Source organism: Robiginitalea sp. SC105, from assembly GCF_014243345.1.
Classification (GTDB): Bacteria; Bacteroidota; Bacteroidia; order Flavobacteriales; family Flavobacteriaceae; genus Robiginitalea.
In genome coordinates, this window is sequence record NZ_JACLZF010000001.1 from 858,808 (window position 1) to 916,478 (window position 57,671).

49 protein-coding genes and 2 tRNA genes (1 of these 51 running past the window's edge) are annotated in these 57,671 nt (G+C 56.7%); 34 read left to right on the forward strand and 17 right to left on the reverse strand.

The window, feature by feature from the left end:
• The 6 genes from H7F20_RS03805 to H7F20_RS03830 all read left to right on the forward strand — a co-directional run.
• Positions 1-595, forward strand: the 3' portion of a protein-coding gene (locus H7F20_RS03805) for an MBL fold metallo-hydrolase (RefSeq protein ID WP_185784797.1). Its footprint begins 239 nt before the window's first position; 595 of the gene's 834 nt are visible here — the last part of the coding sequence; its start codon lies off the left edge, out of view; the stop codon is at positions 593-595.
• A gap of 576 nt (positions 596-1,171) precedes the next feature.
• The gene (locus tag H7F20_RS03810; protein WP_255443976.1) at positions 1,172-2,155 is read left to right on the forward strand and encodes an acyl-CoA desaturase; all 984 of its coding nucleotides are present in this window, start codon (positions 1,172-1,174) and stop codon (positions 2,153-2,155) included.
• A gap of 146 nt (positions 2,156-2,301) precedes the next feature.
• Positions 2,302-2,895 carry a fasciclin domain-containing protein gene (locus H7F20_RS03815; RefSeq protein ID WP_370588470.1) on the forward strand — a complete coding sequence of 198 codons (594 nt, stop codon included), beginning with the start codon at positions 2,302-2,304 and terminating at the stop codon, positions 2,893-2,895.
• Between the two features lie 136 nt (positions 2,896-3,031).
• Entirely contained in the window at positions 3,032-4,102 is a 1,071-nt protein-coding gene (locus H7F20_RS03820; protein WP_185784799.1) for a DUF4198 domain-containing protein, read from the forward strand.
• Positions 4,099-4,782, forward strand: a complete 684-nt coding sequence (locus H7F20_RS03825; RefSeq protein ID WP_185784800.1) for a HupE/UreJ family protein — start codon at positions 4,099-4,101, stop codon at positions 4,780-4,782. Before H7F20_RS03820 ends, H7F20_RS03825 begins: the two co-directional genes overlap by 4 nt.
• Before the next feature lie 102 nt (positions 4,783-4,884).
• On the forward strand, positions 4,885-8,136 hold the full coding sequence (locus H7F20_RS03830) for a sialidase family protein (protein ID WP_185784801.1): 3,252 nt from the start codon (positions 4,885-4,887) through the stop codon (positions 8,134-8,136).
• Positions 8,137-8,225: 89 nt separating this feature from the next.
• On the opposite strand, the gene H7F20_RS03835 is transcribed toward H7F20_RS03830, so the two are convergent.
• Entirely contained in the window at positions 8,226-9,146 is a 921-nt protein-coding gene (locus tag H7F20_RS03835; RefSeq protein ID WP_185784802.1) for a LysR substrate-binding domain-containing protein, read from the reverse strand.
• A 106-nt stretch (positions 9,147-9,252) separates the two neighbouring features.
• Here H7F20_RS03835 and H7F20_RS03840 point away from each other — a divergent pair, with 106 nt between their 5' ends.
• The 4 genes from H7F20_RS03840 to H7F20_RS03855 are packed head-to-tail and all read left to right on the forward strand — an operon-like array spanning position 9,253 to position 13,700.
• Positions 9,253-9,561: a hypothetical protein gene (locus tag H7F20_RS03840; protein WP_185784803.1), complete on the forward strand. Its 309-nt coding sequence runs from the start codon at positions 9,253-9,255 to the stop codon at positions 9,559-9,561.
• Positions 9,562-9,602: 41 nt separating this feature from the next.
• Positions 9,603-9,785: a hypothetical protein gene (locus H7F20_RS03845; protein ID WP_185784804.1), complete on the forward strand. Its 183-nt coding sequence runs from the start codon at positions 9,603-9,605 to the stop codon at positions 9,783-9,785.
• A gap of 43 nt (positions 9,786-9,828) precedes the next feature.
• Positions 9,829-11,283, forward strand: a complete 1,455-nt coding sequence (locus tag H7F20_RS03850) for a proton-conducting transporter membrane subunit (RefSeq protein ID WP_255443978.1) — start codon at positions 9,829-9,831, stop codon at positions 11,281-11,283.
• A gap of 20 nt (positions 11,284-11,303) precedes the next feature.
• Positions 11,304-13,700, forward strand: coding sequence for a DUF2309 domain-containing protein (locus tag H7F20_RS03855; protein ID WP_255443979.1), 2,397 nt, complete (start codon positions 11,304-11,306; stop codon positions 13,698-13,700).
• A 175-nt stretch (positions 13,701-13,875) separates the two neighbouring features.
• On the opposite strand, the gene H7F20_RS03860 is transcribed toward H7F20_RS03855, so the two are convergent.
• A complete protein-coding gene (locus H7F20_RS03860; protein WP_185784805.1) occupies positions 13,876-16,320 on the reverse strand; it encodes a glycoside hydrolase family 3 C-terminal domain-containing protein in 2,445 nt (814 codons plus the stop codon).
• A gap of 135 nt (positions 16,321-16,455) precedes the next feature.
• Positions 16,456-16,812, reverse strand: a complete 357-nt coding sequence (locus H7F20_RS03865; protein ID WP_185784806.1) for a hypothetical protein — start codon at positions 16,810-16,812, stop codon at positions 16,456-16,458.
• Positions 16,813-17,088: 276 nt separating this feature from the next.
• Between H7F20_RS03865 and H7F20_RS03870 the strand changes: the two genes are divergently transcribed.
• Together H7F20_RS03870 and H7F20_RS03875 are read left to right on the forward strand one after the other, a co-directional pair.
• Positions 17,089-17,607, forward strand: coding sequence for a PepSY-associated TM helix domain-containing protein (locus H7F20_RS03870; RefSeq protein ID WP_185784807.1), 519 nt, complete (start codon positions 17,089-17,091; stop codon positions 17,605-17,607).
• Positions 17,608-17,659: 52 nt separating this feature from the next.
• A complete protein-coding gene (locus tag H7F20_RS03875; protein WP_185784808.1) occupies positions 17,660-20,062 on the forward strand; it encodes a penicillin acylase family protein in 2,403 nt (800 codons plus the stop codon).
• A gap of 43 nt (positions 20,063-20,105) precedes the next feature.
• On the opposite strand, the gene H7F20_RS03880 is transcribed toward H7F20_RS03875, so the two are convergent.
• The 3 genes from H7F20_RS03880 to H7F20_RS03890 all read right to left on the reverse strand — a co-directional run bounded on the left by H7F20_RS03880 (position 20,106) and on the right by H7F20_RS03890 (position 26,080).
• The gene (locus tag H7F20_RS03880; RefSeq protein WP_185784809.1) at positions 20,106-21,272 is read right to left on the reverse strand and encodes an efflux RND transporter periplasmic adaptor subunit; all 1,167 of its coding nucleotides are present in this window, start codon (positions 21,270-21,272) and stop codon (positions 20,106-20,108) included.
• Between the two features lies 1 nt (position 21,273).
• Positions 21,274-25,605, reverse strand: coding sequence for a CusA/CzcA family heavy metal efflux RND transporter (locus H7F20_RS03885; RefSeq protein ID WP_185784810.1), 4,332 nt, complete (start codon positions 25,603-25,605; stop codon positions 21,274-21,276).
• Between the two features lie 76 nt (positions 25,606-25,681).
• The gene (locus H7F20_RS03890; protein ID WP_185784811.1) at positions 25,682-26,080 is read right to left on the reverse strand and encodes a hypothetical protein; all 399 of its coding nucleotides are present in this window, start codon (positions 26,078-26,080) and stop codon (positions 25,682-25,684) included.
• A gap of 303 nt (positions 26,081-26,383) precedes the next feature.
• Between H7F20_RS03890 and H7F20_RS03895 the strand changes: the two genes are divergently transcribed.
• The gene (locus H7F20_RS03895) at positions 26,384-28,108 is read left to right on the forward strand and encodes an alkaline phosphatase family protein (protein WP_185784812.1); all 1,725 of its coding nucleotides are present in this window, start codon (positions 26,384-26,386) and stop codon (positions 28,106-28,108) included.
• A 14-nt stretch (positions 28,109-28,122) separates the two neighbouring features.
• Here H7F20_RS03895 and H7F20_RS03900 read toward each other — a convergent pair whose 3' ends face one another.
• On the reverse strand, positions 28,123-29,184 hold the full coding sequence (locus H7F20_RS03900; protein WP_185784813.1) for a hypothetical protein: 1,062 nt from the start codon (positions 29,182-29,184) through the stop codon (positions 28,123-28,125).
• 146 nt (positions 29,185-29,330) lie between these two features.
• Here H7F20_RS03900 and H7F20_RS03905 point away from each other — a divergent pair, with 146 nt between their 5' ends.
• Complete coding sequence (locus H7F20_RS03905; protein WP_370588471.1) at positions 29,331-29,966, forward strand: hypothetical protein; 636 nt, start codon at positions 29,331-29,333, stop codon at positions 29,964-29,966.
• A 21-nt stretch (positions 29,967-29,987) separates the two neighbouring features.
• Here H7F20_RS03905 and H7F20_RS03910 read toward each other — a convergent pair whose 3' ends face one another.
• Positions 29,988-30,494, reverse strand: coding sequence for a GNAT family N-acetyltransferase (locus H7F20_RS03910; RefSeq protein WP_185784814.1), 507 nt, complete (start codon positions 30,492-30,494; stop codon positions 29,988-29,990).
• A 101-nt stretch (positions 30,495-30,595) separates the two neighbouring features.
• Here H7F20_RS03910 and H7F20_RS03915 point away from each other — a divergent pair, with 101 nt between their 5' ends.
• Complete coding sequence (locus H7F20_RS03915; protein ID WP_185784815.1) at positions 30,596-31,558, forward strand: DUF1080 domain-containing protein; 963 nt, start codon at positions 30,596-30,598, stop codon at positions 31,556-31,558.
• 98 nt (positions 31,559-31,656) lie between these two features.
• Here H7F20_RS03915 and H7F20_RS03920 read toward each other — a convergent pair whose 3' ends face one another.
• Entirely contained in the window at positions 31,657-33,162 is a 1,506-nt protein-coding gene (locus tag H7F20_RS03920; RefSeq protein ID WP_185784816.1) for a serine hydrolase, read from the reverse strand.
• Positions 33,163-33,312: 150 nt separating this feature from the next.
• Between H7F20_RS03920 and H7F20_RS03925 the strand changes: the two genes are divergently transcribed.
• The 6 genes from H7F20_RS03925 (at position 33,313) to H7F20_RS16020 (ending at position 39,138) form a co-directional block, all read left to right on the forward strand.
• Positions 33,313-36,453, forward strand: coding sequence for a glycosyl hydrolase (locus H7F20_RS03925; RefSeq protein WP_185784817.1), 3,141 nt, complete (start codon positions 33,313-33,315; stop codon positions 36,451-36,453).
• A 115-nt stretch (positions 36,454-36,568) separates the two neighbouring features.
• Positions 36,569-37,207, forward strand: a complete 639-nt coding sequence (locus H7F20_RS03930) for a hypothetical protein (protein WP_185784818.1) — start codon at positions 36,569-36,571, stop codon at positions 37,205-37,207.
• Between the two features lie 126 nt (positions 37,208-37,333).
• Complete coding sequence (locus H7F20_RS03935; protein ID WP_255443980.1) at positions 37,334-37,729, forward strand: hypothetical protein; 396 nt, start codon at positions 37,334-37,336, stop codon at positions 37,727-37,729.
• Positions 37,730-37,747: 18 nt separating this feature from the next.
• Entirely contained in the window at positions 37,748-37,942 is a 195-nt protein-coding gene (locus tag H7F20_RS03940) for a helix-turn-helix transcriptional regulator (RefSeq protein ID WP_185784820.1), read from the forward strand.
• A gap of 62 nt (positions 37,943-38,004) precedes the next feature.
• Positions 38,005-38,589: a RidA family protein gene (locus tag H7F20_RS03945; protein WP_185784821.1), complete on the forward strand. Its 585-nt coding sequence runs from the start codon at positions 38,005-38,007 to the stop codon at positions 38,587-38,589.
• A 378-nt stretch (positions 38,590-38,967) separates the two neighbouring features.
• Positions 38,968-39,138 (forward strand): DUF6747 family protein, encoded by a 171-nt coding sequence (locus H7F20_RS16020; protein ID WP_370588472.1) that lies wholly within the window; start codon positions 38,968-38,970, stop codon positions 39,136-39,138.
• Between the two features lie 440 nt (positions 39,139-39,578).
• Here the strand turns inward: H7F20_RS16020 and H7F20_RS03950 are convergent.
• Positions 39,579-39,650 (reverse strand) — tRNA-Arg (locus H7F20_RS03950).
• Positions 39,651-39,923: 273 nt separating this feature from the next.
• Here H7F20_RS03950 and H7F20_RS03955 point away from each other — a divergent pair.
• The gene (locus H7F20_RS03955; RefSeq protein WP_185784822.1) at positions 39,924-40,397 is read left to right on the forward strand and encodes a nuclear transport factor 2 family protein; all 474 of its coding nucleotides are present in this window, start codon (positions 39,924-39,926) and stop codon (positions 40,395-40,397) included.
• Between the two features lie 149 nt (positions 40,398-40,546).
• Here the strand turns inward: H7F20_RS03955 and H7F20_RS03960 are convergent, their stop codons facing one another.
• Positions 40,547-40,849, reverse strand: coding sequence for a DUF1330 domain-containing protein (locus H7F20_RS03960; RefSeq protein ID WP_185784823.1), 303 nt, complete (start codon positions 40,847-40,849; stop codon positions 40,547-40,549).
• A gap of 457 nt (positions 40,850-41,306) precedes the next feature.
• A tRNA-Arg gene (locus tag H7F20_RS03965) sits at positions 41,307-41,378 on the reverse strand.
• A gap of 193 nt (positions 41,379-41,571) precedes the next feature.
• Between H7F20_RS03965 and H7F20_RS03970 the strand changes: the two genes are divergently transcribed.
• Positions 41,572-42,015, forward strand: a complete 444-nt coding sequence (locus tag H7F20_RS03970; protein WP_185784824.1) for a molybdenum cofactor biosynthesis protein MoaE — start codon at positions 41,572-41,574, stop codon at positions 42,013-42,015.
• A gap of 2 nt (positions 42,016-42,017) precedes the next feature.
• The gene (gene moaC, locus H7F20_RS03975; protein WP_185784825.1) at positions 42,018-42,458 is read left to right on the forward strand and encodes a cyclic pyranopterin monophosphate synthase MoaC; all 441 of its coding nucleotides are present in this window, start codon (positions 42,018-42,020) and stop codon (positions 42,456-42,458) included.
• Positions 42,459-42,561: 103 nt separating this feature from the next.
• On the opposite strand, the gene H7F20_RS03980 is transcribed toward moaC, so the two are convergent.
• Complete coding sequence (locus H7F20_RS03980) at positions 42,562-43,269, reverse strand: hypothetical protein (RefSeq protein WP_185784826.1); 708 nt, start codon at positions 43,267-43,269, stop codon at positions 42,562-42,564.
• 445 nt (positions 43,270-43,714) lie between these two features.
• On the opposite strand from H7F20_RS03980, the gene H7F20_RS03985 reads away from it, so the two are divergent.
• Genes H7F20_RS03985 through rimK form a run of 6 tightly spaced genes read left to right on the forward strand, consistent with a single transcriptional unit; the run spans position 43,715 to position 49,238 of the window.
• On the forward strand, positions 43,715-45,154 hold the full coding sequence (locus tag H7F20_RS03985; protein WP_185784827.1) for an arginine decarboxylase: 1,440 nt from the start codon (positions 43,715-43,717) through the stop codon (positions 45,152-45,154).
• A gap of 7 nt (positions 45,155-45,161) precedes the next feature.
• Positions 45,162-46,106: an agmatinase gene (speB, locus tag H7F20_RS03990; RefSeq protein ID WP_185784828.1), complete on the forward strand. Its 945-nt coding sequence runs from the start codon at positions 45,162-45,164 to the stop codon at positions 46,104-46,106.
• Positions 46,096-47,073: a deoxyhypusine synthase family protein gene (locus H7F20_RS03995; protein WP_185784829.1), complete on the forward strand. Its 978-nt coding sequence runs from the start codon at positions 46,096-46,098 to the stop codon at positions 47,071-47,073. The genes speB and H7F20_RS03995 overlap by 11 nt, the downstream gene beginning before the upstream one ends.
• Positions 47,074-47,075: 2 nt before the next feature.
• Positions 47,076-47,384 (forward strand): hypothetical protein, encoded by a 309-nt coding sequence (locus H7F20_RS04000; RefSeq protein ID WP_185784830.1) that lies wholly within the window; start codon positions 47,076-47,078, stop codon positions 47,382-47,384.
• A 15-nt stretch (positions 47,385-47,399) separates the two neighbouring features.
• Positions 47,400-47,819: a VOC family protein gene (locus tag H7F20_RS04005; protein WP_185784831.1), complete on the forward strand. Its 420-nt coding sequence runs from the start codon at positions 47,400-47,402 to the stop codon at positions 47,817-47,819.
• 45 nt (positions 47,820-47,864) lie between these two features.
• Positions 47,865-49,238: a 30S ribosomal protein S6--L-glutamate ligase gene (gene rimK, locus H7F20_RS04010; protein WP_185784832.1), complete on the forward strand. Its 1,374-nt coding sequence runs from the start codon at positions 47,865-47,867 to the stop codon at positions 49,236-49,238.
• 12 nt (positions 49,239-49,250) lie between these two features.
• Here the strand turns inward: rimK and H7F20_RS04015 are convergent, their stop codons facing one another.
• Positions 49,251-50,201, reverse strand: coding sequence for an NAD-dependent epimerase/dehydratase family protein (locus tag H7F20_RS04015; protein ID WP_185784833.1), 951 nt, complete (start codon positions 50,199-50,201; stop codon positions 49,251-49,253).
• Between the two features lie 63 nt (positions 50,202-50,264).
• Here H7F20_RS04015 and H7F20_RS04020 point away from each other — a divergent pair, with 63 nt between their 5' ends.
• From H7F20_RS04020 to H7F20_RS04030, 3 genes are read left to right on the forward strand one after another with little or no spacing between them, the layout of a single operon-like run.
• Positions 50,265-50,795 carry a hypothetical protein gene (locus H7F20_RS04020; protein ID WP_185784834.1) on the forward strand — a complete coding sequence of 177 codons (531 nt, stop codon included), beginning with the start codon at positions 50,265-50,267 and terminating at the stop codon, positions 50,793-50,795.
• Entirely contained in the window at positions 50,779-51,291 is a 513-nt protein-coding gene (locus H7F20_RS04025; RefSeq protein ID WP_370588473.1) for a nuclear transport factor 2 family protein, read from the forward strand. Before H7F20_RS04020 ends, H7F20_RS04025 begins: the two co-directional genes overlap by 17 nt.
• Positions 51,292-51,302: 11 nt before the next feature.
• Positions 51,303-52,910, forward strand: coding sequence for a trehalase family glycosidase (locus tag H7F20_RS04030; RefSeq protein ID WP_185784835.1), 1,608 nt, complete (start codon positions 51,303-51,305; stop codon positions 52,908-52,910).
• Positions 52,911-52,925: 15 nt separating this feature from the next.
• On the opposite strand, the gene H7F20_RS04035 is transcribed toward H7F20_RS04030, so the two are convergent.
• The 3 genes from H7F20_RS04035 to H7F20_RS04045 form a co-directional block, all read right to left on the reverse strand.
• Complete coding sequence (locus H7F20_RS04035) at positions 52,926-53,627, reverse strand: hypothetical protein (protein ID WP_185784836.1); 702 nt, start codon at positions 53,625-53,627, stop codon at positions 52,926-52,928.
• Between the two features lie 128 nt (positions 53,628-53,755).
• Complete coding sequence (locus tag H7F20_RS04040; protein ID WP_185784837.1) at positions 53,756-54,568, reverse strand: NAD-dependent epimerase/dehydratase family protein; 813 nt, start codon at positions 54,566-54,568, stop codon at positions 53,756-53,758.
• Complete coding sequence (locus H7F20_RS04045; RefSeq protein ID WP_185784838.1) at positions 54,561-56,846, reverse strand: M28 family peptidase; 2,286 nt, start codon at positions 56,844-56,846, stop codon at positions 54,561-54,563. Before H7F20_RS04045 ends, H7F20_RS04040 begins: the two co-directional genes overlap by 8 nt.
• A 120-nt stretch (positions 56,847-56,966) precedes the next feature.
• On the opposite strand from H7F20_RS04045, the gene H7F20_RS04050 reads away from it, so the two are divergent.
• Positions 56,967-57,437, forward strand: a complete 471-nt coding sequence (locus tag H7F20_RS04050) for a CBS domain-containing protein (protein ID WP_185784839.1) — start codon at positions 56,967-56,969, stop codon at positions 57,435-57,437.
• Positions 57,438-57,671 lie beyond the last annotated feature (234 nt).

A 57,671-nucleotide genomic window follows, 5' to 3' on the forward strand; every position in this document is an offset into this window, starting at 1 on the left:
CCTGTTCAACCCGAACCAAAAAATTGTCATCTGGGGCCCGGCAGACAGCGAAGAATCACTGAAAACCCGGCTCAACCGCTTTTTATCGCCACCACTGTTCCCAATCCCCCTGAGGGATATCCCTTCCCAACTTGAAATTTGCGAAATGCCGAACCAGGCAGTGGAAGTGGGCCCATTCCGGATATTGTCCGAATATATCTCCCATCCGGGTCCCACCCTCGGATACCGGGTGGAGTCGGGAGGCAAGGTCCTTACCTACATGCCGGACCACGAACCAACCATAGGCCGGCAAGGCCTGTATCCGGAGGACGAATGGGTTTCCGGGTTCGACCTGGCTGCGAATGCCGACCTGCTGATCCACGATTCCCAATACGACGCAGGGGAATACCAGCAAAAATTTGGTTGGGGGCACAGCTCTTTGGACATGGCGGTGGAATATGCGGAGCGTACCGGGGTAAAAAAGCTGGTGCTGTTCCATCACGACCCCAACCACTCGGATGCGCAACTCGATGAGATGTTCCGGGCGATCGTACAAAACAGATCCCTGGATTTTTCAGTGGAAATGGCCGTTCAAGGGGCCGAAATAGCGGTCTGAAATCTGTTTTCCACAGGTTGGCCGGAAGCTGCTCGGGGGCCGTCTTTAAAATCCCAAAGTATTTGTTTTAAGCTATTTAACAGGATTTTTTGAAAGGGCTACCTGAATTTAGCCTACCTTTAGGGTCTGTCTGCGCATTAGACATTCTACAAGCTACCCTGGTTCTGACAATCGATTTAGTTGTGGTTCGGTTTTTTGCTCCCTCAGGAGATTAGCAATAGTGCAAAAAACGGTTTTAAGCCTAGTCTAAAGAATAGCGACCCGGTAATATAAAGTTGTCGTTGAGGTAAGTTTTGTCTTCCGTACGAATATCCCATTATTTTCTTCCCGGTCCCCCTAATTTTTAACAGCGTACGCACCATGTTATTGGGTGTTGTATCGTCTCAGTTGCATTTGGTCCCATGGATCTTACCAACAGGCTTAAGCGTAAAGAATACGTGTATCAAAAATCCAAAATTTTCGCAGCGAGGCGGGTCCGAGTTCTCAAAAACCCTGAAATTCAGGGTCAACCGGTATTTCCATACCCGGGGTATCAGCAAGCACGCCAACAGGAGCATGGTGGCCAAAACGGCACTGATGCTTTCATTATTCCTGGTTCCCCTGATACTGATCAACCTGGGGGTTGCCGATACTCCCTGGAAATTGTTCCTGCTGTATATCACCAGCGGGTTGGGTATGGCCGGCATTGGCATGGGCATCATGCACGATGCCATCCACGGGTCGTACTCCCGGAACCGCACCGTAAACCGGTATCTGGGATATACCATGAACCTGGTCGGGGCGAGCTCCTCCGTCTGGAGGATACAGCACAACGTGCTGCACCATACCTATCCGAATATCGACGGGGCGGACGACGACCTGAATGCTCCCTTTTTCCTGCGCTTTTCACCGAATGCCAAAAGGTACTGGCTGCACAGGTTCCAGTTCTTGTACGCCTGGTTTTTTTACTGTTTATCCACCATCTCATGGATCACCACCAAAGACTTTGTCCGGTTGAACCGGTATAAGAAAATGGGCTTCATAAGCCGCGGGAAGGAATTCCGGAAGGAACTCTTAAAGCTGGTTTTGTGGAAAGTCGCCTATTATACCTTTGCCCTGGTCCTGCCGCTCATCTTCGTACCCCTTGCCCCCTGGATCGTAGTACTGGCCTTTATCGGGATGCACCTGATGACCGGGGTGATGATCAGTACCGTCTTCCAGGTAGCCCACATCATGCCCAGCCTGGAGTTTCCCCTGCCGGATGAAAATGCGGTGATCAGCGGCGACTGGGCATTGCACCAACTGGCGACTACCACCAACTTTGCCCCGAAAAGCCGGCTTTTTTCCTGGCTGATCGGCGGCCTGAACTATCAGGTGGAGCACCACCTATTTCCCAACATCTGCCATGTACATTACCGGCAACTCTCCCGTATTGTGGCGAAGACGGCCCGGGAATTCGACATGCCCTACCACTCGCATAACACCTTTGGGGGTGCTGTTTGGAACCACATCAAGATGTTATATTCCCTGGGAAAGGAAAACGGTGTTACCGATAACCTCCCTACCCGGATTCCCTCCTAATTCCCTTTTGCAGGTTCCCGATTTGCTTAGCCTGATACAGACCCCGGCAAATCACCATCCTTCTACCAGCAAATAAAATCCTCCCCAAAGTGAACCCCTGCCCGCCGCTTCCCGTAAGTGTTTGCACAAACAAAAAAATAAATCAAATGAAACGAATGAAGCATTTGTGCCCGATGGCACTGGCACTTTTTATGGCAATTGGGGTCACCTCTTTTGCACAGCAGTCCATGAAGGACAAGGTCAAAATGGAGAAAAACACCAAAATGGTGGGCGGGGCCCTCATGTACCCTTCCCGGGATATTGTGGCGAACGCCGTTAATTCCAAGGACCACACCACGCTGGTGGCAGCGGTCAAGGCCGCGGGCCTGGTGGAAACCCTCCAGGGCCCGGGGCCCTTTACCGTTTTTGCACCCACCAACACGGCATTTGATAAATTGCCTGCCGGAACGGTGCAAACCCTTTTAAAGCCCGAAAACAAGTCGCAACTCCAGGGTGTGCTCACCTACCATGTACTGGCGGGCAGCTACAGTTCCGGGGATCTTGCAAAGGCCATCCGGAAAGGGAAGGGAACCGCGGTTTTCACTACCGTCAACGGTTCGGAATTATCGGCCATGATGGCCGGGGACGCCATTGTACTGCAAGATGCTGCAGGCCATGTGTCCGAGGTCACCATTGCAGATGTCAACCAGTCCAACGGCGTCATCCACGTGGTCGACACCGTCGTGTTACCGGGGAAGTAATCCCAGGTTGCCCCTGATTTTCTGAAAAGGCGACACGGCCCGTGTCGCCTTTTTTATGCCATGTGCTAGTGGCACGTTTTGTAAAATCCCATTATTTTTAAATCAGATGGAAAACCCATCCGTTAAATTGCTTGCTATGACCAGAAAAATACTCCTTGCATTGGCCTTTGTGCTCCTGTGCAGCCACGACATGTACCTCAAGCCGGTATCCTATTTCCTGGAACCGGGGACCGAGTCCCGGATTGCCCTTTTCAACGGCACCTTTGAAAAAAGCGAAAACGTCATTGCCCGCAGCAGGATGCAGGATGTGAGCCTGGTCGGGAATGGTCGCCGCACTGCTCTGGATTCCACCCAGTGGCGTGAGCAGGACAGCGTAACCATCCTCAATTTTACGTCGGGGGAGCCCGGCACCTGGGTGGCAGGGGTCTCCACCCTGCCCAGGAATATCGAAATGGCCGCCGAGGACTTCAATGCTTACCTGGAGCACGACGGCATACTGGATATGCTGAAGGAGCGCAGGAATGCCGGTACCCTGGGGGAAGACGCCGTGGAAAGGTATTCCAAGCACGTTAAAACGATCTTCCAGGTAGGGGAAGCCCTTTCAGCGGATTGGAACCATGAGCTGGGCTACCCGCTGGAATTTATCCCGATGGAGAACCCCTATGACATCCATCCCGGGCACCGGTTGCAGGTCCGCCTGCTCCGGGATGGGTCCCCCCTGGCGGACCAGCTGGTCTATGTGGGTGCCCGGGCGGCATCCCATACGCACGAGGACGGAGGCGAGGTCCATAGCGATGAGGCCGATACCGGGGCACATACCCATGAGGCGGGTGGGGAGGAGCATACGCACGGGCCCGGGGAGGAAGTTCATTCTCACAGCGGGGACGGCTCCGAAGGCCATCAACATGACGGCATCCGCTCCCTGCGCACGGATTCCGAAGGTCTTGTGACCCTGGATATCGATGCGGCAGGGGTCTGGTACCTGCGGACCATTCACCTGGTGGATAGCCCGGAGGAAGGGCTTACACACGAGTCCAACTGGGCCACCCTGACCTTTGCGATCGGGGAAGGGCACAGCCACAGCCACGGGGATGCGGACAGCGCCCATACGCATGAAGACGAAGGCATCCCGGCCTACCTGCTCTGGATAGGAAGCCTCCTGATCCTGGGGATCCTGTTCTTTTTCTTCAATCGCAGAAAACGATGAGCGGGGTACCCGTCCGGAAAGGGGTTGTCCTTATCATGCTGCTTTTGCCGGTACTGGCCTCAGCCCACGGCATTGATTCCGCAGACCAGGCACTGCTGGACCGGGGCGGCTTGCTGTCCTACATCTGGGTGGGGGCCAAGCACATGCTCACCGGGTTTGACCATTTGCTGTTCCTGGCCGGCGTCATCTTTTACCTGAAGGGGTTCCGGGACATCCTGCTGTTTATCACCATTTTTACCCTGGGCCACTGTATCACCCTGATCGGCGCCACCTATATGCAAATCCGGGCAGACGAACACCTGGTGGATGCCTGCATTGCGCTGAGCGTTGTCTACAAGGGGTTCGAGAACCTTGGCGGGTTTGACAAACTGCTGAAAACCGGGTCGCCCAACCTGTTGCGGATGGTATTCATCTTCGGGTTGCTCCACGGCCTGGGCCTGTCCACCCGCCTGCAGTCCTTTGACCTGGGATCGGACCAGTTCCTCTCCAAAATCCTCAGTTTCAATGTAGGCGTGGAACTGGGGCAGGTGGTTGCCCTGGTTCCGATTGTGCTGCTAATCAGGGTCTGGCAAAAGAAACCCAGCTATGACGCTTTTTACCGGGCCGCCAACTTTTACCTGGTCATTGCCGGGGTGGGTCTGTTCGCCTACCAACTTTATGGCTACCTGAACACGCAGTAGTTTCTCCAGCTTTATGGCTATCTAAACACCCATTAATCTTCCGGGATTCCGTTGCATAGTCCTGAATTCCTTATTTTAGGGGTTCTCTAAACACAAATGACTATGAAACGACTCCTACTTCTCACTTTAAGTGCCCTTTTCCTGATGACCGGGGGCCCGTTAAGTGCCCAACGAAAGAAAAGCAATACCACCGAAAAAAAGGACGAATTGCCCCTGCAGGCCTTTGCCTTCCGGAATATCGGACCGGCCTTTTTGTCCGGCCGGATTGCCGACCTGGTGATCCATCCGGAAAACGACAATGTCTGGTATGTGGCGGTAGGCTCCGGAGGGGTCTGGAAAACCGTCAACGCCGGCACCACCTGGAAGCCGCTGTTTGACCAGCAGGGGTCATATTCCACGGGGTGCATTACCCTGGACCCGCAAAACCCGTCCACCGTCTGGGTGGGAACCGGTGAAAATGTCGGCGGGCGCCACGTCGCCTACGGGGACGGTATCTACCGCTCAAGGGATGGGGGGGATTCCTGGGAAAACCTGGGCCTGAAGCAAACGGAACATATCTCAAAAATCATCGTCCACCCGGATAATTCGGATGTGGTCTGGGTAGCCGCCCAGGGGCCGCTCTGGAACAAAGGCGGGGAACGGGGCGTTTATAAGACCACCGACGGGGGTGCCACCTGGACCCGCGTGCTGGGCAATGCCGAATGGACGGGCGCCACGGACCTGCTGATCGACCCCCGGGACCCGGATGTACTGTACGCCGCTACCTGGGACCGGCACCGCACGGTGGCCGCCCTGCTGGGCGGGGGACCCGGAACCGGGATCCACAAATCCACTGACGGGGGGGATACCTGGGTGGAACTCACCGGCGGTTTACCCAAATCCAACATGGGTAAAATCGGCATGGCCATCTCCCCCCAGCAACCGGATGTGCTCTACGCCGCCATTGAGCTGGACCGCACCACGGGGGCCGTATACCGATCTGCGGACCGCGGGGCTTCCTGGCAAAAAATGTCCAATACCGTTTCCGGGGGTACGGGCCCCCATTACTACCAGGAGCTCTATGCCAGCCCGCACAAATTCGACAGGTTGTACCTGATGAATGTCCGCGTGCTCACCTCCGAAGACGGCGGGAAAACCTTTGTCCAGCTCAAGGAAGAGGAAAAGCACTCCGACAACCATGCGATGGCCTTTAAAAAGGACGACCCGAACTACCTGATGATCGGCACCGATGCCGGGATTTACGAGAGTTTTGACCTGGCAGAGAACTGGCGGTACCACAAGAACCTGCCCCTGACCCAGTTTTACAAGGTGGCCGTCAACAATGCGGAGCCCTTCTACCACATCTTCGGCGGCACCCAGGACAACGGGTCTGCAGGCGGGCCTTCGGCCACAGACGAAGAAGAGGGGATCAGCAACCGCAGCTGGTATAAAACGCTGTTTGCGGACGGGCACCAGTCGGCCACGGACCCCGAATACAATAACATTATCTATGCGGAAACCCAACAGGGCGGGCTGCACCGGGTGGACCTGACCACGGGCGAACCCGTTTTTATCCAGCCACAGGCCCGGAAGGGGGACCCCCACGAGCGCTTTAACTGGGATGCACCCATCCTGGTTTCCCCCCATAACCCGGCGCGTTTGTATTTCGCCTCCTACCGCGTCTGGAAGTCTGAGAACCGGGGGGATGCCTGGACCCCGATTTCCGGTGACCTGACCCGGAATGAGGAACGCCTGGAGCTCCCGATCATGGGACGCCAGCAATCCTGGGACAATGCCTGGGATGTAGGGGCCATGTCCAATTACAATACCATCAGCTCCCTCAGCGAATCGCCTTTGCAGGAGGGCCTGCTCTACGCAGGTACCGACGACGGTTTTATCGCCGTGAGCGGGGATGGAGGGGAAAACTGGGAACGGATCCCCGTAACCCGCCTGGGGTTGCCTGCCCGCAGTTTTGTCAACGACATCAAGGCGGACCTGCACGATGTAAACACGGTCTACGTGGCCCTGGACAACCACAAGGAAGGGGATTTCAACCCCTACCTGTATAAGAGCACGGACCGGGGGAAAACCTGGACCTCCCTGGCCACTGACCTGCCGGAGCGCACCCTGGTGTGGCGGATCGTGCAGGACCATGTAAAAAAGGACCTGCTGTTCGCCGCTACCGAATTCGGGGTGTATGCCTCCCTGAATGGCGGGGCCAACTGGCAGAAACTGCCGGGGACCCCGAACATGGGCTTCCGGGACCTGGCCATTCAGAAGCGGGAGAACGACCTGGTGGCTGCCTCCTTCGGCCGCGGGTTCTTTGTGCTGGACGACTACAGCGCCCTGCGGGAACTGACCCCTGAAAATCTGCAGGCCAAAGGGAAGCTTTTTGCGCCCCGGACGGCCAAATGGTATGCCCCGCGGAGCGAATTGGGGAACACCGGGGCCGATTTTTACATCGCCAAAAACCCGGAGTTCGGGGCGGTTTTCACCTACCACCTTGCAGACGAATTCACCACGGCCAAAGAAGCCCGTCAAAAGGCGGAAAAGGCAGCCAATGAAAAGGGCGCGGACATCCCCTTCCCGGGATACGCAGCCATCGATGAGGAGAACAGCGAGGAACCGGCCATGGTCTGGATCACCATCCGGGACGACCAGGGGAACGTGATCCGCCACCTGCAGAAAAAGGCTGAAAAAGGGACCCACCGGCTGGCCTGGGACCTGCGCCACGCCAGCACCGGCGCCATTGATCCGGAGCGTTCCTCCGGGGGTGGGTGGTTCAGCCGGGGCCCCCTCGCAACGCCGGGGACCTATTCGGCCACCCTGGCTCTTGAAAAGGACGGCTCGGTAACGCCTTTGGGCGATGCCGTTTCCTTCGAAGTCAAGCCCATACGCGAAGGCGTGCTGGGCGGGATGGATTACGCAGGGTACAATGCCTACCGGCAGGAGCTGGCCGATGTCCAGCAGCAACTCGAGGTTTTGAGGGATCATTTTGAACAGGCCGAAACTGCGTTGAAAGGCTTCGAAAAGGCACTCGAAAGTACCCCGCGCGCAACTGCGAGCCTGGTGAAGGAAGTCTTTGACCTGGGAGAGGCGATACGCACCGTCAAAATCAAAACAGAAGGCAGCCCTGCCCGGGATGAGATCGGGGAGCGCAACCCGCCTTCCATCCAGTCGCATTTCAGTACGGCCTACCGCGGCATGTCCACCACCTACGGGCCTACGGCCATGCACCGGCGGAGCCTGGGCATAGCCAGGGAAATGCTGGCGGAAATCCGGCCGGAAGTGGACCGGATCGCTGACCAGATGGTCCCGGCCCTGGCGCAGAAATTCAAGGCGGCAGGGGCTCCTTATATCAAGGGGCAGGATTGATACGGTTAGAACAGCTTACACAAAAACGGCTATGCACTCCAGCATGGCCGTTTTTTTTTGGCTCCCGCTCTCATAGGGGTCAAAGATCCTCAATACGCCTTGATCCAGTCGAACTTCTTCTGGATGATTGCTTCCTTGTTTTCCCGGACATATTCCAAAAAGGCACTGGCTGCCGGGGAATGCCTTTTGGATTGCAGCCAGATGAGGTTCCAGTTGGTAATAATGGGCAGGCCCCGTACCGGGACAATCTGCAGGTCCCCGTTTTTCAATTCGTTCTTGATCCCGATCACCGGCATGACCGAACACCCGAGCCCGGCCACTACGGCCTGTTTGACCGCTTCGTTGGATGTGAGCTCGATTTTATTCCGCACCGTATAGTTCCTTTTTGAAATAAAACTTTCCATGGCGTTCCGCGTAGCGGACCCCGGTTCCCGGTAGATCAGGGGGACCGATTCGAACAACCTCTTGGGCGAACGGGGGTCGGGCAGTTGCAGGTCCCTGGCCGCCACATAGAACAACCGGTTCTGCATGAGTTCCACCCGGTCGATGCGGAGGTTGGGAAGTACGGACACCAGGGCAAAGTCCACCTTATTGGCTTCCAGGCTTTCCACCACCTGGGCCTTGTTTGTCACGTCGATATTCAGTTCCACCCCGGGGTGCTCCCGCATGAAATCCGACAGGAAATAAGGCATGACATATTTACCCGTGGATACCACGGAGATTTTCAGCATGCCGGAAAGCTCGCCCTGGTAGGCCAGGGTCTTGTAGTTGATCGCATGGACCTCGTCCAGGATTTTCTGGGCTGCCTGGGCAATTTCCCGGCCGAAATCCGTGATAAACAGCTTGCGCCCCACCACCTCCGTAAGGGGGATGGGGAATTGCTCCTGGAAATTTTTTAGCTGGATCGAGACAGCCGGTTGTGTCAGAAACAGGGCCTCCGAAGCCTTTGTAATGCTTTGTAATTCAGATATTTTCAGGAATATCTGCAGCTGGTGCAACGTGTAGTTCATAAAAAATATTAATGTTTCGCATAGTAAATATAAATAAAATTATATCTCATTAAATGCGAATCTTTGCACCGTTTTTAACTGGAATTAATCATCAAAATCAAAAAAAATGCAAGCAACGGAAGTGAAGAAAGCTCCAAAAACCAAACAAAAGGTCCAACTGGTAAAAGGGGATTTCACCCCCTCGGAGGCCTGGGACATTATCGGGTCGCTGGTCGATGTAAAGATCAATTTTCACAAACTGCAGCGGCTGCAGCGGTGGGAGGGGTACCACAAATGCGATACGGGGGACCTCAACAGCCGGATCGAAGAACTGCAGCAGGCCGAGGCCGAGGCAAAGGAATTCATCGCCCAGGTGCGCAAGCAGGGGAAAAAGGTGTCCATTTCCGGCACGCTCGAAATCAAGGTAACCGAATAACCCCGGAAACAGTCACAATCATGGAAAACTCAATAGAACCGATGAATAAGAAACAAGGCGCTCTTCCCAAACAGGCACTCCTTACCGGAGCCGGGATAGCCATCCTGCTGTTTTTCCTGGGACTGGCAATCAGTATGGACCACTTCCTGCTCGACCAGCTGCTGGTCTGCAGTTTTATCCTGCTGGTGATTTTGGCCTGCCGGATCAGGGGAACTGTTTTTTGAAATGGGAAACAGCGGAATGCAATCAAAAACCAAAGACAGATCGATGGATCATCAGACTGGAGAAATTCAAATGGAAACATTGGGGAATACCCGGCAACGGGCGGGCCTATCCATTTCGGACTGGGCACCTGTCCTGTTATGGACAGCCTTTTCAGCAATAGCGGCCTATGGCCTCTGGAGCTTCGGGGAACTGCCGGATTGGAAATGGGAGGGGATCCTCAGGATAAACGGGTTTACCATCCTCCTTTGGGGGACCGTTACCCTGTTCAGCGCCATCGTGGCCAGCTACAGCCGGAAATACCTTACCGGGTTCCGGCACCGCAGCCGGTTCATGGCCCTGACCCTGTGCTTCACCCTCACTGTCATGACCCTGCTCATCTCCGAGCACTTGTTACTGCTGCTCCTGAGTTGGCTGGGGATGGGTATGGTCATGTCCGGGCTTATAGGCATCCGCACCGAATGGAGGGAGGCCCGTGCGGCTGCCAGATACAGCCGCAGGTATTTCCTGGCGGGGTCCGCTTTCCTGGGCATCGGGATGTTCCTGCCCGCTTTCTGGACGGGAAACTTTACCCTGAGCGGGCTCCTGGGGGCCATACCTGCCCTGCCGGCAATCCTCATTTCGGTTACGGCAGCCTGCCTGATCCTGGCGGCCATCATCCAATCCGCCATGTACCCCTTCCACCGCTGGCTCCTCTCGAGCATGACGGCACCTACCCCGGCATCGGCTTTGATGCATGCGGGGTTTGTAAACGGGGCGGGTATTTTACTCGCCTTATTTTCGCCCTTCCTTTTCGCCTCAGACACCCTGACGCTCCTCTTCATCATCGGGGGGCTGACGGCCATCCTGGCCCAGTTCGCCAAGTTGCTGCAGGTGAACGTGAAGCAGCGACTGGCCTGCTCGACCATTGCCCAGATGGGGTTCATGATCATGCAGTGCGGCCTGGGCTTTTTCAGCGCGGCGGTGGCACACCTGATCCTGCACGGCTTCTATAAGGCCTACCTCTTCCTCTCTGCCGGGGAAGGGATCGCCCAATCCGAACCTCAGGCACCCCCCAGGATCCGGATCAAACCCCTGCAGGCTGTGGCCGTACTGATCCACGGATTCCTGGGCGCGCTGCTGTTTATGCAGCTCACCGGGAAAGGCGGCGGCCTGGGCAGCGGTAGTTTCCTGACCCTGATTGTCGCCATAACCGTCGGGCAGGCTACCTACAACATCGTGAAGCACGAGGGCTTTACGGCCGTACAGCGCCTGCTGGTACCCCCCCTGCTGTATGTCGCCGGCATCGGCCTCTATGCCCTGGTCTTTAACGGGGTGGCCGCATTCATGTCGGACATGCCGCTCGTGACCGAGTCCATGCCGCTGACGGCGACGGAAATCGGCTTCGGCCTGGTTTTCCTGGCAGGTTTCTTCGTGATGAAACTCGGCCTGTACCTGAAACACCCCTGGTTCTATGTCAAACTGATGAACCTGACCCAACCCATAAAACAAACCGTTTGAATCGTCAAAGCCCAAAAAGCATGAGTACAATGTCCTTATCGCAGCGCATCCTGGAAGCCTCCGAAGTTGTCGGGAAAACATGGCCCCTCTATGCCTTTGTTACCTCCAACCCCCTGACGGGATACGAGAAATCCCCCTTTAAGGAGGCGCTGTCAAAAGCAGCCGGTATATTCGGGGCCCGGGTTTATCCCGAGCCGGAGCTCTTCCGCAAAGCATGGGAAAACGGGGAAATACACCCGGACATCCTCCTGCCCATCCTGAGGGAGCACGGGATGAAGGACACCCCTGAGCACTACCTGAAACAACTCGTGGCCGATCCCGGGCAGTCCCCGGAGACCGGCAGCCAGGAACTTGACCGGATTACCGCCAAATGGGTGATGGCCTTCCTGGACGAAGGCCTGGCCGAATGGGCCATGCCCGGTAAAAAGCATGGGTTCTACAAGGCGTGGCGCCGCCTCGCGGGATACGACCAGGACCTGGCCGGGCTCCGCAAGCGGGATATGCCCGAAACTGCTGAGGGAGCCCTCGGGGAGATCCTCTCGGACTACCCGGAGGATGCCTGGATGGAAATACTGACCTGCCACCTGGCCGCACTCCCCGGCTGGACCGGTTACATCAAGTTTCGGGAAGAGGCACGGACTGCCTGGCAGGAGAAATACCCGATCAGCCTGGAAGACTACCTCGCCGTCCGGCTGCTGATCGCCAAAAGCCTGGAGGCGCCAATCCTCCCCCCGAAAACGGACAGGCGGGCCGACGAAGCCGGGGAGATCCTGCCCTACCTCTGGCTGACCGCCTGGGAGCGCAGCTGGCAACAGCAACTGGTCCGGTCGTTGGCGGAAGGGGTTTCCAGCGTGGATGCCGAAAGGGTTGGCGATACTCTTGCGGATGCGCAGCTGGTATTCTGCATCGATACCCGGTCGGAACCCATACGCCGGCATATCGAGCAACAAGGCAACTACGAAACCCATGGCTACGCCGGGTTCTTCGGGATCGCCATGGACTATGAACACCCAAAGGACGGGCTGCTGCGGAAATCCTGCCCTCCAATCCTCGGATCTGCCTACAAGGTCCGGGAAGTACCGGCCGCAGACCGGGATGACTCATTCGAGGCTTACCTCAAAAAACGGCAAACGAGCGGTTTCATCCATTACTTTTTACGGCGGATGAAAAACATGCTGCCCTCAGCCTTCGGATATGTGGAAGGCGCGGGAGTTTTCTATGGGGGGCTGATCCTGGCCAGGACCTGGCTGCCCGGGTCCCTGGACCGCCTGATCAGGCGGAACCAACCAGCCCACGAAGCCATCTGCGAGCCGCAAATAACCCAAAGGGTCCAGGGGCATGTGCATGCGGATACCACCGACATCCCGCTGGCAGAAAAAGTGGCCATCGTAAAATCGGCCTTTGACCTGATGGGGTGGCGGGAATTTGCCCCCCTGGTGGTCTTCGCCGGACACGGCAGCCACAGTACCAACAACCCGTTCGCCTCCAGCCTGGATTGCGGCGCCTGCGCGGCAAGCCCGGGAAGGCACAACGCCCGGATGCTGGCCAGGCTGGCCAACCAGCGGGAGGTCCGCAGGGTGCTCATTCAGGAACACGGCCTGATCATCCCGGAGGCTACCGTTTTTATCGGGGCCGAACACAATACGACCACGGATGAAATCCTCCTCTTTGATACGGAGGTGCCCGGGACCCACAAGGGACTCCTGGATAAGGTCAAACGGGACCTGGACCGGGCCCGGGAAAGCGCAGTTCAGGAGCGGCTGCAACTTGAGAAGCCAGATGTTTCCGCAGCCCTTCGCAGGGCGGGAGACTGGTCCGAGACCCGGCCCGAATGGGGGTTGGCGGGGAATGCAGGGTTTGTGATCGGCCCGCGCAGCCTGACCAAAACGCACAACCTAGGCGGGCGCTGCTTCCTCCACTCCTACCAATGGGAACTGGACCCCGAGGGGAAAGCCCTGGAAGGGATCATGCAGGGGCCCATGGTGGTCACCCAGTGGATCAACAACCACTACTTTTTCGCGACTGTGGACCCGGAGCGCTTCGGGGGAGGGGATAAGATCACCCACAACATTACCGGCCAGTTCGGTGTCCTGCGGGGCAATGGCGGGGACCTGAAATCCGGCCTGCCGCTCCAGTCGCTCTACCAGAGCGACACTGAGGCCTACCACCAGCCACTCAGGCTGTCGGTGTGCATACAGGCACCCAAAAAGCGGGTGGGGGAGATCCTCTCGAAAAACCCCAGCCTGCAGACCCTGCTGGACAACCAGTGGATCTACCTGATCGTCCTGGACCCGAGGGACGGGGATACCTGGAAGTACAGCCAGAACCTCAAGTGGGACCGGTTCGATGCGGCATCCAAACCCTCCAAAAAACCGAAATTCCGGGAGGCGGTTTTTGCGGAAACCGAAATGGCCTGAATATAGCAGGTTACTGCACAATATCCGCAGCCCTTTCCGGGTTATTCATTAAGCAAGCTGTTTTATGAAGCGGGATTCCTGCAGGCCGGGCAAGAGGGCCCACCTGCAGGATTCCGCATTTTTCAAAGGGGCCTCCGAATTTTGTTTTCAAACGCTGAACCCCCGGGATTTCTAACTAAAGCCCGGCTTCTGCGGTTGCCCGGATGTCCCGGGAGGAGGTCCCGGCCCTGAAGGTATACACGCCCCCCTCCAGTTCCCAGGCAGCCGTATTTTCGTCCCAGTAGCGGAGTTCCCTTACAGGGATCATGAAATCCATTATGGCGGTCTCCCCGGGGGCGAGCATCCGGGTCTTCCCGAAAGCTTTAAGTTCCTGAAGGGGACGGTCAACAGCCGTGTCAGGCTTGGAAACATAGATTTGCACGACCTCCTTCCCGGCGTACCGGCCTGTATTGGTCACGGATAACCCCATGCGGATGCTGTCGTTTTCGACGGTTACCTCCAGGTCCCCGAAGGAAAATTCGGTGTAGGACAATCCAAAGCCGAACGGATAGGAAACTTCCAGGCCCCTTTTGTCGAAATGCCGGTAGCCCACATAGATGCCTTCCTCGTAGCGCGTAAAATCCACGTTGGGTTCCCGTTCCGCCACGGGTTTCCGGGAATCGCCCGAAATCAGGTCGAACAGGCCCATGGGCCTGCCGTCCAGGGGGAAATTGGCGTGGGAGGCATGGTCCTGCACCCGGACGGGGAAGGTCATTGGGAGTTTGCCGCTGGGGTTTACCTTGCCGCTGAGGATGTCGGCTACGGAGTTCCCGCCTTCCTGCCCGCCCTGCCAGGCAAGCAGGATGGCGTCCGGCTGTCCTTTCCATGAAGCGGTTTCAATAACGCCTCCCACGTTCAGGACCACAATCACGGGCTTGCCCTCCCCGTGGAAGACTTCACAGGCCAGGTCAATCATCCCGCGTTCCGTCCGGGTCAGCAGAAAATCCCCTTCCTCCACGCGGTCCCCGCCTTCCCCGCTGTTGCGGCCCAGGGTAATCACCGCGGCATCGCTCCCGGATGCGATTTCCAAAAGCTGTTCCCGGCTGTACTGGATTTCAGGGGGGGTATAAGGGGTAAACATGGCATAGATGCCTTCCGGCTTGACGAAGTCCTCCGCATGGGCATCCCGATGGGTTTTGTACAGGCTGCTGGCCGTGGCGTTTACCGTAAAACTCGTACCGCCCATACCATCCTCCCGTTGCAGGCCTGTGGACCGCAAGCCCTCCTGGAGCGAAACGGTATAGGCTTCGTTCACATCCCCTGACCCGGTCCCCCCGGTAAAAAAATCGTAGGATGTCACCCCGAGCAAGGCGAGGTTCGCCGAAGTTTCCAGAGGCAATACGCCCTCGTTCTTGAGCAGGACCATTCCCTCGGAGGCGGATTGGCGCGTAATCGCCGCGTGAGCTTCCAGGTCCGGGTTGTCCCCATGGGATTCCTGGTCCAGCTTCCCGGATTGCAGGATGAGCCGGAGGATCCGGCCCGCGGCCGTATCGATTGCTCCCGGCGGGAGCTCCCCGGATTCGGCAGCTGCCGCCAGGGCATCCCATTGTTTTTTGGTGCCGGGTTCCAACAGGTCGTTCCCGGCCCGGACCATGGCCGCCGCATCATTCCCCCCGAACCAGTCCGACATCACCAACCCCTCAAACCCCCATTCGCCCCGCAGGATATTGGTCAGCAGCTCCGGGCTTTCGGCCACGTAGGTCCCGTTGACCTTGTTGTAGGAGGACATGATGGTCCAGGGCTGGGAATTCCTGACGATGAGTTCGAATCCCTTCAGGTAAATTTCCCGCAGGGCGCGCTCGGACACGATCACGTCGTTCTGGTTCCGGTTGGTTTCCTGGTTGTTGGCGACAAAGTGCTTGACCGAACTCCCCACCCCCTGGGATTCTATCCCGTTTACCATGGATGCGCCGATATAACCGGTGAGGACAGGATCTTCTGAATAGTATTCAAAATTCCGGCCGCAGAACGGGTGGCGGTGGATGTTTGCGCCGGGGCCGAGGATGACGTCAACCCCATATTCCCGGGCCTCGTTCCCCATTGCGGCCCCGACCTGTGCGACCAGGTCCGTATTCCAGGTGGAGGCCAGCAGCGTTCCTATGGGGAAAGCCGTACAGTAATAGGTGCGTGTTTCGTTTTCACGTTCGGGCTGTAAACGGAGGCCGGCCGGCCCGTCCGACAAATAAACCGCGGGGATGCCCAGGCGGGGGGTGGGGACGATGGTCCCCACGGCACCGGGGATTCCCCTGCCCGGTTCGGTACGTCCCATGGCCGAACCCAGCCCGGAGCCCTTCAGCAGGTGGATTTTTTCCTCAACGGACATGAGTGACAGCAGGTTATCCGCGCGTTCCTTTATGGGGCGCCTCCCATCCTCATAGACGTCCAGCCGTCCGTTGCCGTTTCGATCCGGGAAGGTATATCCGCCTGCTGTAATTTCAGGGAATTCGGTCCTTTCTTCAAAATCGCCTTCAAAATCGAGAAACCGCGATTCGAGGTACCACCAGCCACCCACTCCCGCCAGCAGGAGCAGCAGGATAAGGCCACCGATAATCTTCAAGGTTGTTTTCAGCCCTTTTTTCATGGTTGGATACTGGGGGTATGGTTGGATCCTCCAGGATTTTATTCAGTAAGTGTATACGGCATGGGAGCCACCCGGATCAATAAAAAAGGATTGCCCTGAGGACAATCCTTTTCGTGAATCTGTGTATCGTAAGTCTCAGGCACTCTGGAAATCGGCATCGTATTCCCCTTCGCCCACAGGCTCTTTTCCGGTCCGGATAAAGCCGAGCTTGATTTCCGCGTTGTATCGGAAGAAGATGGGTTTTTCGTTTCTGAGAATGTCCAGGATATTGGCATACATAGACATGGGGTAGCGCAGGTAGACCAATTTATTCCTTTTATCGTAATGATTTTCTGGGAGTTTTTTCCCGTTGGGGTAAAAGGTTAGCTGAACCAGATAGTCGTCCCCGTTGTAGCATTTAATCAGGGCTTCGGGATATACCTTCTTACTTTCCGCATGGCCGGCCTGAAAGTGAATCCAATACTGATCTATTTCGCTGTCAATGTATTTCATCGTCTAAACGTTTATGTTGATTAGGGCAATAAGTTAAAGAATAATTTTCATATGGATGACGAGCAGTGAATTTTATTGTGCGCAGCAGGGGCCTGAAGCCCCGGAGGGCCATAGGGTGGCCCCGGGCCCTGACAAAAATCAGGCCTGTTGCTGCCCCTGTACGCTGGAAAGCGCATTATTTTTGCCGGGCGCTGTTAAACCTATTTTTCCCGCCGGAGTCAAAGGAACTTTCAATTAATACCGGGCCTGGCCTGAAATCCTCAACACGCATTCAGCATGAAATTCAACAACCGACAAATCAGTAATCAATTCAGGGTCTTCCACAGGTACCTCGGCTTTTTCCTGGCCGGGATCATGGCCGTTTACGCGATTAGCGGCATCGTCCTGACCTTCCGCAATACGGACTATATGAAAAGTGAGGTCGCCGTGAGCCGTACCCTGCCCACCGGGCTGGAAGCGGAGGAACTGGGGGCTGAACTGAGGCGGCGCGGCTTTGAGGTCCAGCGTACCGAGGGGGACCTCCTCTTTTTCGAAGGGGGGACCTACAACAAGGCCACGGGCGAGGCCGAATATACGGAAAAGCGGTTACCTGTAGTCCTTGAAAAAATGAACAACCTCCATAAGATGCATTCCGGTAACCCCCTCTTCTGGCTGGGAATCTTTTTCGGGGTTGCCCTTTTGTTTTTCTCCATTTCCGCTTTCTGGATGTTTATGCCCGGAGCCCCCATATTCAAAAAGGGGCTCTATTTTGCCGGGGCAGGCTTCCTGCTGACGGTTATCCTGTTGTTTGTCTGAGCGGCATGACGGCCCTGGCGGTTTTTCCTATCTTTAGGGAAAACCAACCTGTATGCGCCAAAATTTTTCCCGCCTGAAAACAGCAGCTTTTTGTTTGCTGCTCGGTTTCCCTTTCCTGTTCTCCTGCAAACAACAGCCCACTGCGGAAGTACAGGTTCCCGGGATTGTGGAAACCGTCGAAGTCGTCCGGGACCCGTATGGCATCAACCATATCTATGCGGAAAACGAAGAGGACCTGTTCTTCGCCCAGGGGTATCTGGCCGCGAGGGACCGGTTGTTCCAATTCGAAATCTGGCGGCGTCAGGCTACCGGCACCGTGTCAGAAATCCTGGGGGAACGCGAACTCAAACGGGATATCGGTACCCGCCTGTTTGCCTTCCGGGGCGACCTGGAGGAGGAATTCGGCCGGTACCATCCCCGGGGGTCCCAAATCATCCGGGCCTACACCCGGGGGGTGAACGCCTATATCGAAGAGGCCCGGGCCAACCCGGATTCCCTGCCGCTTGAATTCCGCGCACTGGGCATCCTGCCGGAGAAATGGACCCCCGAGGTGGTTATATCCCGCCACCAGGGGTTGCTTGGCAACAGTAATGAGGAACTGGATATTGGCCGGGCTGTGGCAGCCATAGGCGAAGAGGCCGTAAAATCCCTGCTCTGGTTCCACCCTAAAGAACCCGACCTGTCCCTTGCCCCGGGCATCGATTCCGAGTCCCTGGGCGAAGACATCCTGGAACTCTACAATGCCTACCGCAAGCCTGTCCGGTTCGAACCGGAGGACCTCGATCCACGGTTCCGCAGTTCCGGGGTGGCCGCCCTTCCCGAACCGGAACCAAAAACCCCCGAGGACAAGCGCTCCATCGGTAGCAACAATTGGGTGGTTACGGGGACGTTGACCACGGACGGGCATCCGGTCATGGCCAATGACCCGCACCGAAGCATCAGCGTGCCCTCCCTCCGGTACATGGTGCACCTGGTGGCCCCCGGGTGGGATGTCATCGGAGGGGGGGAGCCGGAAATCCCCGGCGTCTCCATTGGCCACAACCGGCACGGCGCCTGGGGGCTGACGGTTTTCGAGACGGACGGGGAAGACATCTATGTATACGACACGGATCCTGAAAACCCGGACCGCTACCGGTATGCTGGTAGTTGGGAGGAAATGGAAATCATCCGGGAACAGATACCGGTCAAAGGGGAGGAGGCCGTGGAGGTTTCCCTTAAATACAGCCGGCACGGGCCGGTGCTTTTCCAGGACACCCTCCGCAATAAGGCGTATGCCATGCGCTGTGCCTGGCTGGAGCCCGGGAGCGCCCCGTACCTGGCATCCTTGCGGATGGACCAGGCCCGTACCTGGGAAGAATTCCGGGATGCCTGCAATTACAGCAACATCCCCGGGGAAAACATGGTTTGGGCGGACACGGCAGGGAACATCGGTTGGCAGGCGGTGGGCATTGCCCCCATCCGTCCTAACTTTTCGGGGCTCGTGCCGGTTCCGGGGGATGGCAGCCACGAGTGGGGGGGATACCTGCCGATCATCGACAAACCCCATGCCCTGAACCCGGAGAAGCAATATATCGCCACTGCCAACCAAAATGTAACCCCCCCGGACTATACGCGGTGGGATGCCATCGGGTATTCCTGGGCAGATCCGTTCCGCGGGGACCGGATCGAAGAGGTGCTGGAACGGGGGGAACCCCTGAGCCTGGAAGCCATGCAGTCCCTTCAGACCGATTACCTTTCCCTGCCCGCCCGGGAACTGACGCCTTACCTCCGCCAAATCGAACTTTCAGGCAGGCCCGCGGAAGCCCGGCAATTGCTGGAAGGGTGGGACTACCGTCTCGATCCGGGATCCGTGGCGGCGGCTATTTACGTGGCCTGGGAAACGGCGATCCGGGAAACCGCCAGCGACCGCTTTGTGCCGGAGGCGGCCAAACCCTTTATCGGCTGGCTGCAACTGGAACGCATCCTGCAGTGGATCCGCCACCCGGAAACCCGTTTTGGTTCCCCTCAGGAACGGGACGCCTTTCTGGAAACGGCCTTTGGGGCTGCTGTGGAGGAACTCACCCGGCGATTGGGCCCGGATATGGGGAACTGGCAGTACGGACAACCCGACCTGAAACACGTCTATATGGAACACCCGCTGAGCCGCATCCTGCCGGAACAGGAGGGCGCCCTGGATCTCGGTCCGTTGCCCCGGGGCGGGAACGGGTATACGCCGGGGTCCACCGGGAACAACCTGAACCAAAGCAGCGGGGCTACCTTCCGGGTAGTCATCCCCGTGGGCGACTGGGACCGGGCCACCGGCATGAACAGCCCGGGGCAGTCTGGAAACCCGCAAAGCCCTTACTACGGCAATCTGTTCGAGCCCTGGGCCAGGGACCAGTATTTCCCGCTTCTTTACTCAAAAGACTCCATCCTGCGGCACGCCGATACCCGGATGACCCTGGTCCCCAGGTAGGCCGACAGGGGCTGGGGCGGGCAGCAGGGCAGGGATCCCCGGATCAGGGCGCCTCCACCAGGTTGAACGCCCCCTGGATAAGCACTTTGGATTGGGGGCCGAGGCCTTCCCCTTCCACGGCGATAAAGCCTTCTGCAGACAGGCCAGTTACCACCGGCATTTGGCGCAGGAGGTAGCCGCTTTCCTGTTTTTCCTCCAGGATGAGGATCCAGGATTGCCCCGCCTTGGTCACAACGGCCGATTCGGGCAGGGACAGCCATTGATTTTGTCCACTTCCACCCGGGGCATCCCCCAGTTCGATGCTGGCGCGGACAAACATCCCGACCAGGAAATCCGGTTTGGAATCCCCTTCGAGGTGGGCATGTACCTTGACCGTCCGGTTTTCGTCTATGGACGTTCCGATCAGGTAGACCCGGGCATCGTATTGTTGTTCCGAGAGTTCCGGAAGCCCAAAGCGGATCCGCTGCCCCTTGTGCAGTCTGGTGACATCTTTTTCGTAGACGGTCAGTTCCAGGTGGAGGTGGTCCCTGTCCACGATTTCCATGATTTCAGAGGCGGGGGATACGAAGGCGCCCTTCCGGACGTTCACCCGGGTCACCGACCCCGAAATTGGCGAAAACACGGGGCTTACGGCGCTGAGGTTGCCGGATTCCACGGCTTCCAGGGAGAAGTTCAGGAGTTCCAGTTGGCTCCCCAGGCCGTTTAACCGGGCCAGGCTGCTCCGGTAATCGCCTTCCGCCTGTAGAAACAGTTTTTCCGAACTGATATGCTCTTCGAACAGGGTTTTTTGCCGGCGGTATTCGGCTTCCTTGTAGGGAATTTGTTCCCGTGTTTCGAGATACTGCTGCTGCAACCGGAGGAACTCGGGGTTTTCGAGGGATACGACCTGCTGCCCCTTCCTTACTTCATCGCCTACCAGCAGGGTTATGGACTTGACGAAGCCACCCTGTACGGCGCTGATGACCACCCGGTTTTCCGGGGGTACATCCAGGACCCCGCTGACTTCCAGGGTTTCGCCGAAGGCGCGTTCCGAAGGGTTGCCCAGCAGCATGTCCCCTTCTTTGAACTGGTCCGAACTGATGCGTATTTCATCCGGACCGGCCTGCGTTTCGGCCGTGGCATTTGGGCTTCCCTCCTTTGAATTACAGGCCATGAGCAGGGCAAGCAGTAACAGGTGCCCGGGCAGATATAGATGTTGGGTGATCCTCATTTCAGTAATTGATATAGTTAATGTTCAGTACACTTTGGTTGTATGATTCCAGCTGGTCCAGATACGCCAGGCGGATTTCATAACTGTTCTCGAGGCTTTCGATATAGCGGAAAAAATCGATCTCGCCGTTGCGAAACCCGGACTCGGCAGCCTTCATGATGGCCGCCGCCAGGTCGTTGCCCTCCTCCTGGTAGTAGGACAGGGCTTCCTGTTGCTGTTGCAGTTGTTCCTGCAATTGCGAGAGCCGGGTGTCCAGGCCCAGGGCATATTCCTGTTGTTCCTGCATCAAAGCCGATTCTGCCAGCCTTGCCGAACGGATCCTAGAAGCCTGGCCCCCGAAAAACAGGGGGATGCTCACCCCGAGGCTATACCCTTCGAACGGGCCGTCGGTCACGTCGTTGCTACCCCGGAAATACTCGGCGCTGAGGTCGGGCAACAACCGGTTCGCCTCCAGCCTGCGGGCAGCGGTCCGCGCAGCAACCTGGTTCTCCAGAAGTTGCACTTCCGGGATTTCTTCCAGGTTGGGAGGACGGGGCACCAGGGGGGACGGCGGCGGGGCAGCAAGCAGGGGGAGGCTGTCGTCCTGCACACGGAACCGGATATCCGATTCGAGTTTCCGGGCCAGGGTGCCGGCCGATTGCAGGTCCAGCCGGATCTGCTGCTGTTTGGCACGGGCGGTCACCTTCTCGAGGTAATTGGTGGCCCCGAGTTCGAAACGGCGGTCGGAAGCATTGGCAAAACGGGAGTACAGGGTGTCGAGCTGCCCGTAGATACGCAATTTCTCCCGGGCGACCAGGTAGCTGTTGTACAGTCCGCTGATCTCACGGAAGAGTTCCCTTCTGGCCGCCTCATAGGCATTCCGGCTGGCAGCCGCCTGGAAGTTAAGCGTCCTGCGACGCGCGGCATACACGGTTGGGAATTCAAAGCGTTGTCGCAGCCCGATCACATCCAGGGGTACCCCGCCTGCCAGGTTATTCTGGTCCCGGCTGAAAAACAGCTCGGTCTTGTCCATATCGTAGGCTGTCCCCCTGAAAGCTTCCGCGGTTTCCCATCGCAGGGCCGCCGCCCGGAGCCCGGCATTGTGCGCTTCGGCCCGGCTGAGCAGGCTGTCCAGAGGCAGGCCCGCATCCTGTCCGTGGAGGGAAGCGGATCCCGCGAGAAGCAACAAGGCAACCGGGAGTGCTTTCCCCCCCTTGCGGAGGAATTTCGGGCGATAGCTTTTGCGCGAAAACAGGCTGTACAGGATGGGGAGGACAATCAGGGTGAGCAGGGTGGCACTGATCAACCCCCCGATAACGACGGTAGCCAGCGGCCTTTGTACCTCGGCCCCCGCATTGGTGGAAATGGCCATTGGGAGGAATCCCAGTGCCGCAGCCGATGCAGTCAGCAAGACAGGCCTGAGACGGTCCAGGGCCCCCTGGCGGATCAATGCTTCCAGGTTGTCGTATCCTTTCTTTTGCAAATCCTTGAAATGTTCAATCATGACAATACCGTTTAGTACAGCGATTCCGAAAAGCGCAATAAAGCCCACCCCTGCCGAGATGCTGAAGGGCATGTCCCGGAGCCATAGCAGGAATACCCCGCCCACCGCCGCCAGGGGGATGGCCGAAAAAATCATCAGGGCATCCCTGAAGGAACCGAAAGCGAAATACAACATGATAAAAATGAGTATGAGTGCGATGGGTACGGCAATTTTCAGTCGGGATTTGGCACTCTGCAGGTTTTCGAACTGCCCGCCGTAGGTGATGCTGTAACCCGGCGGGAGGTCAATCTGCGCGTCGATCAGGGACCGGATGTCGTCCACTACGGATTGCAGGTCCCGTTCGCGGACATTGACCCCGACTACCAGACGCCGGCGGGTGTTGTCCCGGGAAATCTTGGCGGCCCCTTCCTGCAGGCTGACCTCGGCGATCTCGGAGAGGGGCACTTTCCCGCCCTCCGGGAGGTCGATGTACAGCTGGCTGAGGTTATCGAGCTGTTCGCGCTGGCCCGCCTCCAGGCGGATGACCAGGTCGAACCGCCGCTCCCCCTCGTAAACCTGACCCACCTGGCGTCCGGCATAGGCCAGGGAAAGCATCTGGTTGATGTCGTGGATGTTTAACCCGTACCGGGCAATCCGCGAGCGGTTGTAGGAGACGTTGAGTTGGGGCAGCCCCTCGATTTTCTCGACGGTGATATCGGCTGCCCCCGGTACCCCTTCTGCCAGGGATTTGATCCGGTCACCCAGCCGGGCAAGCTGGCCCAGGTCCTCCCCGAAAACCTTGATGGCGATATCGGCACGCACCCCGGTGATCAGCTCATTGAAGCGCATTTCGATAGGCTGGGTAAACTCCACTTCCATCCCGGGAATCACCGCCAGGGCTTCTTTGAACTGCATGGCCAGTTCATCCTTATCGGTAGCCGATACCCACTCATCCCTTGGCTTCAGGGTGATGATCACATCGCTCTCCTCCATGCTCATCGGGTCCGTGGGGACTTCGGCTGCCCCGATACGGGTCACCACCTGGTCCACCTCCGGGAACTGTTCCATGAGGATCTTTTCGATCTGCGTGGTGGTTTCGATGGTCTCCCCCAGGCTCGTCCCGGTTTTCAAAATCGGCTGGATTACAAAATCCCCTTCGTCCAGGGTAGGGACAAATTCAGCTCCCATGGATGCAAACAGCCCAACGGCCACCAGCAGGCAGGCCCCGGCAGCGGCAAGCACCCATCGCTTCATCCGGAAAGCCACGGCGATGCTCCGGCTATACTGCTTTTTCAGGGCGTTTACCAGGCGGTTGGAGATGTTCCTGCGCTCCAGGTCCACCGGCTTCAGGACCAGGGAGGCCATTACCGGTAGATAGGTAAAGCAAAGGACCATGGCGCCCAGGAGGGTAAATCCAAAGGCCAGTGCCATGGGCCGGAACATCTTCCCTTCGACCCCACTCAGTGCCAGGATGGGGATGAAGACAATCAGGATGATCAGTTGCCCGAATACTGCGGAATTCATCATCCGCGTAGCCCCTTTGCGGGTGATGTTGTCGCGTTCCCGGCGGAAATGCGCCGGGTCTGTTTCGGCTTTCACGTCCATCTCCCTGGACAGTCGGTAGGCGATGTACTCCACGATGATCACGGCCCCGTCGATGATGATCCCGAAGTCAATGGCCCCGAGGCTCATCAGGTTGGCATCCACGCCAAAGACATACATCAGGTTGATCCCGAACAACAGGGATAAGGGGATGACCGAAGCCACCACCAGGCCCGACCGGATATTCCCGAGCAACAGGACCACGACAAAGATGACGATCAGGCACCCCAGGATCAGGTTCTCCTCCACCGTGGCCGTGGTTCGGGAAATCAGTTCGCTCCGGTCCAGGAAGGCATTGATATAGACCCCCTCCGGCAGGGATTCGGATATTGAGGCCACCCGCTCCTTGACCGCCTCGATCACCTCCTTGGAATTGGCCCCTTTGAGCATCATCACCTGGCCAAGGACTTTTTCGCCCTCCCCGTTCCCGGTGATTGCGCCAAATCGGGGTGCCCGCCCGAAATCCACCCGGGCCACGTCCCGCACGTAGAGCGGTATGCCGTCAGTGGTCCGGACCACTGTATTGCGGATGTCCTCCAGACTACCGATAAGGCCTTCCCCGCGTATAAAATAAGCGCGGCCGTCTTTTTCGATATAACTGCCCCCGGCTATCCCGTTGTTCTTTTCCAGGGCCTCCACCAGATCGGCCACGGTGACGTCAAGTGCCATCAGCCGGTCCGTATTGACGGCAATTTCATATTGTTTCAGGTTACCTCCCCAGGTATTGACCTCTACCACCCCGGGAATCCCGGACAGCTGCCGTTTGACGATCCAATCCTGTATGGTCCGCAGCTCCGTCGCTGTATACCGGTCCCTATATTCGGGCTCCACGTCCAGGATGTACTGGTAGATTTCGCCCAGGCCGGTGCTGATCGGACCCATCTGCGGGGTGCCGAAACCCTGGGGGATGCGGTCGGCGGCTGCAACGAGTTTCTCTGCGATCAGCTGCCTGGGCAGGTAGGTCCCCAGGTCGTCGTCAAAAACAATGGTAACCACGGAAATGCCGAACTTGGAAACCGACCGGATCTCTTCCACCCCCGGCAGGTTGGCCATCTCCAGTTCCACGGGGTAGGTGATGAAGCGTTCCATTTCCTGGGTGGACAAATTCCGGGAAGTGGTAATTACCTGTACCTGGTTGTTGGTTACGTCCGGGACGGCTCCGATGGAGAGGTGGGTCAGGGAAAACAACCCCAGGGCCACCAGGGCTCCGGTGAACAACAGGATGAGGAATTTATTTCTTAAGCTGAATTCGATGAGAAGGCGCAGCATATCACAGGTATAATAACGATACAGATTGCCGGGTGCATCGCAGTGGATGCCCGGCCCTAAATACTCCTATGTGGTGCTAAGCCCGTCTGGGCGGCTGGAATACCCCGGACTGATAGGGGGAGGAGAGGGAAGACAGGTAATGGAAATGGTGCTTCTTCACCGGGGATTCGGGGATTCCGATAATCTCGAAGCCTGGTTTTTTGAGGATAAAGGTATGGGCCCCGCTCAGGTGGGCCAGTTGCTGGAAGGGCAATTGCTCGTGTTGTGGCTGCTCCTCCTGGTGCTCCCGGTTGTGCTGCTCTTTTTCATCCCCGTAGTGTTTGGACAGGAAAGCCATGAAATTATCGCCGAATTCCTGCTGGTGGTAGCTGGCGTGTTCCAGTAATTCGTCGAGCCTGACCAGGTCGGAAACCGACATATGGAAACTTTGCAGCAGCATCAGGCTACCGAGCAGTATGGAGGTAGGGCGCATCATTGCTTATGCAATATACGAATTCCTCTTTTTAAGCTTTGTTGATTTTTTTTGGGAAAAGGAAACCCAACCGGTTTTTCCCATAATAATATACTGGTGGCCCCCTGAGGACCCGTTCCGAAGAGGTATGCGGCCCAGCATTCTGGAAGCGGGAGAAGTGAAACCGGGTTGACAACCTGGCTTTCGGGGAGGTTGGCCCATAATTTGCAGGGTATCTTTCGCGACAAAGATCAGAATTCGTATTTTAGGATGCTTCCCGGGATGCCCTGCGGCCCACTTGGGAAACAATAATTAAAAACAGCGTCAATGAAAATAAATCTGCCCCAGTCCATAAGAACAAATCTGTTCTGCCTTTTGTTTTTCCATGCCCTTTTCACCGCAATAGGGCAAACTGCACAGGAGCCCGCACCCAAACTGGTGGTCGGCATCGTCATTGACCAGATGCGGTACGATTACCTTTATAAATACCAGGACCACTATTCGGAGGACGGTTTCAAAAGGTTGCTCCGGGAGGGGTTCTCCTACGACAGCACCAACTACAACTACATTCCCACAGTGACTGCTGCAGGGCATTCCTCCATCTACACCGGCACCACCCCCTCAAAACACGGAATTGTCGGGAATAGCTGGTATGACCGGCAAATGGGGGCCGAAGTGAGCAACGTAGGGGATGACAACGTACGGATCACCGGGTCAGTAGTGCCCAACCCTTACGGCAAGTCGCCTGTCCGTTTGCTGGCGCCTACCATAACGGACGAGCTGCGAACCGAAATGGGGGAGGAGGCAAAAGTCATCAGTGTCTCCCTGAAGGACCGGGGGGCTATCCTTCCAGGGGGGCGTAAAGCGAACGCCGCCTACTGGCATGACTATTCATCCAGCCCGGGGTATTTTGTCACCAGCTCCTTTTACCGGGACTCACTGCCCGATTGGGTGGTTTCCTTCAACGAGGAAGGCCGGTCCGAGAAATATATGGGGCAAACCTGGAATACGCTACTGCCGTTAAAAGAATACGACGAAAGCGCCCCGGACGACAATCCGCACGAATCCATCATGAAAGGAAAGGATGCCCCTGTCTTCCCCTATGACCTCGCTGCCATCCGGGACCAGTACAGGCGGGGAGAGCCCTATCTCAATGTATTGTGGGCCACTCCTTTTGGCAATACGCTTTTAAAGGATTTTGCCATTCGCGCGCTTCGGGAAGAACAACTGGGCCAGGACGAAACCACGGACATGCTTTGCATCAGTTTTTCCTCCCCGGATGTGGCCGGGCATACCTTCGGTCCGCAGTCCGTGGAGGTGCAGGACATGTACCTGCGCCTCGACCGGGATATAGCCGAATTGCTCAACACCCTCGACAAGGAGGTGGGAGCCGATAATTATTTACTTTTCCTGACTTCAGACCACGGGGTCCACCCGGTGGTCTCTTACGCGGTTAAAAATGGCCTGCCTGCGGGCCTTGCCGTAATCCCTAAATACCAACAGGACCTGAATTTTGCCCTGGGGTTGAAATTCGGGGCTTTTCAGTGGATTGAATCCTTTGGGGTGGATCAGGTTTACCTGAACCATAAACTAATAAAGGAACAAGGGGTTTCGCTTCGGGAAATGCAACAGGCGGTGGCGGAGTTTATGGAAAAACAACGGGAGGTACGCTACGCGCTGACTGCCTCCGATCTGGAGGAGAACAAGTATGATTCGGGCCTTCAGGAAATGATGCAGAACGGGTTTTATGCCGACAGGTCCGGGGACGTCATGTTGATCTATCAACCGGGGGTAACCCCCACTTACGATTTCAGGACCCCCATTACGGCGGTCCGCGGTGCCAGCCACGGGTTGGGGTATGAACCGGACACCCACGTGCCCCTGGTTTGGTTCGGAGCCGGCATCCCCTCCGGGGCTTCACCCCGGATGGTGCATCCCACAGATATCGCCCCCACCCTGGCGCGCCTGCTGAACCTGAAGGCACCGGATAAGGCTACCGGGGATGTACTGGGCGAGCTATTTGAAGCAGCCCCGGCCATCCCGCAGGAGTAAGAGGTTACCCGTTGTTATTCAGTCCGGGCAACCGCCAGGATCTGGGATCGGTACTGCCCGTCGTTGGCCAGGATTCGGAAGAATTCCTCTATAAAATCATGCGTCTCGTCGTACGACCTTTCTTTGAGGAATTCCGATTTCTTGCCTTCCACAATGGCCATGAACTGGGGCTTCAAGTCCAGGTATTGCTTCCGGACCAGGTCGTAGACCCCATTGTCACGCTTGAACCCCCTGAACAGGCGATCAGTGACGCTGTTGATGTCCAGAACCTCCCCCTGCACCTGAGAAACGACCGCGTAATTGGCATTTACGAAGCCACTCATGTCAAAATCGTATGGGACGGGGATCGCCTGGCGGCCTTCCACAAAAAGCAGTTTTTCATTGTGCTGGTAGGCTGAGGAATAATCCGTATTGGCAATCATGAACTGGAAAAAGTCGTTCTGTACGGAGACGCCATGGTCCTGCTGCAGCGGATGTACCTTGCGCTTGAGTTGCTTGGCGTTGTTCCGGTCTGCAACGGTTTTGATATCCTCAATCATGAAGGCTTCCAGCGCGTATTCCTTCCCTTTGTTCTTCTTTTCGTCCGTGTAGTCGATACGCATCCGGCGGGTCTTGAAATGATATGGGGTGACCAGTTCATAGAGCTTGTAGGCGATGTATTCCCTTAGTACATAATCCGCCCCGTCATCGTTGTTGTTGCAGGGCAAAACGAACTTGAGCTCCTTGTTCCCCTCGAACAGGGTCCCTTTGGCATCTTTTTTCTTGATGCGGACCTTGACCGGGGCCAGGAAGCAGTTTTTTTTCCGCCAGTTACCGCGTGCCTGTAACCTCACCTCCACGGAATCCCAGGGTTTGTCGCCGTCCTTGTATGCCAGCATGGCCTCAAGATAGGTACTGTCATTGGTTTCCCTGAGCAAATCCCGGTTGGAATAGGTCAGTCGGACGGCAAGTGTTTCGTCGCTGCTGAAAAGCGGCGTGGTTGTTTGTTCTGTCGTGGCGGTCGATTCCTGTGCGGCAATCGGGTGCAGCAATAATAAAAACGACAGAAGGAGCAGTGGCTTGATTTTAATTTTCACTATCTTAGTATTTAACATTGTCTTAAGATAATAAAAATATAGCTATTAAAGCATATCTGACCATAATCAACTGGAGAACTTTTCAAGTACTACTTGCCTCAGCGCTAACCACCTATATTTCGCTGCATTTTAACCTGGCTTATAATGTGGACTTGACGCTCCTGAGTATTGCCATCGTTTTCCCGCTGGTTTTTTCCATCAGGGGTTCCTTTCGGAGAAGGGAAAAGGCCCTGCAACATTTCAGCCGGTTCCGTAGCGCACTGAAGACCTTATCCTATTATATAAGTAGCACAAGCGGGTTGCAGCAGGAACAGAAGGACCACATGTTTGTCCTGCTGCAGAACATCAGTGACGAGACCATGAAACACCTCGCCTCCAACGAGGAATGTACGCAGGTCGTGGATTCCGCAATCAACGGCCTGCACGAATACCTGCAGGAACTCGGGGGCGAAGCGCCGACCAAACTCAAGGACCGGGTCTTTAAGTTTCTCAACCGCCTCCACGAGGGGTTTGAAAACCTGCACGCGATAAATACGCACCGGACCCCGGTTTCGCTCAAGGCCTACTGCCTGATTTTCATCTATGCCTTCCCGCTCATTTATGCCCCGAACATCCTGATGAACATTGGCGCCACACACCCGGATATCGTGATATTCTTTATCGTATTGCTGACCCAGTTCATCCTGATCACGCTCTATAACATTCAGGACCAGCTGGAGTATCCTTTTGATGACGATGGCCTGGATGATATCAAGCTCCAGAATTTTAAATTCGACCGCTAGCAGGCGGGAGGGCCTGTCGGGCTACTGTATATCAAGGGTCATCCGGTAGTCGTCCATGATAAAGCCGTCCCCGATATCCTTAATGGTACCCTCTCCTTTGATGAAGCCCATGCGCTGGTAAGCAGCGATGCTCGCCGTGTTGTCCTTGTTCACCGTCAGGGCAATCCGCTGGCAACCCCACTGCCGGGCCAGTTGGCGGATCCGGTCCATGGCAGCCCTGGCCAGGCCCCGCCCCCGATGCGATTTAAGGACATAGATCTTGCTGAGGAACAGGTTTTCCCCCTGGTTTTCCACGGCGAAATACCCGGCTGCTTCCCCGTCCTCCAGTAGCAGGAAATACAGGGACCCGGAGTGGGACTGCGCCCCGATAGCAGCGGCTGACTGGAACTTTTCGAGCATATAATCCACCTGGGGCTTGCCGATGATGGGGATGTAGTGCTCCCGCCAGATGGTATCGGCCAGGCCTGCGATGGTGGCAAAATCTTTCACTGAGGTAGCTTCCTGAATGCGTATCATAACGAAATCCATGTCCCGAGCACCAAATATACGGGATGGGTTACATTTCCTTCCGGTGGTGCGAATATGAATTATTGGCTACATTTACGGGACGTACCAAAACCACCTTTTCGATGAAACCACATGCCCTGCTACCGAAACCGAACCGCTTTTATCTGCTGACCCTCTGTTTGCTGCTTGCCTGCAGCCTCCCCCTGTTTCCCCAGGCAGACAGCCCGATAATCGGCCGCTGGGACCTTACCGTGGAAGCCGACGGCCGTGAATTACCCTCCTGGCTGGAAGTCAAACTTTCCGGAACCTCCACCCTGGTAGGACATTACGTGAGTTTTGCGGGTAGCGCCAGGCCCATTTCGAGGGTACATGCCGTTGACAGCACGTTTTCCTTCAGCCTGCCCCCCCAGTGGATAGGCACCCATGATATGCATGTCCAGGGCCGTGTGGACGGGGACCGCATCAGCGGGAACCTGTTGTTCCACACGGGGACCACGCATGCTTTTACCGGGGTGCGGGCGCCGGAACTGCTGCGGGAGGAACCCGCCAAATGGACCCGCCCGCGCCCGCTGATTGCCAGTTCGGGCCTGGAGGGCTGGACCACCACGCCGGGAAGCGGAACAAACCAGTGGCAGGTAGCCGACGGGGTGCTTTCGAGCGCGGTATCCGGGGCCAACCTCATGACCGTGGAATCTTTCGGGGATTTCAAGCTGCATGTGGAATTCCGGATACCCGAAGGCTCCAATTCGGGGATCTACCTCCGGGGCCGGTATGAGGTGCAGGTAGAGGACGGATACGGGAAAGAACCTGCGTCCATCTACCTCGGGGGCATCTATGGCTTCCTGTCGCCGAATGAAATGGCAGCCAGAAAGGCCGGGGAATGGCAGGTATACGATATCACCCTGGTCGGGCGGAGGGTTACCGTGGAGCTCAATGGCAAAACCATCATCCACCGGCAAATCATCCCGGGGATCACCGGGGGTGCCCTGGACAGTGCGGAATCAGAGCCCGGCCCCATCATGCTGCAGGGAGACCACGGACCGGTATCCTATCGGAATATGACCATTTCCGTACCCCAGGGCTAAAGACGGCCGCAGGGCAGAACAGGGCCCCAGGGCTGAGAAGGGCACCAGGTCGGAGGACAACTTCCATGGGTGAGGAGGACCCCAACCCAAGCCTGAAGCTATTCAGGTGACTTTTTAAACGTATTCCCAAGGGCCTCCAGGCTTTCAGGTTTCCCGTCCGCGCCCAGTTTGAATGGTACCATCAGGCGCGTCAGGGTCCGGTTTTTAAGGTCCGATCGAAAGGTGTCATAGTGCCAGTGTTCCAGACGGAATTCCGCAAATTCGTTGAATTCCAGGAGGAGGGAGCCGTCGGAAACACGCACCCGGGCCGTCCCCACCATGGGGTGGTGGTAGGTGCCCGCGTAGGCGGACAGGGGCAAGGAGGGCGAGGTACCCGCGATGCGGCCCGCCACGAGATCCGCTTCCGCTTTTTCTCCCTTTTCCCGAAGCCCGCTGTACAGGGCAAACACCTCGTCGTGCCAGTTGCGTCCCCCGGCATCCAGCGCCCAGAGGTCCATGGCCTTATACAGGATGGCATGCCGGAGTTCCGCATGATCCAGGTTGGCCAGTACGTATACGGCCGTTTTGCGGTCGCGCATGATCCCCGCGATGGCGGAGAGCCCCGGCAGGCTCCCGGTGTGGAAGTCCAGCTTCTCGCCGGCGTAGTCGTGCTGGAACCAGCCCAGGCCATAGGTGCGCCAGTGCGGTTGTGTCAATTCCTGGGTTGGGTAGAATTCGGATTCGGTCACAAAAGCATGGGGTTTGAAAAGGTAATCAAAGGTTTCCGGGCTCAGGAGCCGCTTTCCCTTGTACTCCCCATCCTGGGTAAGCATGATCAGATAGTTCTGGATATCATCCAGGCAGGTCCACATCATCCCGGCCGAACCGATCTGGTCGGAAAACCAGTAGGGGGCGGTTACCAGGTCACCGCCGGGGAGTTTTTCGTAGGGGGTGACGAAATTGCCGACCCCGGGCAGGCTGGCAGACCGGGTCTGGGTCCGGGTCATTTCCAGGGGCCCCAGGATTTCCTCGTCGATAAATTGCGTCCAGGGTTTTCCCGAAACGGATTCGATAACCGCGCCTGCCGCGGCGTACATGAGGTTGTTATACTGGAAGCCGCCCCGGATGGGGTAGGCCTTCTCGGCCAGTGCAAACCGCTCGAGGGTTTTGCCGGCAGAGACGCTGTCGAGCACCCAGAGGAGGTCCGCGGAGGCGATCCCCAGGTTGTGGGTGAGCAGGTCCTGTACCCGGGCTTCGCCCCGGATATACGGATCCGATAGGTCAAAGGCCGGCAGGTGTTTGCTGACAGGGTCGTCCCATGCCAGCTGCCCGCGGTCCACGAGGATGCCAAGCCCCATGCATACGACGGCTTTTGTGGTGGAAGCCATGGTGAAAAGGGTCTGTCCGTTCACCGGTGCCCCCGACTCCCGGTTCCGCACCCCGTAGGCCTGGGCAAATTGTACCTCCCCGTCTTTGACAACGGCCGTGATCAGGCCCGGCACTTCCCAGTCCGCCATCCCCTCCCGGATCATGGCGTCCAGCTCGGCAGGGGCATCCTGGGCCCCGGCCGGGAAGATAAAACAGGATACTACCAGTAAAAACAAGAAGGTGCGGTTGATTTTCATAGGGTTGGTTTTCAGGTGATTGCGCGGGGTATCCAAAACCTGGCCGGGCCGTTGGAAAATTTACGAAATTCTGTCCCGAAATTCCCGGGACCCGGCGTTTTCTTTCTGAAATCAAACCAGTACATTTATCCGGATCTATAAACCAACCAGATGAAAAACCACTACCTCCTGACCAGCCTGCTGGCCCTGGCCATCACCACTTCCTTTGCGCAGGACATCAACACCTATCTCCAACCCGTAAAGTTCCGGAACATTGGACCCTTCCGGGGAGGGAGGTCCACCGGGTCCTCCGGGGTGGTCGGGGATCCGCTCACCTACTACATGGGGACTACCGGGGGCGGCCTCTGGAAGACCACGGATGCCGGGCAAAAATGGACGAATATTTCCGATGGGTATTTCAAAACCGGTTCCGTGGGGGCCGTAACGGTTTCGGAGAGTCATCCCAACACCGTCTACGTGGGGATGGGCGAACACGCCCCCCGGGGGGTGATGACTTCCTACGGGGACGGGGTCTACAAATCGGAAAACGGGGGCAAGTCCTGGCAACATCTGGGCCTGGAAATGACCCGGCATATCTCGCGCATCATCGTCCACCCGACCAACCCGGACCTGGTCTGGGTAGCCGCCCAGGGCGCCCTGCACGGACCAACGAAGGAACGCGGCATCTACAAATCGGAGGACGGGGGCAAGACCTGGAAAAACGTCCTTTTCGTCAATGACCTGACCGGGTGCAGCGACCTGTCCCTGGACGTGCACAACCCCAACGTGCTTTACGCGGCCATGTGGGAACACCTCCGCAAGCCCTGGCAGGTGGTCAGCGGGGGCGCCGGAAGCGGCCTCTACAAGTCCGTGGACGGGGGGGAGACCTGGCAAAAGATCCATAAAGGCCTGCCCGAGGAGAAAGGGAAAATGGCCATTGCGGTGTCCCGGGCCAACCCGGACCGCCTCTATGCAGTAATCGAGAGCGATTCCCAGCAGGAAAAGGGCGGGCTCTTCACCTCTGCCGACGCCGGAGGCAACTGGACCCGGGTCAGCGATGACCACCGGCTGGTGCAGCGGGCCTGGTATTATATCGAACTGACGCCCGACCCCGTGGACGAACACACGGTGTATGTACTCAGCGCCTCTGCCTACCGGTCCAAAGACGGCGGTCTGACCTGGGAGGAAATCCCGACGAACCACGGGGACTACCACGACCTCTGGATCAACCCGGATAACCCCAAAAACATGGTCATTTCGGATGACGGGGGGGCAGAGATAACCTTCGACAACGGGGAGAGCTGGTCCCGGCAGGACAACATGCCAACCGCCCAGTTCTACAGGGTGGCCGTGGACAGCCTTTTCCCCTATAACCTTTACGGGGGCCAGCAGGACAATACCTCGGTGAAAATTTCGAGCATCGGGATGGGGAGTTCCGGGATCGGCAGGGAGCACTGGAGTGCCTCCGCCGGAGGGGAAAGCGCCTTCCTGGGCTTTGACCCGAAAGACCCAAAAAAAGTCATGGGGGGCAGCTACCTGGGCTATGTGGAACTGCTGGATGTGCCTTCCCAAACCGGTACCCTGGTCATGATCGAACCCAACCTGTACCTGGGCCTGCCCGCCCGGGAGATGAAATATCTCTTTAACTGGAATGCGCCCATCATCCGCTCCATGCACGAGCCGGACACTTATTACCACGGAGCCCAGTACCTGTTGCGCACCCGCGACCAGGGCCGCTCCTGGGAGGTGGTGTCGCCCGACCTGACCCGGGACCAGGACGACAAGCAGGGCAACGGCGGCGGGCCCTATACGAATGAAGCCGTCGGAGCCGAAAACTATGGGACCCTTTCCTATGTCATCGAATCCCCCCACGAGGCGGGCACGATGTATACCGGGAGCGACGACGGGTTGGTCCACCTTACCCGGGACGGGGGCGCCACCTGGAAGGATGTCACGCCGAAAGGCCTGCCCGAAACGCTGATCAACGCGATCGAGATTTCCCCCCACGACGCCGGCACCGTCTATATCGCGACTACCCGCTACAAATTCAACGATTTTTCCCCTTCCCTGTTCAAAAGCACCGATTACGGGGCCTCCTGGACCCGGATCGACCAGGGGATCCCGGACGGGGCCTATACCCGGGTGGTTCGCGAAGACCCGGTAAAAAAGGACCTGCTGGTAGCGGGCACGGAAACCGGCCTCTACCTCTCCTTCAACGGGGGCAAGGCCTGGCAGAAGTTCCAGACAAACCTGCCGGTGGTACCCGTCACCGACCTGCAAATTCGGTTCGGGGACCTGATCGTGGCTACCCAGGGAAGGTCCTTCTGGATCGGGGACGACATGGAATTGCTGCGACAATTGCCGAAGCCGGCAGGGGAGGTTGTATTATACGAGCCGGCCGATGCCGTTTACCCCAACTGGTACAGCAGCATGGACGGGCCGGACCCGAAAGGCATCCACCCTTTCGAGGGGGTGAACCCGCCCAGCGGGATGCCGGTTTATTACCAGCTGCCCGCATCTAAGGACAGTGCGGAGGTACATTTGCAAATCCGGGATGCTGACGGGATGTTGGTCCGCAGTTTCAGCTCTGTGGCAGATACTACTTACCAGGCCTATGAAGGAGCCCCGCCGAAACCCGCGGTACTCCCTAAAGCCCCCGGGCTGAACCGCTTTGTCTGGGACCTGCGCCACCAATCTTTGCCGGGGGCCCCCGAGGTGTATATCGAGGGCAGTTATTCCGGCCACCGGGCCATCCCGGGCTCCTATACCCTGGAACTCACCTACGGGAATACGAAAAAAACCAGCCGGGCTGCCATTCTGCCCAACCCCAAGCTGCCGACTACGCCGGCCGAATTTGCCGATTACCACGAATTTATGGGGGCTGCAGAGGCAACCTATACGGAAATGACGGTCATGACCAATAAGATGCGGGAGGTACAGACCCGCCTCAAAGCCCTGATAAGCCACTTGGAAGCCAACGGAAAGCAGGAGCTGGCAAGCCAGGGCCGGGAACTGGACCGCGCCATGGAGGCCTGGGACAAGACCATGGTGCAACGGCTTTCCAAGGCCTATGACGACGTGGAAAACTATGTAAACGGCTTTACGGCAGAGTACCTCACCGCAATGAATCACGGAGATAGCGGGATTCCCCGTATCAACGAGGGGACGCGCAACAAGATCGGGGAGCTCAACCAGCGCTGGCAGGGGCATAAAGCCACTGCCCGGCAGCTGCTCGATACCCGGGTGGCAGGGTTCAATACGGCCCTGAAAGAGGCCGGGGTAGGGGTGCTCTATCTGCCCCAGATGCCCTGATCGGGGTTGGAGCCGCGTTAGGTCCTGACCGTGGCAATAAAAAATTGGCGGAAGCGCCTGCAGATTCCCCGGGGCTTTGTAAATTTAGCTGACGGGGAAACAGAACACTATAATTATGAATTCCTTGAATGCCATTTACCGGATTATGGCCGGCGTGCTCCTGCTTGGCTGCACAGGTTGTGCCTCCCTCAGGCAGGAGGAAGACCCCTATGCGGAAACCTGGGAGTCGGTGGTAAAGTCACAGGACTGGAAGTACGCCCTGGAATTGAACCCCGATTCCACCACGGCCGGCCAGGCGGTCTACTTTGCCCTGCCGGACTGGAACGACGGCAGTTCGGCGGCCGCGGACCCGGAATTCGTCGAAACCTACCCGAAGCTCGTCAGCCGGGCCTATTTCCGGCTGATAGCCGAAGCCATGAAGGCGGACCGCCGCATCCGGATGTCTTTCCAGGACCTGTCTTTCCAGGTGCTGAATTCCGATGAGAAACCCAGCCGGAAACTCCTCCGGGAGTACGAAACGGCCCGCAAACGCTTTGTGGCCCACCGCCAGATGCTGGAAGGGCTGCTGACCTGGAAGGCCTTCAACACCTATGGCTCGGACGACCTGGAGTTCTTCATGCGGGAACAACTCGGGCCTTCCCTTGCGCTTTACCGGAAAGGAGCCCAACAGGAGCGGATCCTGGACTTCCTGATGACGGAGCTGGCAGACCTCTACCACAAACCCGGGGAGCCGATCCTTCTGGAATCCCTTTGATTTCCCGTATTAATCGTCAAGTAAACTTTGCAAAATGTAAAACTTGCTTTACATTTTAAATTTTTTTATATTTGTAAAGTATACTTTACTTAATGACAAATACAATTGACAATGCAATCTATAGTTATGAACAAATCGACACGTAAGAAGCAAATCGCCAACTTGGCGGCCTGGACGCTGGCCTGGGTCCTTTCCACCGCCCTGGTGGTATTCGGCAATGAATTCCTGTGGGCAGGCTCCCAATGGCTTACCGGGCTGGCCCTCCTGCTCAATGTGCTGCTGGGCATCGGCATGATCCTGTCCAACCGCAGGTTTGTAGAAGGCTCGGACGAACTTGAAAAGAAAATCCAGCTGGAATCCATGGGCCTGACCCTGGGACTCACCCTGGTGGCCGGTATCGCCTATTCCATGATGGATGTGACCAACCTGATCCCGATGGACGCGGAAATCTCCTTACTGGTGATGTTCATGGGCATCTGCTATATCGTTGCAACCCTCCTCAACAACAGGAGGTACCGGTAACCCGCCATACCCGAGCCCATGAAGAATTCCATCCGCATATTGCGCGCCGAGAAGAACTGGACCCAGGAGGATCTGGCCGGGGCCATCGGGGTATCCCGGCAAACCATCAACGCCATCGAAAAGGAGAAATTCGACCCGAGCCTGCCCACTGCTTTCCGCATCTCCCGCCTGTTCGGGAAACCTATCGAGGATATATTCCGCTTTGAGGGTTAGCCGGGGTTTTTGAGGCAGGACACATCCCGGAGATTTGTATCTTTCCGGAAAACCAACCACACATGAAAACATCCATCTCCTTACTTGCCGCAGGGCTCCTCCTGCTGGCTTCCTGCGGGGAAGCCCCCACCCGGGAAATGCCGGAAACCACCGAAACCCCTGAAGCTGCACCTGTTGACCCGGCTTACGATCCGGAAGCCCGGTTGGCGGAAATGGGGATTGAACTCCCGGAGGCCTCTTCGCCTGTGGCGAATTACGTAAACGCCGTGCGCACGGGCAACCTGATGTTCCTGGCGGGCAAGGGCCCGCGCCTGGCAGACGGCACCTATATCACCGGACAGGTGGGGGCCGACCTGACCGAGGAGGAGGGATACGAGGCAGCCCGCCTGACGGCCATCAGCCAGCTGGCCGTTTTAAAGGCCGAACTCGGGAACCTCAACCGGGTGGTCCGCATTGTCAAGGTGCACGGCATGGTCAACGCGGCACCGGGCTTTGCCAACCAGCCGGAAGTGATCAACGGGTTCTCGGACTTGATGGTGGGAGTCTTCGGTGAGCGCGGCAAGCATGCCCGGGCCGCTGTCGGCATGGGTTCACTGCCACGGGATATCGCCGTTGAGGTGGAAGTGGTGGTGGAGGTCAGGGATTAAATGATCGCTGGCCTGGCTTTGACTGACTACATCCGGTTGTTTTGCGACGGCTTCACGCGCGTACCCTAAAAAGGTCGGGCGTCTTTATTGACGGGTTCCTTAGGGATGCCCATCGTCAATATGCGGACCTGACATCCAGCAGGGTTCTGCGGACCGTTTCCTTGAATAACAGATTCTAAGCGGAACGAGTTGTCCGTTTACTTCGCACTTTATCTGGAAAATTAAAACCCCGCTGCATCGACGAAAAAATCAAATTTTACGATTATTAGTCGATGAAATGCACATTATCCATAAAAGGCTCTTCTTGATCCAATATTCAGGTGAATGAAATCAATCATACAGAATTTAGCAGCCAGATAATCTCACAAACCTGTTTATATGAATATAATTCTACTCATCAAAAATATTTATCACGAAGCCTTTGTCAATCTGGGGCATTTTATAACCAAGAACTTCTTTAAGGCCTTTGCCTGGTTTAGTTTCATGATGTTCTTTGTTGTACTGTACGCTTTTGTTTTCCGCGTATATACTGGTTTTCCATTTGATTAAAACGTTATACTGATTAAATGAAAACTCCTAGAAATATTACGTTTTTTGATCTACTGAAAGGAATCGGAAGCGTAATGATATTCTACATGATTGTTTTGGTCTCGCTATTATTTTTTGAGATCTAACACAAAATGAATTCCTGTGCCATTAGCCTTCCTGAAAGGGGAGGCTTTTTTTGATTTCCGTTGATTGTTCGCAGAAAAAAGAAAAAGGCCCCAAAACAGGAGCCTTATCAGTGCTTGTAATAGCCCCGCCAGGAGATAACTTCGCTACGCTCGTTGTTCCTAGCGGCTCCGTGTTGAAAATACAAAAACCCCGTGGCTGGCTTCGCCAACCCAGGATTTTCTTTTCTTCGCCTTCCTTACAAAAACAAGCTATTGACGGCCGGCTCATAAAATAAAACACCTCGGCATCAGCCGAGGTGTTTTTGTGCTTATTCGTAGCCCCGCTAGGAATCGAACCTAGATCCTGGGTACCGGAAACCCATATACTATCCATTGTACTACGGAGCCGTAGGGAGTGCAAAGATAAAACGATTTTGCTGTTTTCAAACAAAAAGTGTTTCGTCCTGAATGGATTGGTTATATAGTGCACAACTGTGCTGTTTCCCATAAATAATTCTACTTCACATTGTAATTGAATGCATGATTGCCGCTAAGCGGGTATTTTTTGCCCTATTAATAAATATGCAGTATTTTGATAATCAGATTCATGGAATCGATCGTAGCCTTTTCATCGAAGGAAATATCCAATAACAACCCATCAATTAATCAAACCTATTTCTTATGAAAGCAATCTGTTATTTTTTGATCTTCGGAATGTTGGCAAGTAGTTGTCAGCAAGAAAGAAAAGTGGATTATGAAGCCGAAAAGAAATCCCTTATAAGCCTGAGTGAGACCTGGTCGGACCTGGCCAATACCAAGGACGTGGACACCCTCATGTTCGGGTGGGACGAGAAAGCGATAATGATGGCGCCCGGAATGCCACCATTACGGGGGAAAGAAGAAATCCGCACCTATGTGGAGGGATTCATGGAGTTGCCCGGATCACACATCGAATGGGAACCCATAGATGTCCATATATCGGAATGCGGGGATATGGCTTACTTGATTGAGCGCAACAAGGTGACTGTAAATGATTCCCTGGGCACCCCGATGACCACGTATAATAAGGTGGTTACTATATGGAAGAAAAAGGAAGATGGCAGCTGGAAGAATGTGATAGATATGTGGAACGAAGATCCCAACGGGGAATTCTAGGAAGGGAAACAAACGGGGCTCCATTTGCTGACTTCGCAGTTCCTGGCGGGGTCCGAACATTCAAGAGACAGGAGATAATTCGGCGCCCGCTCCCACGGGGTCGCGAGAGCGCCTCATTGTTCCTGGCGGCTCCATCGGTCGGGTTCCGTTCAGGCTAAGTCATCCTTTGCCTCAATTAAATAATGATGACAAACCGCGCCTTCGGTCCGCGCCTTTAAATGGGGCGCGTATTCCGGATCCTCCATGAAATTTTGGGCAGCTTCCTTAGAAGGCCATTCCAGGATTACCCGGACCGCCGCATCCTTTTTTTCGCCTTCGAGTTGTTCGTGAGAGGCAGTTCTGGCCAAATACTTCCCGCCGTGTTTTGCAATCAACAGATTAACGGTCGGGACATAGGCCGGAATCCACGCATCCGACGTCGGTGTAACGTCCAAAACTGAATAATACCTCATGCCTGAAACATTTATATTAGCACAAAAAATATAGTATATATCTGAAAGATAGCAATTTATAGTCGATTGGGCGAAGTAATTCGACAATTGTTTCGGGCAAGACAAATCATTGGGAAAATACCTGCAATGACTTGAGAAACTCGTAAGCTGCATGGGAATGCCAAACCAGGTTTCTGGCGTTGGCTCAATCGAAAAATTATTCCAGTGATTCAAGTTTGTCCCGGGTGGCCAGACTGCCTAATTCAATGGCTTTAATCCAGGCATCGCCTTTGCCAGGAGATAACTTCGCTGCGCTCGTTGTTCCTGAGAGTGGCTCATTCTGAAAATACCAAAACTCCGGACTGCTCCGCAGCCCGGGTTTAATTTCCCTCGGCCCGCTTAAGAAAGCGCGCTTTCTGCGCGTTCCTCCGGAAATTAAACACCCCGGCGTTGGCCAGGGTGTTTTGGTGCTTATTTGTAGCCCCGCCAGGAATCGAACCTGGATCTAAAGTTTAGGAAACTTCTATTCTATCCATTGAACTACGGGGCCCCAAAAGGAGTTTGCGAATTTATGAATACTTTTTGAATCCTGCTGCCGGGGAGATTAAAAACAGCCAGTTGGAGTTACTGGCCGTGGCGGGAATGGAATGGCTCACGGCTGGCGTGTGTACTGGGATGGGCGGCAGTGCACCTGCTGGGGTTTTCCCGAAATCTTCCCTACCTTAGCAGGGAAAGGAAGGCACATGGAAACGAAGAAAAAGCACACCTTATTTATAGACGGCGCAATTTCACCTGAGTTTATCGCCGGGTCCATCTCCAAACACCAGTCCAAAACGGGGATAGGGGCCCACGACATCTTCCTGGGACAGGTGCGGGCAGACACCATTGAAGGCAAAACGGTGACCGGTATCGAATACACGGCCTACGAGGAAATGGCCCTGGAGAAGATCCATGAAATCCGGGAGGCGCTCTTTGACAAGTTCGAACTGAGCTGCATGCATATCTACCACAGCCTGGGGGAAGTACCCGTCGGGGGCATCTGCCTGTTCGTTTTTGTGTCGTCCCCCCACCGTAAGGCGGTGTTTGAGGCGCTGCACGAACTGGTGGAACGCATCAAGCAGGAACTGCCGGTCTTTGGCAAGGAATTGTTCGGGGATGCATCCTATGCCTGGAAAGTAAACAAATAGCCATGGTCGATATCACGCAGAAGCAGGTGACCCTCCGCAAGGCAACGGCCGAGGCGGTGGTGCGGGTAGGCAAACCGGATACGATCCGGGCCATCCACGAGAGGCGCGTCCCAAAGGGCGATGTGCTGGAAATGAGCAAGGCAGCGGGGTTATTGGGCGTAAAGCAAACCCCCTACCTGCTGCCGGACTGCCACCCGATACCGATCGAGGGGGCCCGGGTGGAATACGAATTTGATGGCCTGGAGATACACATCCGCCTGACGGTCATGACGAATTACAAAACCGGGGTGGAGGTGGAGGCGATGCACGGGGCCAGCGTGGTGGCACTGAACATTTACGACATGCTGAAACCTTTAGACAAAGGCATCGAGATACGCACCATCCGCCTGCTGGAAAAAACAGGAGGGAAATCCGACATCCGGCACGGGGAAATTGACGATTGAAATCTTCCGGCGCCCGCCCGGCTGATACGTATCGGATTCTATCGTCTGTTGCTTTCCTGGTCCCACCGTCGGTTACTTTCCGTATCAGCGGGTCCCTGGAGAACTAACGCAACGACCAGATTTCGTACATGGGTTCGCCCCGGCTGTTGTTGCCGGTGTGGTGCCAGTCCGGTCCCTGCCGCTCAAACTGGAAATTCAGTTCGGCACCCACCCGTGAATCGTCCCGGGAGAAAAACCGGATCACCTCCGTATAGGTTCCCTGGTCGGCCGCGTACAGGCCGCCGCCCGTTCCCATGAAGTCCATGGTCTCGCTGTTGTAGGCCACCCACTGGAAGTACCCGTCCAAAAGGAACTTCAGCGTCTTCCGCGGGGTGTCGTTGCCGCGCCTTTCCTGCCCGGTATCCGGGCCCCGGGTGGCAAACAGCCAGGCCCCGTCCAGGGGTTGCCCCAGGGCGGGCTCCTTTTTGTACGGCCGGTCCCAGTTTTCGTTGAAGATGAGGTCCCCATCCGCGTACCCGATGGAGGCTTTGTGGACTTTTTCACCGGTTTGCGCAAAGTCCGTGTTGAACTCCAGGGAGACCCGGAGGGTATCCCCCTGTGTGGTATGGAAACCGCCCATAGTCCCGATAAAATGCGCCGGCTTGCTGTCGTATATGGTATGTATCAGATAATCGTCCGATACCAGCAGGAGGTAATTCCGGACGGTATCCCCGTGCATTTCCACGGCCTTATAGGCCCCGGGGGTGATTTGTGCCTGTGAAATCGCACCGGACAGGCAACAGGCCAGCGCGAAAAAAATTAATCGTTTCATAAAGGTCTCCGAATTTGGATGACCTCTAAAATACAATATATTTCCACGCATGTAAAGGAATTCAATGCCCTGCAAATCAACAGCTTATTGGATCGGACAAGCGAAATTCAAAAAAAACCCAAAAAAGCAGCTATATTTAAAAAAAAAGTTTTCATTTGCACCCGTCAATCCCGGGGCTTAACCGGTTTTGTCTGGCTGAACATTTTGAATTGTGTTTGTATGTTCGGGTGGCTGGGAAACAGGAAGTCATACCCCGTCACGGCCTATCGGATAGGCAACCGGAGTTTAAAGCTAGCTTCCGACGATAAAGGTCCCCGCCACGCCGTATCCGGCGCATCCATCCATGCTATTCTGAAAGGGAAATTTCCAACAACAGGCTGCAAATGAAATTAATTCCCGCCGGGAACCACAAGGGACTTGCCGTCGGATTTGAAAGTCACATAGAATGAATATAACCTATCGGGATCTTATAGATCAAACGTATTATTTCCCAACCGAGGAATTTGACCTTGAGGGCGACCGCCTGCGGTTCCACGGAGTGCCGCTGATGGAGCTCATCGAGCAGTACGGGAGTCCGCTGAAGTTTACCTACCTGCCCAAGATTTCCCAGAATATCAACAGGGCCAAGGACTGGTTTGCCGAGGCGATGGAAAAACACGACTATCCCGGCAAGTACTATTATTGTTACTGCACCAAGAGTTCCCATTTCCGCTATGTCCTCCACGAGGCCCTGAAAAACGACATCCACATCGAAACCTCTTCGGCATTCGACATTAACATCGTGGAGAACCTCAAGTCCCAGGGGCTGGTCAACGACGGGACGTATGTCATCTGCAATGGCTTCAAGCGGGCAGCCTATGTGGAAAATATCGGGCGCCTGATCAACGAGGGGCACCGGAACTGCATCCCGATCATCGACAACTATGAGGAACTGGCCCTGCTGGACGAGGCCATTGAAGAACCCTTCAAGGTGGGGATCCGGATTGCCTCCGAGGAGGAACCCAAATTTGAATTCTACACCTCCCGCCTCGGGATCGGCTATAAGGACATCGTGCCCTTTTACGAAAACCAGATCCGGGACAACGACAAGGTGGAGCTGCGGATGCTGCATTTCTTCATCAACACGGGCATCAGGGACAACGCCTACTACTGGAATGAGCTCACCAAGTGCCTCAAGGTCTATGTCCGGCTCAAAAAACTCTGCCCGAGCCTGGATAGCCTGAATATCGGCGGGGGCTTCCCGACCAAGAACTCCCTGTCCTTCCAGTACGATTACGGCTATATGATTGACGAGATCGTCAACCAGATCAAGCTCACCTGCGAGGAGGGGGACGTCCCCCCGCCCAACATCTTTACGGAATTCGGCAGTTTTACCGTGGGCGAAAGCGGCGGGGCCCTCTACAAGGTCCTCTACCAGAAGCAACAGAACGACCGGGAGAAGTGGAACATGATCGACAGTTCGTTTATCACCACCCTGCCGGATTCCTGGGCCATCAACAAACGGTTCATCATGCTGCCCGTAAACCGGTGGGACGACGCCTACGAGCGGGTGCTCCTCGGGGGGCTCACCTGCGACAGCGATGACTATTACAACAGCCAGCAGGACATGAACGCCATTTACCTGCCCAAGTTCCATTCAGGCAAACCCCTGTATATCGGGTTTTTCAACACGGGGGCCTACCAGGAGACCATCGGGGGGTACGGCGGGCTGCACCATTGCCTGATCCCCCAGCCCAAACACCTGCTCATCGACCGGGACGCGCACGGGGAACTGCAGGTATCGGTTTTCAGCGAACAGCAAACGGCGGAAGACCACATGCGCATCCTCGGATACCAGCCGCAGCATGTCGAACAGCTGCAGGCATCAACCAAAAACGCTAATTGATCAACCTATGAGACAATCGAAGAATTACGCCGGGATTCCTGACGAATTCTCGCAAATGGAGAAGGCCGCGGTGGTCCTGATCCCGGTGCCTTTCGACGGCACCAGCACCTGGGGCAAAGGGGCCGACAAGGGGCCCGAGGCCTTTCTGGAGGCCTCCGAGAACATGGAGGTCTACGACATCGAGACCGGGACGGAGGTATACCGCCACGGCATTTACCTGGCCCCGCCCATCGAGGCAGACGAACCTGAGGACCTTGTAGACGAGGTGCACGACCAGGTAAAGGATTTTATCAAGCGCAACAAGTTCGTGACGCTCATCGGGGGGGAACATTCCCTCTCCATCGGATCCATCCGCGCCTTCAACGAGTGTTTCGACGACCTGACCGTCCTGCATATCGATGCCCATGCCGACCTGCGGAAAACCTATGACGGAACCCCCTACAGCCATGCATGCGCGGTGCACGAGGCCTCCCAGACCACCAACCTGGTACAGGTGGGCATCCGGAGCATGGATGCCATCGAAAAGACCTATATGGATACGGAAAGGGTGTTTTTTGCCCAGGAAATGGCCACGGATGAGTTCTGGATGGACAAGGTGATCGACCAGCTTTCCGACAACGTATTCATTACCTTTGACCTGGATGCCCTGGACCCGTCCATCCTGCCGTCCACCGGTACCCCGGAACCCGGGGGGTTGTTCTGGTACGAGACCCTGGATTTCCTCCGGCAGGTCTTTGAAGAAAAGAACGTGGTGGGTTTTGATATCGTGGAACTCTGCCCGAACCCGGCCGACCGTTCTTCCGATTTCCTGGCGGCCAAGCTGTATTACAAAATGTTGAGTTATAAATTCAGGGAAGATACCCCCGACGGGGACGCGGATGCCGGAGCCGGCAACGCGAAGCCCCGCCCTTCGGGTCTTGCCTCCAAATACGACGAAGACGATGACTACTGAGAAAGGAGCCATTACCGATTTTATCACCAAATACTTCCTGCATTTCAATGCGGCCGCCCTGGTGGATGCCGCAAAGGGGTACCAGGACCAGCTGGACCAGGGTGCCAAAATGCTGGTATCTCTTGCCGGTGCGATGAGTACGGCCGAACTCGGCCGGATTTTCGCCGAGATGATCCGCCAGGACAAGGTGCATATCATCAGTTGCACGGGTGCCAACCTGGAGGAGGATATCATGAACCTGGTGGCCCACAGCCATTACCGGCGGGTACCGGAGTACCGGGACCTCACCCCCCAGGATGAGTGGGCCCTGCTGGAAAAGGGCCTGAACCGGGTGACCGACACCTGCATCCCGGAGGAGGAGGCCTTCCGCCGCCTGCAGGAACACATCTTCAAGATCTGGAAGAATGCCGAAGAGGCGGGGGAGCGCTATTTCCCGCACGAATTCATGTATAAAATGCTGCTTTCCGGGGTCCTGGAACCCTACTACGAGATCGACCTGAAGAATTCCTGGATGTATGCGGCCGCCGAAAAGAACCTACCCCTGGTGTGCCCGGGATGGGAAGACAGCACCATGGGGAACATCTTTGCCTCCTATGTGGTCAAGGGCGAACTCAAGGCCAGCACCATGAAGTCCGGGATCGAGTACATGACCTACCTGGCCGACTGGTATACGGCCAATTCCGGAAAGGGGATCGGGTTCTTCCAGATCGGGGGCGGCATCGCCGGCGATTTCCCCATTTGCGTGGTGCCCATGCTCTACCAGGACCTGGAGCGGACCGACACCCCGTTCTGGAGCTATTTCTGCCAGATCAGCGACAGTACCACCAGCTACGGCTCCTATTCCGGGGCGGTCCCGAACGAAAAAATCACCTGGGGCAAGCTGGGCATCGACACCCCCAAATTTATCGTGGAGAGCGATGCAACTATTGTTGCGCCATTAATTTTTGCTTACCTTTTGAACATGTAATTATGGACAACCTTAAGCGCGTCATTGTAGATTTTAAGAAACTGACTCCCGAGGTGCTGAAGCTCCTTGTCGAAAAATACCCCGACGGGTACGACGACGACCACATCATCACCTTCAGGAATGCACAGGGCGAACGCGTGGAAGCCGTTGAAGTGACAACGGACGATACCAAATACCTCGTAAAGATCAGTGCCAAGCTCGAGAAGACCATGGCCAATTACGACGAGGAAGACTACGAGGATTTTGACGACGACGATCCGGAGGCCATCCCGGATATCGAGATGGAATCCGACGAGGATTCCGACCTCTAACCCCTTCGAATTACAATGGAAAAGGCATCCTTTCACCTGTCCCTCCCCTGTCGCAGCATCAGTGCCACCCGTGCGTTTTACGTAGATATCCTGGGCGCAAAAGCCGGGAGGCAATCCAGCCAGTGGGTGGACATCGACCTGTACGGCAACCAGATTACCTTTACCAAAACCGGGCCGTTCAACTTCCAGTACCAATCCTATAAGTTCGAGGATTCCGTATTGCCTGCCTTCCACTTCGGGGTGCTCGTTTCGGGTCCCGAGCTGGAGGAATTGCTGCACCGCCTCGAGGGCCTTTCCCTGGAGCTGCCGGTGAATACGCTTTTCCTTCAGGATAAGCCCGGTGCCCACCGGTCTTTTTTTGTAGAGGACCCCAATGGTTTTATGGTGGAGTTCAAAAACTTCCTGAACCCCGGGGATGTTTTCCGGACCGAATAGGCCCGCCGCCGGATTTCCGCCGGATTTTTCAAACTGAACAACCGCATGAAGCAATTACCAACGCTCGGCAGCGAAGAATGGTGCATTTTTGAAGACCTGGGGATCCCGGCCATCAAGGCGCGGGTGGATTCCGGGGCAAAAACCTCCTCCATCCAGGCCACCAATGTCAAGGTTTTTATGAAGCACGGGGAGGAGTGGGTGCATTTTGAGGTGCACCCCCTGCAGGATACGCGGAGTATCACCATCCCCTGCGAGGCGAAGCTCGTGGACCGGCGGTATGTAAAGAGTTCTTCCGGGATTACCGATGAACGCCTGGTGATCCGGACAAAGGTAAAGATGGGCGGCGACGCCTTCGATATCGAACTGACCCTGGCCAGCCGGGATACGATGGAATACCGGATGCTGCTCGGGCGGGAGGCCCTGTCCGGGCGCTACCTGGTCAACCCGGCCGCCAGTTTTTGCAAACAGGGGTTCACCGATGCGGAAATCGAGGGGAAATACAAACCCTACCGCCCGAATCGCACCGGGCTGAAAATTGCCCTGCTGGCCAGCAACCCGCAACTCTACAGCAACAAACGCATCATGGAAGCCGCCCAGGCGAGGGGGCACGAAATCGTCTTCCTCAATGTGGAACTGGCCTATATGAAGCTCGACGCGCATTCCCCCGAGATCCGCTACCGGGGCGGCAACATCCTCAATGAATTCGACGCCATCATCCCCCGGATCAAGCCGGCCGTCACCTTTTACGGCTGCGCCCTGATCCGCCAATTCGACAACCTGGGGGTCTACTGCCTGAACTCGGCCGAGGCCATTACGCAGTCCAGGGATAAGTTGTTTGCCTCCCAGTTGTTTTCCCGCCACGACATCCACATCCCCATTACCGGGTTTGCCAAATCGCCCAATGACACCAAGGATCTGATCAAGATGGTCAACGGGGCGCCCCTCATCATCAAACTGCTGGAAAGCACCCAGGGGAAAGGGGTGGTACTGGCGGAGACGAACAAAGCGGCGGAAAGCGTAATCAACGCCTTTAAAAGCGTTCAGACCAACATCCTGGTACAGGAATTTATCAAGGAGGCGAACGGCCAGGACATCCGGTGTTTTGTGATCAATAACAAGGTGGTGGCCTCCATGCAACGCCAGGCCGAAAAAGGGGAATTCCGCGCCAACATCCACCAGGGCGGCAGTGCCTCCCCGGTAAAGATCACCTCGGAGGAGCGAAAGCTGGCCATAAAGGCATCCAAGGTGCTCAACCTGGCCGTGGCCGGGGTGGATATCATCCGTTCCAATAAAGGGCCGCTGCTGCTGGAGGTAAATTCATCCCCTGGCCTGGAAGGTATCGAAAACGCCACCGGGAAGGATATTGCAGACAGCATGATCCGAGCCATCGAAAAGAAACTCAGCTACACGCCAGTCTAAGGCGGGATCCGCTCAGCCTTGAAGCGCCCGCAGCTCCCGGAGCATGGCGGACGTCGTTTTCTCCAAATCGTACTCCGGGCGCCAGCCCCAATCGGATCGCGCCTGGGAATCATCGATACTGCTGGGCCAGGAATCGGCGATGTCCTGCCGGAAATCGGGTTCGTAGGCGATCTCGAAACTGGGGATTTCCCTGCGGATAGCCCCCGCCAGCTCGGCCGGGCTGAAACTCATCGCATTCAGGTTGTAGGACGAACGGACGCCCAGGGAATCCCCGTCGGCCCGCATCAGTTCGATGGTGGCGCGGATGGCATCGTCCATATACATCATGGGCAGGCGGGTATTCGGCCCGAGGAAACAGGTATAGCTGCCGCTGCGGAGCGCCTCGTGGAAGATCTCCACGGCATAGTCCGTGGTTCCCCCGCCGGGCTGGGTCTTCCAGCTAATGAGCCCCGGGTAGCGGAGGCTGCGGACGTCCACGCCGAATTTCCGGTGGTAATAGGCGCACCACCGTTCCCCGGATTGCTTGCTGATCCCGTACACCGTGCTGGGCTCCATCACAGTGGCCTGGGGGGTATTTTCTTTGGGCGTCGTACTGCCGAAAACGGCGATGCTGGATGGCCAGAACACCCGGGAGATCTTCTTTTCCTTGGCCAGTTTCAGGACGTTGAACAGGGTGTTCATGTTCAGGTTCCAGGCGCGGTCCGGGAATTTCTCGGCGGTGGCACTGAGCATGGCGGCCATCAGGTAGATCTCATCCACCCCGTAGTGGACCACCACCTCTTCCATGGCATCGGCGTTGGTGGCATCCAGGATTTCAAAGGGGCCGGAATCCATCAGCCCGGCGTCCCCTTCCCTTATATCGCTCGCCACGACCGATTCCGACCCGTGCAGGTCCCTGAGCGCCAGGGTGAGTTCGGTGCCAATTTGCCCGCAGGCGCCCAGTATCAGAATTGTCTTGGCCATGGAAGGATCTCTTATTATAAGCGTGGCCAAAGATAACTCTTTGTAAATTTGTACCTTCGGATTATGCGAATTTTGTCTGCCATGCTCCTGCTCCTGGGCACCCTAGCCGGCTGCCAGCAACCCGTACGGGAGGCCCCCGCGGAACTACCTGCGGTGGAGGCGGCCGATACGCTTCCCCTGCCCGCACCCCTGGCTTTAAATGCTTCCGCACGGAACACCCTGGAAAACTGGGGGGCCTTCCGCACCCTTGAAGACCGGATTGAATCGGTCTACGCGATCCGGGGCCCCGAAGACATGGAACTCAAGCTGGAGGAACTCGCCGAGGACTTCCAGGCGCTGGAAGATTCGGAGTATCCGCAGGCCTTTGACCTTCCCGCTGTCAGGAGCCGGGAGCGGGTGGTGCGCACCTTCCTTTTCAAGACCCAGGCCGCCATCTATTACCGGCGGGATTACCGACCTGCCCTCCGGCAGTTCCTCGAAGCCTACAACGCCCTGCGGGAACAGCTCAACCGGGTGGAATCCAACCAGCTCGACCCAAGCCTTTTTCGGGATAATCCGGTAAATCAAAACGAACAGAATGAACAGGATGAATAAAACCCTTATGGCACTCATGTGCTGCCTCCCCCTGGCGCTGGCTGCACAGGAAAACGACAAACAGGCACTGGACAGCCTGCTTACGGCCTGGCACCAGGCGGCGTCAGATGCTGATTTTGATGCGTATTTCGGGTTGATGGCCCCCGGGGCGGCCTTTATCGGCACCGATGCCTCGGAAAACTGGGACAAGGAGGCATTCATGGCTTTCTCCCGGCCCTACTTTGAGCAGGGGAAGGCCTGGTCCTTCAAGGCGGTCCAACGGAACATCTATCTGGGCCCGGACGGAAAAACGGCCTGGTTTGACGAACTGCTGGACACCTGGATGCAACTTTGCAGGGGCTCCGGAGCAGCGGTGAAAACACCCGGGGGCTGGAAAATTGCCCATTACGTGTTGTCGATGACCATACCCAACGAAGAGGTAGACGGCGCCATCCTCCTCAAAAAAGCCAGTGACAGCCTGGTACGTGCCCGCCTGTCTGGCGAAATACAGGATTAAACCTGAACCCTATGAAGAAAAACCTGTTTGCGGGCCTTGCGATCTGGGCGCTGCTGATACTGGCCTCCTGCCGGAGTGAACCGGCACCGGAGGTGACCGCCACTACTTTTTATGAAACCGAATTATTCCGCCAGGTGCAGTTGGCGGGGGTGTTCGAAGATTCCAAGACCTTTGTGGACCTCCTGCGTGACGCGCCTTTCGAGGAACTTGAACAGGAGTACCTGACGGCCCGGGAGGAACCGGGTTTTGACCTCAGGGCCTTTGTATCCGAACACTTCCGGGAAGCCCCTTCCCGCCAGGCGCAGTTCGAAACCGATACCACCCGCACCATGAGCGAGCATATCAGCCGGATGTGGGATGTGCTGCTACGAGGCCCAGATCCGGACTCTCTCTATTCGTCCCGGATCCCCCTGCCGTATGAATATATCGTCCCCGGCGGGCGATTCAAGGAAATCTACTACTGGGACAGCTATTTTACCATGCTGGGCCTCGTTGCCGACGGGCGGGAGGACCTGGCTGAAAATATGCTCGCCAACTTTGGCCACCTGATCGATTCCATCGGGTTTATCCCGAATGGTACGCGGGATTATTACCTCACGCGTTCCCAGCCGCCTTTTTTCAGCATGATGGTAGCCCTGCTGGCACAGCGGGATTCCGCCCTGTTGCCCGAATACCTGCCCAGGGTTGAGAAGGAATACGCCTACTGGATGGAAGGCGCCTCCGCCATTGGGGCCGGGCAGGCGGTTAACCGGGTCGTCCGCCTGCAGGGGGACACCCTGATGAACCGCTACTGGGACAGCGGCCGGACCCCCAGGCCGGAGTCGTACCGGGAGGACGTGGAACTGGCCGCCGAACTGGCCACGGAAGCAGAAAAGGAGGCCCTGTATGCCAACCTGAGGGCCGCTGCCGCCTCGGGATGGGATTTCAGCAGCCGCTGGTACGAGCAGGAAGGCGAATTTGCCTCTACTCAGACCACCGAACTCCTGCCGGTAGACCTCAACTGCCTGATGTATTTTATGGAGGACCTCCTGGCCAAAGGATACCGCAGGCAGGGGGAACCGGGGAAAGCTTCGGAAATGCAGTTGCGGGCAGAACGACGCGCCCGGCTGATCGCCGACCTGTTCTGGGACCCCGGGGAGGAGTTCTTCACGGATTATGATTTTGTGGACGGGGAACGCACGGGAGAGGTAACCCTGGCGGGCACTTTCCCACTCTACTTCGGCATTGCCTCCCAGCAACAGGCCGCGGCTGTTCGCTCGCGACTATTGGAAGATTTCCTGGGGCCGGGTGGCCTGGTCACCACCCTGAAGGCCTCCGGCCAGCAATGGGATGCCCCGAACGGTTGGGCGCCGTTGCAATGGATGGCCGTGGATGGGTTGCTGCGTTATGGGTACACTGAGGAGGCCGTGGCGATCGCCGGCCGCTGGCTGGGCCTGAACCGTAAGGTATATGGGGATACCGGCAAAATGTTGGAAAAATACAACGTGATGGATACCACCCTGCTCTCCGGCGGGGGGGAATATCCGACCCAGGACGGGTTCGGCTGGTCCAACGGGGTTGCCCTCGGTTTCAGGGAATTGCTGAGAAAACCGGAGGGGAGCCGGATAATGCCCGAATAGCCCCAAGTTGACCGTTTAGTTGTCCGTGGTGGTGGTGTCCTGCTCCTTGCGGGACTCCAGCGCCTGTTTGCTCAGGCTGGCCAGGTTGAAATTCGGGTCCATGGCCAGTGCCTCGTCAAAACTGGCGATGGCCTTATCGATATTGTTGCGGTTCATGCCATACTGGGCCAGGCCGCGGAGGTGGATCAGGGCAGACTTCAGGGATACCTCATAGGGCTGTTGCCTTTCGTAAAAGGCATACTTCATATCATCCGTGGCGTTTTCAATCCCATACTCGATGGCGGAAAGCGCCCCGGCATTTTCGCCCACCTGGATTTTCAGGTCGGCAATTTCATAGGACAGATAGGCATTGGGGTTGCGGTCGAACAGGGCTTCGAAGTGCTCCAAAGCCCGCTTGGGCTGGTTGAGGGACTTCAGGGAAAGGGCTTTGACCTGCAGGGCGATGTCGGAATCCTCCGGGCCCAGCTCCACGCCAAGCAGGTTCAGGGCCTGCATATGCTGTTCGTTGTTGGCGTATACATAGGCCAGGGTATCGCGGCGCTCCACGGAGTAGTCCAGGATATTCAGGTGGGTCAGGGCGTTGATCACACCGCGGACATCCCCCTGGATTGCCATTTGCCGGTAATACTCCTCGTAGTGCTTTTTAAGGGCTGCATCGGTCTGTGCCTGCATTTGGAAACCTGCCGAGAGCAGGACCAGCCATACCAGTTTTTTCATTTTCAAAAATCTTATAGGTGGGCAAAATTACGTTATTTTTTCCATCCACGCCAGCCTTTTGGTTTGAGGAAGAATTGGTTAGGCGGGCGGATCACTGCAGGACCTCCATTATTTGGATGCGCGGTGATTCAGGTCCCGGGTATTGTGAGAAAATGGTACGATCTAACAAGCGCGCGCTGGCTTTTTATGCATTTCCCGTTTGGGTTTAACCGGGTATCCGAATAAACCGGAGGGGGCAGCCCCCTTTTTAAAGCCTCCCTGCGATAGTAGGCCGCCTTGGTGGGGTGGCCGGGGGCAACGGCATTGACCACGCCGTCCTGGGAGGTATCCGAAACCGCCTGCAGGATGAGGTTGATGCAGTCTTGCCGTTCGATAAGGTTCACCGGATCCCCGCCACCTGAGAGGCCATTGCGGCCCGAGAGCATGGTTACGGGATGCCTGTCCGGTCCTATCAGCCCGCCGAATCGGATTATCAGGGGGCTGGATGCATTCGCGGACCCCAGCACGAGGGCCTCGGCTTCCAGGAGTTGCCGGCCGCTTTCGCTGTCGGGCTCCGGCCGGGTTGCCTCGTCTACCGCGCCCTGGTTGCGGCCATAGACCGAGGTACTTCCTATATAGATCAGGCGGGTCGGACCCTGGGCCTCCAGCAACCGGAGCAGGTACCGCACCTTGGACGGATAATCGGTTTCCGGGTTGGCCTTGATGCCAGGGGGTATATTAAAGACCAGCACATCCAGGCCCCTGAAGAATTCTTTCCAGGGCCCTTCGAACCCTTCTTGTTTCAGCATGACCTGATATGCCTCAATCCCTTCGCTCTGGAGGAGGGATAATTTTTTGGGATCCGTGGTGGTGCCCCGCACGGTGTATCCCGCCTCCAGCAGCTGCCGGGCCAGGGGCAACCCCAGCCAGCCGCACCCCAGTACTCCGATGGTCCTATTCAAAATGAAGGGATTTTACCAGCAGGACGGCATCGTTCAGTACAAAGGGCATGGGGATGTTGTCGTCAGGCCTTGGGGGCACGCTGAACAGCGGGTTGTCCAACAGGTCGTTGGATGCCTCGTACAGGGTGAGGTCCAGGGGTTGGCCTGATGGGAACTCCAGGTCCAGGCGGGTAGGGGCATTGTCGCTTACAAAATGGGTTACCAGTTTGCCCCCACGCCGGTTGGCCAGGTAGTATTCCGAAAGCGCCACGCCGTTTACACGGGCCCGGTCAATCGGCGTTTCTCCAGAAAACACCTCGAGGCGGTGGATATCCCTGCCGGGGATGATATCCAGGGACAGCCGGCGCTGCCCGTTGATCACGGTATCCTGCAGCACTTCAATGACCGGCTGCGGGAGCGGTTTCCCGGGGGCTTCCCGGATAAAGCTGAAACCGGAATTGTACTTGCTGCTCAGGGTATTGAATCCCAGGGTATCCGGGGGGCTGGGATCCTCGCCCAGGTAGGCGCGGGTCCACTGGGAGGGGACTTTTTCATAGGTGGCCCAAAAGGCTTTGCCGGAATCCGGATGGGCGATGTACAACAGGCTGGTCGGCTTGGGGGTGTCGGGCCCGAAACCGCCGGAAACATGCGCCCCGCCCAAAAACCCCGCAAACAACAGGATGCCCAGCCAGCCGAGCCGGCGCCGGAACGGGTACTGGATAAAAACCCCCAGCAGGAAGAAAAAGATAAAGCAGCTCATCAGGCTGGCTGCCACCAGCATCTTAAGGCCCAGGCCCACTGGGAACATCTTTACAAGGGGTGCGAAGAGCCATATGGCGGGAATCCCCAGGAAGCTCAGCACGTAGGGGTTGGCCGGCTCCTGCAGGATGCAGATAAGCAGGCACATCAGCAGCGCATACCCGGGGACCAGGAAAAAGGCGGCACCGGGGAGGTAGGCATTGAGCAACCCGCAAAGCAGCAGCCAGACGACGGACGGGGCCACCAGGGCGTTGGCCGCATCCAGCCTGGGAAAGAGGGAATAGATCAGGAAGCAACTGCCAAACGCCAGGGAAGCCCAGGCAGCGATATACAGGTAGCCGTTATAGGTGAACCCATGGAGCATATCTGCGTAGACGGGATACAGGCTCTTTAGCAGGGGCCAGGCCAAGTAGCCCGCAATTCCATTGAAGACCAGGCAGGCCAGGAGGGGGGCAAAGCCCTGGAGGATTCGGCTGCCCTGCAGGCGGCCGCGTTTGAACCCCACCATGAGCAGGAGCAGGAATCCGAGTACGGCCACCGCGAACAGGGGCCAGATCCAGCTGAAGGGATAGGACACCAACCGGAAAAAGGGCAGGCTGAAATAGATGAAATCCTCCCCGCTTTTGATCTGTTCCAGGGGGGCCGTGCTGAAATAATCGAGCAGGGGAACCAGATAGCTCCCCTGGTGGGCCAGGGTCCTTCGGTCCAGGCGGTCGTAGGAATCCAGGACGGTATGGTAGTCAAAATGGTCATCGATAAAAGCAAAATTCATGCCCTCGATATCCCCATCCTCCCTGAAGACGGTCAGGTCGGTGTCGTTCGGCAGCATTTTATAAATACTGTAGGCCAGGGAATTGGCCACGGGATATGCCACGCCCGCCTCGGTAAAGCCTGCGACGAGCCCGGCGTTGCCCCCGTTGGTTTCCAGCAGGAGGTTGCCGGCTCCCCCGCTTCCGCGTGCCTCGAAATTCAGGACCAGGCCCACCTGTGAAGCCCAGGGGTGCTGGTTGACGAAAAGGCCGGCCCCGTTCAGGCCCAGCTCCTCCGCGTCCGAGATCAGGATGAGGATGTCGTTCACCGGTTTTTGACCGCTGGCGAGATATGCCCTGACGGCTTCCAGGATGACCGCAACACCGCTTCCCGCATCGCTTGCACCCAGGGAGGAGTGCGGGCTGCTGTCGTAGTGGGAAAGGAGCATGAGTACCTTTCCGTTGCCCGAACCGGGGATACGGGCGAGGATATTCACGGCCTTGCTCAGGTTCCCCCAGTCCCCGGCCGTATAACCTTCCTGCAACCGGGCTTCGAGCCCCATCCCCTCCAGTTCCGCAACGATGTAATCCCGCACACGGGAATGCCCGGGAAACCCCACGCCATGCGGTTCCCGGGAAATGGCCTGGACGTGTTCCAGTGCCCGGTCGGTGGAAAACTCCCCGGTCGGGGCCCCGGCGTCTTCCCGGTAGGCAGGCGTGGAGCTGTCCAGCCCCCAATAGGCGGCTGCCAGCAGCATCAGGAGGGTCAGGACAGCTGCGGTTGGCTTCATATAGCGGATTTGGGAACTAAAAGTATAAAAAATTAGGGGGCCGGGGCATTTGGACGATTTTAATAACAGAATTGGAAAGAAAAAGCTATATTTAATAATAACCGACTAAAATTCAATTAAATGGGTATTAAGAGTTTTCAGGGCCGCAGGTCCAAGGAAGAATCGAAAAAGGCGTATGATGCCCCTATTCTGGTGTCCGACTATATGACCCGTAAACTGGTAACTTTCACGCCGGAACAATCCATCCTTGAAGTTATGGAAGCCTTCACCCGCCACCGGATTTCCGGAGGCCCGGTCCTTGACGACAACGGATTCCTTGTGGGGATCGTATCGGAAGCCGATTGTATGAAGCAGATATCCGAAAGCCGCTATTTCAACCAGCCGATCCTCGACAAAAGCGTGGAGCGCTTTATGACCAAGGAGGTGGAGACCATCCCCCACGATATGTCCATCTTTGATGCGGCCGGGGTATTCCACAAAAACAACCGGAGGCGGTTACCTGTCATGAAGGATGGGTTGCTCATTGGCCAGATCAGCCGGAAGGATATCGTGGTGGCTGCGCTCAAGCTCAACGCCCAGAACTGGAAATAACGCCGGTCCCACTTCCCGCGTTTTCCGCGCGTTTTCCCGGAATATTTTATAAGTGCCCTGGTGGCTTACGATATACAGGTCGTACAGCTGGTAGCAGGGAAGCCCTTCCCGTGTTCCCGCCAAACCGGTTACGAATGAAAAATCAAACCCGTTCCCGGCTAGTTCCGGGCTCGGGATAGTGCGACACGACACGTCCCCCAGACTTTCCTCAAGGATCCGGTAATTCCGCCTGAG

Coding starts and splice junctions, on each gene's coding strand:
- rimK (WP_185784832.1), top strand. CDS start 47,865: ATGAAGCAATTACCAACGCTCGGCAGCGAAGAATGGTGCATTTTTGAA.
- H7F20_RS03945 (WP_185784821.1), top strand. CDS start 38,005: ATGAAAACATCCATCTCCTTACTTGCCGCAGGGCTCCTCCTGCTGGCT.
- H7F20_RS03825 (WP_185784800.1), top strand. CDS start 4,099: ATGAGCGGGGTACCCGTCCGGAAAGGGGTTGTCCTTATCATGCTGCTT.
- H7F20_RS03995 (WP_185784829.1), top strand. CDS start 46,096: ATGACTACTGAGAAAGGAGCCATTACCGATTTTATCACCAAATACTTC.
- H7F20_RS04035 (WP_185784836.1), bottom strand. CDS start 53,627: ATGAAAAAACTGGTATGGCTGGTCCTGCTCTCGGCAGGTTTCCAAATG.
- H7F20_RS03850 (WP_255443978.1), top strand. CDS start 9,829: ATGGATCATCAGACTGGAGAAATTCAAATGGAAACATTGGGGAATACC.
- H7F20_RS04000 (WP_185784830.1), top strand. CDS start 47,076: ATGGACAACCTTAAGCGCGTCATTGTAGATTTTAAGAAACTGACTCCC.
- H7F20_RS03870 (WP_185784807.1), top strand. CDS start 17,089: ATGAAATTCAACAACCGACAAATCAGTAATCAATTCAGGGTCTTCCAC.
- H7F20_RS03920 (WP_185784816.1), bottom strand. CDS start 33,162: ATGAAAATCAACCGCACCTTCTTGTTTTTACTGGTAGTATCCTGTTTT.
- H7F20_RS16020 (WP_370588472.1), top strand. CDS start 38,968: ATGAATATAATTCTACTCATCAAAAATATTTATCACGAAGCCTTTGTC.
- H7F20_RS03810 (WP_255443976.1), top strand. CDS start 1,172: ATGCTTTCATTATTCCTGGTTCCCCTGATACTGATCAACCTGGGGGTT.
- H7F20_RS04005 (WP_185784831.1), top strand. CDS start 47,400: ATGGAAAAGGCATCCTTTCACCTGTCCCTCCCCTGTCGCAGCATCAGT.
- H7F20_RS03955 (WP_185784822.1), top strand. CDS start 39,924: ATGAAAGCAATCTGTTATTTTTTGATCTTCGGAATGTTGGCAAGTAGT.
- H7F20_RS03885 (WP_185784810.1), bottom strand. CDS start 25,605: ATGCTGCGCCTTCTCATCGAATTCAGCTTAAGAAATAAATTCCTCATC.
- H7F20_RS03960 (WP_185784823.1), bottom strand. CDS start 40,849: ATGAGGTATTATTCAGTTTTGGACGTTACACCGACGTCGGATGCGTGG.
- H7F20_RS03855 (WP_255443979.1), top strand. CDS start 11,304: ATGAGTACAATGTCCTTATCGCAGCGCATCCTGGAAGCCTCCGAAGTT.
- H7F20_RS03815 (WP_370588470.1), top strand. CDS start 2,302: ATGAAACGAATGAAGCATTTGTGCCCGATGGCACTGGCACTTTTTATG.
- H7F20_RS03845 (WP_185784804.1), top strand. CDS start 9,603: ATGAATAAGAAACAAGGCGCTCTTCCCAAACAGGCACTCCTTACCGGA.
- H7F20_RS03935 (WP_255443980.1), top strand. CDS start 37,334: ATGAACAAATCGACACGTAAGAAGCAAATCGCCAACTTGGCGGCCTGG.
- H7F20_RS03930 (WP_185784818.1), top strand. CDS start 36,569: ATGAATTCCTTGAATGCCATTTACCGGATTATGGCCGGCGTGCTCCTG.
- speB (WP_185784828.1), top strand. CDS start 45,162: ATGAGACAATCGAAGAATTACGCCGGGATTCCTGACGAATTCTCGCAA.
- H7F20_RS03985 (WP_185784827.1), top strand. CDS start 43,715: ATGAATATAACCTATCGGGATCTTATAGATCAAACGTATTATTTCCCA.
- H7F20_RS03820 (WP_185784799.1), top strand. CDS start 3,032: ATGACCAGAAAAATACTCCTTGCATTGGCCTTTGTGCTCCTGTGCAGC.
- H7F20_RS04045 (WP_185784838.1), bottom strand. CDS start 56,846: ATGAAGCCAACCGCAGCTGTCCTGACCCTCCTGATGCTGCTGGCAGCC.
- H7F20_RS03890 (WP_185784811.1), bottom strand. CDS start 26,080: ATGATGCGCCCTACCTCCATACTGCTCGGTAGCCTGATGCTGCTGCAA.
- H7F20_RS03840 (WP_185784803.1), top strand. CDS start 9,253: ATGCAAGCAACGGAAGTGAAGAAAGCTCCAAAAACCAAACAAAAGGTC.
- H7F20_RS03835 (WP_185784802.1), bottom strand. CDS start 9,146: ATGAACTACACGTTGCACCAGCTGCAGATATTCCTGAAAATATCTGAA.
- H7F20_RS04025 (WP_370588473.1), top strand. CDS start 50,779: ATGAACAGGATGAATAAAACCCTTATGGCACTCATGTGCTGCCTCCCC.
- H7F20_RS03865 (WP_185784806.1), bottom strand. CDS start 16,812: ATGAAATACATTGACAGCGAAATAGATCAGTATTGGATTCACTTTCAG.
- H7F20_RS03925 (WP_185784817.1), top strand. CDS start 33,313: ATGAAAAACCACTACCTCCTGACCAGCCTGCTGGCCCTGGCCATCACC.
- H7F20_RS03980 (WP_185784826.1), bottom strand. CDS start 43,269: ATGAAACGATTAATTTTTTTCGCGCTGGCCTGTTGCCTGTCCGGTGCG.
- H7F20_RS04030 (WP_185784835.1), top strand. CDS start 51,303: ATGAAGAAAAACCTGTTTGCGGGCCTTGCGATCTGGGCGCTGCTGATA.
- H7F20_RS03880 (WP_185784809.1), bottom strand. CDS start 21,272: ATGAGGATCACCCAACATCTATATCTGCCCGGGCACCTGTTACTGCTT.
- H7F20_RS03915 (WP_185784815.1), top strand. CDS start 30,596: ATGAAACCACATGCCCTGCTACCGAAACCGAACCGCTTTTATCTGCTG.
- H7F20_RS03895 (WP_185784812.1), top strand. CDS start 26,384: ATGAAAATAAATCTGCCCCAGTCCATAAGAACAAATCTGTTCTGCCTT.
- moaC (WP_185784825.1), top strand. CDS start 42,018: ATGGTCGATATCACGCAGAAGCAGGTGACCCTCCGCAAGGCAACGGCC.
- H7F20_RS03875 (WP_185784808.1), top strand. CDS start 17,660: ATGCGCCAAAATTTTTCCCGCCTGAAAACAGCAGCTTTTTGTTTGCTG.
- H7F20_RS04015 (WP_185784833.1), bottom strand. CDS start 50,201: ATGGCCAAGACAATTCTGATACTGGGCGCCTGCGGGCAAATTGGCACC.
- H7F20_RS03970 (WP_185784824.1), top strand. CDS start 41,572: ATGGAAACGAAGAAAAAGCACACCTTATTTATAGACGGCGCAATTTCA.
- H7F20_RS03830 (WP_185784801.1), top strand. CDS start 4,885: ATGAAACGACTCCTACTTCTCACTTTAAGTGCCCTTTTCCTGATGACC.
- H7F20_RS04020 (WP_185784834.1), top strand. CDS start 50,265: ATGCGAATTTTGTCTGCCATGCTCCTGCTCCTGGGCACCCTAGCCGGC.
- H7F20_RS03910 (WP_185784814.1), bottom strand. CDS start 30,494: ATGGATTTCGTTATGATACGCATTCAGGAAGCTACCTCAGTGAAAGAT.
- H7F20_RS04050 (WP_185784839.1), top strand. CDS start 56,967: ATGGGTATTAAGAGTTTTCAGGGCCGCAGGTCCAAGGAAGAATCGAAA.
- H7F20_RS03940 (WP_185784820.1), top strand. CDS start 37,748: ATGAAGAATTCCATCCGCATATTGCGCGCCGAGAAGAACTGGACCCAG.
- H7F20_RS03860 (WP_185784805.1), bottom strand. CDS start 16,320: ATGAAAAAAGGGCTGAAAACAACCTTGAAGATTATCGGTGGCCTTATC.